General features: G+C 68.8%; 33 protein-coding genes and 1 tRNA gene. 13 read left to right on the top strand and 21 right to left on the bottom strand.

Going from position 1 to position 42,569, the window contains the following annotated elements:
• Positions 1-105 precede the first annotated feature (105 nt).
• Positions 106-3,381 carry a hypothetical protein gene (locus ABZ194_RS26125; RefSeq protein WP_355599651.1) on the top strand — a complete coding sequence of 1,092 codons (3,276 nt, stop codon included), beginning with the start codon at positions 106-108 and terminating at the stop codon, positions 3,379-3,381.
• A gap of 423 nt (positions 3,382-3,804) precedes the next feature.
• On the opposite strand, the gene ABZ194_RS26120 is transcribed toward ABZ194_RS26125, so the two are convergent.
• The 9 genes from ABZ194_RS26120 to dnaA form a co-directional block, all read right to left on the bottom strand.
• Positions 3,805-3,878: transfer RNA gene (locus ABZ194_RS26120), tRNA-Ile, on the bottom strand.
• Positions 3,879-4,013: 135 nt separating this feature from the next.
• Positions 4,014-4,673: a DUF3566 domain-containing protein gene (locus tag ABZ194_RS26115; protein WP_355599650.1), complete on the bottom strand. Its 660-nt coding sequence runs from the start codon at positions 4,671-4,673 to the stop codon at positions 4,014-4,016.
• 60 nt (positions 4,674-4,733) lie between these two features.
• Positions 4,734-7,220: a DNA gyrase subunit A gene (gene gyrA, locus ABZ194_RS26110; RefSeq protein WP_355599649.1), complete on the bottom strand. Its 2,487-nt coding sequence runs from the start codon at positions 7,218-7,220 to the stop codon at positions 4,734-4,736.
• Between the two features lie 42 nt (positions 7,221-7,262).
• Entirely contained in the window at positions 7,263-9,209 is a 1,947-nt protein-coding gene (gyrB, locus tag ABZ194_RS26105) for a DNA topoisomerase (ATP-hydrolyzing) subunit B (protein ID WP_355599648.1), read from the bottom strand.
• A gap of 327 nt (positions 9,210-9,536) precedes the next feature.
• Entirely contained in the window at positions 9,537-10,172 is a 636-nt protein-coding gene (locus ABZ194_RS26100) for a DciA family protein (RefSeq protein WP_355599647.1), read from the bottom strand.
• Positions 10,162-11,382: a DNA replication/repair protein RecF gene (recF, locus tag ABZ194_RS26095; RefSeq protein WP_355599646.1), complete on the bottom strand. Its 1,221-nt coding sequence runs from the start codon at positions 11,380-11,382 to the stop codon at positions 10,162-10,164. Before recF ends, ABZ194_RS26100 begins: the two co-directional genes overlap by 11 nt.
• 211 nt (positions 11,383-11,593) lie before the next feature.
• Positions 11,594-12,535 carry a phosphogluconate dehydrogenase (NAD(+)-dependent, decarboxylating) gene (gene gnd / locus ABZ194_RS26090; RefSeq protein ID WP_355599645.1) on the bottom strand — a complete coding sequence of 314 codons (942 nt, stop codon included), beginning with the start codon at positions 12,533-12,535 and terminating at the stop codon, positions 11,594-11,596.
• A gap of 298 nt (positions 12,536-12,833) precedes the next feature.
• Complete coding sequence (dnaN, locus tag ABZ194_RS26085; RefSeq protein ID WP_355599644.1) at positions 12,834-13,973, bottom strand: DNA polymerase III subunit beta; 1,140 nt, start codon at positions 13,971-13,973, stop codon at positions 12,834-12,836.
• Between the two features lie 574 nt (positions 13,974-14,547).
• Positions 14,548-16,290: a chromosomal replication initiator protein DnaA gene (gene dnaA / locus ABZ194_RS26080; RefSeq protein WP_355599643.1), complete on the bottom strand. Its 1,743-nt coding sequence runs from the start codon at positions 16,288-16,290 to the stop codon at positions 14,548-14,550.
• 526 nt (positions 16,291-16,816) lie between these two features.
• On the opposite strand from dnaA, the gene rpmH reads away from it, so the two are divergent.
• From rpmH to ABZ194_RS26040, 8 genes are all read left to right on the top strand, one after another.
• On the top strand, positions 16,817-16,954 hold the full coding sequence (rpmH, locus tag ABZ194_RS26075; protein ID WP_012895733.1) for a 50S ribosomal protein L34: 138 nt from the start codon (positions 16,817-16,819) through the stop codon (positions 16,952-16,954).
• A 63-nt stretch (positions 16,955-17,017) separates the two neighbouring features.
• Positions 17,018-17,443 carry a ribonuclease P protein component gene (rnpA, locus tag ABZ194_RS26070; RefSeq protein ID WP_355599655.1) on the top strand — a complete coding sequence of 142 codons (426 nt, stop codon included), beginning with the start codon at positions 17,018-17,020 and terminating at the stop codon, positions 17,441-17,443.
• Positions 17,443-17,721 (top strand): membrane protein insertion efficiency factor YidD, encoded by a 279-nt coding sequence (yidD, locus tag ABZ194_RS26065; RefSeq protein ID WP_271216337.1) that lies wholly within the window; start codon positions 17,443-17,445, stop codon positions 17,719-17,721. Before rnpA ends, yidD begins: the two co-directional genes overlap by 1 nt.
• 4 nt (positions 17,722-17,725) lie before the next feature.
• Positions 17,726-18,679, top strand: a complete 954-nt coding sequence (gene yidC / locus ABZ194_RS26060) for a membrane protein insertase YidC (protein ID WP_355599642.1) — start codon at positions 17,726-17,728, stop codon at positions 18,677-18,679.
• Between the two features lie 35 nt (positions 18,680-18,714).
• Entirely contained in the window at positions 18,715-19,218 is a 504-nt protein-coding gene (locus tag ABZ194_RS26055) for a R3H domain-containing nucleic acid-binding protein (protein ID WP_355599641.1), read from the top strand.
• A gap of 225 nt (positions 19,219-19,443) precedes the next feature.
• Complete coding sequence (gene rsmG / locus ABZ194_RS26050) at positions 19,444-20,154, top strand: 16S rRNA (guanine(527)-N(7))-methyltransferase RsmG (protein WP_355599640.1); 711 nt, start codon at positions 19,444-19,446, stop codon at positions 20,152-20,154.
• Positions 20,155-20,498: 344 nt separating this feature from the next.
• On the top strand, positions 20,499-21,266 hold the full coding sequence (locus ABZ194_RS26045) for a ParA family protein (RefSeq protein WP_355599654.1): 768 nt from the start codon (positions 20,499-20,501) through the stop codon (positions 21,264-21,266).
• 78 nt (positions 21,267-21,344) lie between these two features.
• Positions 21,345-22,322 carry a ParB/RepB/Spo0J family partition protein gene (locus ABZ194_RS26040; RefSeq protein WP_355599639.1) on the top strand — a complete coding sequence of 326 codons (978 nt, stop codon included), beginning with the start codon at positions 21,345-21,347 and terminating at the stop codon, positions 22,320-22,322.
• 733 nt (positions 22,323-23,055) lie between these two features.
• Here ABZ194_RS26040 and ABZ194_RS26035 read toward each other — a convergent pair.
• The 3 genes from ABZ194_RS26035 to ABZ194_RS26025 form a co-directional block, all read right to left on the bottom strand.
• Positions 23,056-24,117 carry an aminotransferase class I/II-fold pyridoxal phosphate-dependent enzyme gene (locus tag ABZ194_RS26035; RefSeq protein WP_355599638.1) on the bottom strand — a complete coding sequence of 354 codons (1,062 nt, stop codon included), beginning with the start codon at positions 24,115-24,117 and terminating at the stop codon, positions 23,056-23,058.
• Positions 24,118-24,321: 204 nt separating this feature from the next.
• A complete protein-coding gene (locus ABZ194_RS26030) occupies positions 24,322-25,278 on the bottom strand; it encodes a D-alanine--D-alanine ligase (protein WP_355599637.1) in 957 nt (318 codons plus the stop codon).
• A gap of 550 nt (positions 25,279-25,828) precedes the next feature.
• A complete protein-coding gene (locus ABZ194_RS26025) occupies positions 25,829-27,061 on the bottom strand; it encodes a PLP-dependent aminotransferase family protein (protein ID WP_355599653.1) in 1,233 nt (410 codons plus the stop codon).
• Positions 27,062-27,356: 295 nt separating this feature from the next.
• Between ABZ194_RS26025 and ABZ194_RS26020 the strand changes: the two genes are divergently transcribed.
• Positions 27,357-27,977, top strand: a complete 621-nt coding sequence (locus ABZ194_RS26020) for a GNAT family N-acetyltransferase (protein ID WP_355599636.1) — start codon at positions 27,357-27,359, stop codon at positions 27,975-27,977.
• A gap of 449 nt (positions 27,978-28,426) precedes the next feature.
• On the opposite strand, the gene trxA is transcribed toward ABZ194_RS26020, so the two are convergent.
• The 8 genes from trxA to ABZ194_RS25980 all read right to left on the bottom strand — a co-directional run bounded on the left by trxA (position 28,427) and on the right by ABZ194_RS25980 (position 37,538).
• Entirely contained in the window at positions 28,427-28,750 is a 324-nt protein-coding gene (trxA, locus tag ABZ194_RS26015; RefSeq protein WP_355599635.1) for a thioredoxin, read from the bottom strand.
• A gap of 39 nt (positions 28,751-28,789) precedes the next feature.
• On the bottom strand, positions 28,790-29,722 hold the full coding sequence (gene trxB, locus ABZ194_RS26010) for a thioredoxin-disulfide reductase (protein WP_355599634.1): 933 nt from the start codon (positions 29,720-29,722) through the stop codon (positions 28,790-28,792).
• 144 nt (positions 29,723-29,866) lie between these two features.
• On the bottom strand, positions 29,867-30,742 hold the full coding sequence (locus ABZ194_RS26005; protein WP_355599633.1) for a zf-HC2 domain-containing protein: 876 nt from the start codon (positions 30,740-30,742) through the stop codon (positions 29,867-29,869).
• Positions 30,732-31,379 (bottom strand): RNA polymerase sigma factor SigM, encoded by a 648-nt coding sequence (sigM, locus tag ABZ194_RS26000; protein WP_355599632.1) that lies wholly within the window; start codon positions 31,377-31,379, stop codon positions 30,732-30,734. Before sigM ends, ABZ194_RS26005 begins: the two co-directional genes overlap by 11 nt.
• 114 nt (positions 31,380-31,493) lie before the next feature.
• Positions 31,494-33,014 (bottom strand): protein kinase family protein, encoded by a 1,521-nt coding sequence (locus ABZ194_RS25995; RefSeq protein WP_355599631.1) that lies wholly within the window; start codon positions 33,012-33,014, stop codon positions 31,494-31,496.
• A 195-nt stretch (positions 33,015-33,209) separates the two neighbouring features.
• Positions 33,210-34,814 (bottom strand): murein biosynthesis integral membrane protein MurJ, encoded by a 1,605-nt coding sequence (murJ, locus tag ABZ194_RS25990; protein WP_355599630.1) that lies wholly within the window; start codon positions 34,812-34,814, stop codon positions 33,210-33,212.
• A gap of 29 nt (positions 34,815-34,843) precedes the next feature.
• The gene (locus ABZ194_RS25985; protein ID WP_355599629.1) at positions 34,844-36,970 is read right to left on the bottom strand and encodes a DUF6049 family protein; all 2,127 of its coding nucleotides are present in this window, start codon (positions 36,968-36,970) and stop codon (positions 34,844-34,846) included.
• Positions 36,971-37,016: 46 nt separating this feature from the next.
• Complete coding sequence (locus ABZ194_RS25980) at positions 37,017-37,538, bottom strand: YbaK/EbsC family protein (protein ID WP_355599628.1); 522 nt, start codon at positions 37,536-37,538, stop codon at positions 37,017-37,019.
• Between the two features lie 169 nt (positions 37,539-37,707).
• Here ABZ194_RS25980 and ABZ194_RS25975 point away from each other — a divergent pair, with 169 nt between their 5' ends.
• Together ABZ194_RS25975 and ABZ194_RS25970 are read left to right on the top strand one after the other, a co-directional pair.
• On the top strand, positions 37,708-39,105 hold the full coding sequence (locus ABZ194_RS25975; RefSeq protein ID WP_355599627.1) for a CCA tRNA nucleotidyltransferase: 1,398 nt from the start codon (positions 37,708-37,710) through the stop codon (positions 39,103-39,105).
• Positions 39,106-39,110: 5 nt separating this feature from the next.
• Positions 39,111-40,331, top strand: a complete 1,221-nt coding sequence (locus ABZ194_RS25970) for an adenosylmethionine--8-amino-7-oxononanoate transaminase (RefSeq protein ID WP_355599652.1) — start codon at positions 39,111-39,113, stop codon at positions 40,329-40,331.
• On the opposite strand, the gene ABZ194_RS25965 is transcribed toward ABZ194_RS25970, so the two are convergent.
• Positions 40,285-41,583, bottom strand: coding sequence for an MFS transporter (locus ABZ194_RS25965; RefSeq protein ID WP_355599626.1), 1,299 nt, complete (start codon positions 41,581-41,583; stop codon positions 40,285-40,287). The two genes, ABZ194_RS25970 and ABZ194_RS25965, sit on opposite strands and share 47 nt — an antisense overlap.
• A gap of 148 nt (positions 41,584-41,731) precedes the next feature.
• Between ABZ194_RS25965 and idi the strand changes: the two genes are divergently transcribed.
• The gene (idi, locus tag ABZ194_RS25960; RefSeq protein WP_355599625.1) at positions 41,732-42,313 is read left to right on the top strand and encodes an isopentenyl-diphosphate Delta-isomerase; all 582 of its coding nucleotides are present in this window, start codon (positions 41,732-41,734) and stop codon (positions 42,311-42,313) included.
• The last annotated feature ends 256 nt before the right edge of the window (positions 42,314-42,569 follow it).

The raw sequence follows: 42,569 nt of genomic DNA, 5'->3' as shown, positions 1-42,569 counted from the left end.
CGCGCTGAGCTGGATCTGCCGACTCACATCCAACCCGCTCAGGCCTGGCCACCGCGAGCAGCGACCCGGTGAACGTTCCCGGTCACCGCACTAGATAGGGGAGAGATGTCGAAGAAGCGTCCAGTATCGCCCGAGGCGAGCGGAGGTGCTGGCACGCTCTTCGAGTATCGGGTCGGTGCGATCATGCTGAGCCATCTGCTCGCAGGAACACACCCGCCTGGGCTGTCTATGCCGGTCGTCGGAGTGGCATGGCAGCAACTGGTCACCGGGCACCTGCTCGATGACATCGTCGTGTACGGCGAGGACGCCCCCAACGGGCTGTGCACCGAGTACCAGGTCAAACGAACCCTGAAAGTGACCACCAGTGACAAGGAGTTCATCGACGTGCTGGCTCAGGTGCTGCACACCCTGAGCGAGCGCAGAGACGCCGTCGCTTGTGGGGAGCTCGCACTCGGGCTGATCGCCGATGGCGAGGCTGCTCCACTGGACCAGCTTAAAACGCTGGTCCAGTATGCACACGCGCATAGCTCATACGAGAGCTTCGACAAGGTGTTCGTCGTCGGGGTGGTCAATGAGAAGGTCCGAAACCGTCTGATTCAGGTTCGCCAAGCTGTCGAACAGGCGATCCGAAACGGCGCGCCAGACTTGGGCGGCATCTATCACACTACGCATGCCGCGCTCGCTGCGTTGCATGTGTGGCGCGTGAGCGACGCCGACCACCAGGAGGCCCTGAATCGGATCAGGCCGGTCGCTGAGGCGTTCGACAAGACTCCTGTCGACCTGTTTAGTCATCTCACCGCTCTGGCTGAGGAGTGGGGACCACTCGCGGGCGTGGTGGACGCGGCCAGCGTATGGAGACAGCTCCGGCGACGCGGCCTCCGGCAACGCCCCGTCGAAGGGCAACCGCCAGCCGAGCCGGTCGACGCGGACGCCGTAGTCCGCGGTCCCATGGCCTCGCTGGCCCTTGAAGCCGCGTTCGACGAGGCGAACCGGTTGCTCGCAGAGGGGGATCCATCAGCGGCGCCGAGGTTTCATGAGATCGCCGACAAGTTGGAGGAGAAAGGCTTCGCCCCACATGCGACCCTGGTACGACGCCATGAGGCGGACGCTCTCCAGAAGAACGGCGACGCCGACGCTGCGGTGCGCACACGGGTCGCTCTCGCTTGGAGCCTTCTCGACGTAGTCCAGCCCTGGGAGGCGGGCTTCGCGCTCAACGACGCGAATCCCGTATCCGAGGCGAGCACTCGTGTCCTGGCAGCCACGCAGGCTGCCGTCCATCTGGCAAAAGGCGGTGACATTAAGCAACTGGCCGTGGCGTTCGACGCTCTCGCGGACGACGACCCGTATCGGGACCGCACGGCGGCGTTCCTGAGCGAGGAGGCCATTGCCATGGCCGAACCGGAAATCGTCCTCGTGCGGCAACAAGCTCTCGAAGGCATAGCACGCTCAACCTCACAGGCCGCGATGCGCGTTCAGATGTGCCTTGGGGACGCCACAGGACAATGGCTGCCACGTTTACGTGACATCCACCGCCGTTTCGACCGGCCGTTGGTGGCCTGGGCACATGCGCGTTACGCCCGCCACCTCGCACTCACAGGTGACGGGGCTGGAGCGCAGGAGCAATATCTGTTGGCCATCGAACGCGCCTGCGTCGCGGAGATGTTCGATGAAGCGGCCGACTGGCTGTACGCGTGGCGTACAGTCCGCTTCTGGTACCACGATTTCGACGAAGATGAGCAACACCCTCTGGCCCAGGCGCTGCGGCCCAACGCGCGTCCCAGCCGTCTTCCAGGCTCGGCTCACACGACCGAGCAAGCGCTGCGCGCCATGCAGAAAGAGGATCATCCGGCTGAAGCGTTGCGGCGCGTACGACTGTGGCAGTGGCAGGCAACAGTGCGCGCCGACCTGAGCGGAGAGGTCGAGGCGGCTCAGACATTGGGAGCGCTGCTGCGCCGCCACGAGCACGCCGATGCGGCGATTCCGTGGTTCGTCCGCGCGGGCGCGGCAAAGCTCGCGGCATCAGCAGCCAAGGAGCTTACGAAGGCACCGACCGAGTTGGACGTATCAGTCATGCCGACTGTGGACATTTGCAAGGTTGCCGTATTTGCCGCCGTTGCAGCCGCTGCCGATCTGCTGGATGACGAGTCGGCCAGAGCATGGGCGGCCCAGGCACTCATGGAGATCAGCAAGGAACCCATCAATGACCAGGCGGAGGATGTGCGGATACGCGCTTTCGAAGTACTCGCCGCGTTGTGCCCTACGCTTACTGATCCACAGATCCACGAATTGCTCCGTGTAGTGGAGCCCTTGATCGAGCGTTCACCAGGTCAGTATCGCCTCACCGATGAGAGCGTCGCGAAGATCCTCGTCACTCTGACGGAACGGTCACCGGACGCGGTGCCCCTCATGGCTCGCGCTCTCACCGCCCATGAGCGTATGGCTGGGGTTGTGCTGGATCGCCCTGAACTCCTGGCGGCGAACCGGGACGTTGTGACTGAGTGGCTGGTTCTGGCCGCCGCACATAACCAATTCGCCTGCCTTGGCTTGATCATGTCGGGAGCAGATCCCGCGTCTGCGATCCCGCTGGCGCGGGAGCGAGTGGCTCGCGATCTGCTGCCCCAGGAGCATCAGCAGGGACGGGTCGTTTATCGTGCTGGCGCGGACGCTGCCGCGATCCTGGCCTCTGTCCTGGAACCCGAAATCCGCGTGGAGTTCGCGCGAGCGATGCTGAAGCGAGCCCTCGATCGCCGTGAGACGACGACGAGCCGGCGAGACGCCCTGAACGGTCTCATCAACATTGCCGACAAAATCGATGAAGACTCACGGAAGGCCATCCTGCCTCAGATTCTGGAACTGGCACGGGGTGAGTGGGACGGCGGGCCTACCGACGAAATCGAAGCCCTCTGGCGGGGGCCATTCAATGGGGTCACCATCAACACGGGATCCAACACCCTGACCGATCTGGCGCTCCTGGGCGCCGCCCGGCTTGCGTCCGAGCTGGCCGACCAACTGATGATCGAACGGATCGGCATGGCACTACTGCGTGGTGCGGATCGACCGGCGCAGTGGCGCATCGGGTACGCGTTCACTCTTCTCTCCGCTACCGGTTCCAATCTCGACCTTGAACATTGTGCGATCCATCCCGTGCCCGCACTCCGCGCGGTAGCAGCGGTCCGCTGGGCTCGAGATCCTGGTTGTCTTCCCAGCGAGCGAGTCGAGGCCCTCGCCAAAGACGACAACTACCTGGTGCGCCGAAACTTCGCTCTCGCGGTCCGCGACAACTACGAGACGCTCCCGGCCGACTTACGAGACCGTGTCATCGAGCTTCAGTCTTTGGACAGCCACCGGAGCATCCGGCAGTTGGTACCGGGACTGAACTGAAGCAAGCTCCTCAGCCGACTCTAGAAGTGTGTCAGAGCAGGGCTGTCGCGAACCAGCGTGTGCCAAGCTCAGCCCAGGTTGATGTACTGCATCGTTCACCAGGCACAGTCCTGATCATGCAAAGCCCGTTCGAGGCGTGTTCGATAACTCTCGCTGGAAGGCCCCGTAGGCGCATCGAGAACTACAGAGCGAGGAAGCTCTGGATCCATCCCCTAATCCGGGGGCTTCATGGACTTCCGATGCGCTTGAACCAGGCATGTCATCCCGAGGCTTATAACCAAAAGATCAAGGTGCCCAGGAAAACTCACTTGAACACGTCTATGCCCTCTGATGGGGTTCCGGTCGACGGTCGAATGACGGTCAAACGATCAAGAGGCCGGATCCGCGATCTTGGGATCTGGCCTCTGAGGTGGGGGAACTATGTGGGGCTACCAGGACTTGAACCTGGGACCTCTTCCTTATCAGGGAAGCGCTCTAACCGTCTGAGCTATAGCCCCTTGTTACACGAAAGAACGGTATCGCATCCGTCTGGCGGAGGCGAACCCGTCCTGTCCAACAGGGAAAAGCTTACCCTGTTCCGACACCGGCTTGTGCCATGTCCCCGGGTGGGGGACCGGGGACATGGCGGATGCCTATTCGGCCTCGCTGAAGGTGACCTCCACCCCTCCGACCAGGTCGGAGGCGATGTTGTAGATCACCGCGCCCAGGGTGGACAGGGCCGTGATCAGCACCACGTTCACGGCGCCGATCAGGGCGGTGTAGCCGAGGATACGGACCGGCTCGAACCAGGAGCCGATGTCGAAGCCGCTGGTGGACGGCTTGCCGTCCGAGACGGTGAACTGGTTCACCGTCTGGATGATGTTGTCGAAGACGCCCAGCCCGGACAGCACCATGTAGAGCACCGCGACCGCGACGAACAGCACCACGAAGCAGACCAGGGACACCACGAAGCTGAACTTCATGGCCGACCACGGCTCCACCCTGCGCAGCACCAGGTGGGCTTTGCGGGGGGCCCTCGGAGAGGTGTCGGGGGCCTTCCTGGCGTCCGGAGCGGGGGACGACAGTCCACCGGGTGCCCAGGGGGCGTTCGGCGGCTCCGCGGCCGTCGGACGAATCCGCGGCGCCGTGGGATCGCTGATCTTGCCGTCCTCGATAGCCGTCACGCGTTGCCTGCCCTTGAAATCGTCGGTTACCGACTTATCGGTCTCCGGCGTGGGCTTGCTACCGTCTGCCGGCGAGTCGACCGCCTCGATGGGATCTGTTCCAGCGGCCTTGTCCATCTTCTCCGTCACCTGATCGCGTGTCGAAGAGGAAGCCGGACGTGGACCTGGTCTGGCCTGAGCGCTCACGGGCTACTCCCCTTCCCCGTTTTCCTCAGTCTCCAACGCCTCGGCGTTACGGGCGAGAGCCACCACGCTGTCCCCCTCCGCGAGATTCATCAGACGCACCCCCATGGTCTGGCGACCAGACTGCTTGATCTCCCCTGCGCTGGTCCGGATAACCCCGCCGGCGGACGTGATCGCGAAGACCTCGTCCTCCGGACTGACCATGACAGCCCCAACCAGCTTGCCACGAGCGCTGACGATCTTTGCCGTCAGGACACCCCTACCGCCTCTTCCCTGCACCGGATACTGCTCGGCAGGTGTGCGCTTGGCATACCCACCCTCGGTCGCGATCAACACATCCTCGCCGTCCGCGACCCGGTTCATCGCCAGCAGCTCGTCGCCTTCGAGGAACCGCATGCCGATCACTCCGCTGGTCGCGCGGCCCATCGGGCGCAGGGCCTCGTCGGAGGCCGTGAAGCGGATGGACTGGGCGCCGCGGGAGACCAGCAGCAGGTCGTCGTCCTCCGACACCAGCCTGGCTGCGATCACCTCGTCATCTTCCCGCAGGTTGATGGCGATGAGACCGCCCGAACGCGGCGAGTCGTATTCCGACAGGCGTGTCTTCTTGACCAGGCCGCTGCGGGTGGCCAGCACGAGGTACGGCGCGACCTCGTAGTCACGCAGGTCCAGCACCTCCATGACGATCTCGTCCGGCTGCATGGCCAGCAGGTTCGCCAGGTGCTGACCACGGGCGTCCCGGCCGGAGTCGGGCAGCTCGTACGCCTTGACCCGGTAGACCCGGCCCTTGTTGGTGAAGAACAGCAGCCAGTGGTGGGTCGTCGTGACGAAGAAGTGGTCGACGATGTCGTCCTGGCGGAGCTGCGCGCCGCGCACACCCTTGCCGCCGCGCTTCTGCGCCCGGTAGAGGTCGGTGTTGGTGCGCTTGGCGTAGCCGCCGCGGGTGATCGTGACGACCATGTCCTCCTCGGCGAGGAGGTCCTCGATGGACATGTCGCCCTCGTAGGCGATGATCTCCGTCCGGCGCTCGTCGCCGTACTTGGCGGTGATCTCCGAGAGCTCGTCGAAGACGATCGTCCGCTGCCGCTCGGGCGAGGCCAGGATCGCCTGGTACTCGATGATGTGCGCCATCAGCGAGTCGTACTCGTCGGTGATCTGCTGCCGTTCCAGGGCGGCCAGCTTGCGCAGCTGCATGTCGAGGATGGCCTGCGCCTGGATATCGTCGATCTCCAGAAGCGCGATCAGGCCGCCCTGGGCGGCGGCCGCCGACGGCGAGCGCCGGATCAGGGCGATGACCTCGTCCATCCGGTCGAGGGCCTTGAGCAGCGCGCGCAGGATGTGGGCCCGCTCCTCCGCCTTGCGCAGCAGGTAGCGGGTCCGGCGGACCACGACCTCGATCTGGTGGCTCACGTAGTGGCGGACGAACTGGTCCAGCCGCAGGGTACGTGGCACGCCGTCGACGAGCGCCAGCATGTTGGCGCCGAAGGTGGTCTGCAGCTGGGTGTGCTTGTAGAGGTTGTTCAGCACGACCTTGGCGACCGCGTCGCGCTTGAGCACGATGACCAGGCGCTGACCGACCCGGGAGGAGCTCTCGTCGCGGACGTCGGCGATGCCGCTGATCCGGCCGTCCTTCACCGCCTCGGCGATGGACAGCGCGAGATTGTCCGGGTTGACCTGGTAGGGCAGCTCGGTGACGACGAGGCACTGACGGCCCTTGGCGTCCTCCTCCACCTCCACGATCGCCCGCATGGTGATCGAGCCGCGGCCGGTCCGGTAGGCGTCGTCGATGCCCCGGCGGCCGACGATCAGCGCGCCGGTCGGGAAGTCGGGGCCCTTGATCCGGGCGATCAGCGCTTCGAGGAGTTCCTCGTCGGTCGCCTCGGGGTTCTGCAGGGCCCACCTGATGCCGTCGGACACCTCGCGCAGGTTGTGCTGCGGGATGTTCGTGGCCATGCCGACCGCGATACCGGCGGACCCGTTGACCAGGAGGTTCGGGAAGCGGGACGGCAGGACCAGCGGCTCCTGGGAGCGCCCGTCGTAGTTGGGCTGGAAGTCGACGGTGTCCTTGTCGATGTCACGGATCATCTCCATGGCGATCGGCGCGAGCTTGCACTCGGTGTATCGCATGGCGGCCGGCATGTCGTTGCCCGGCGATCCGAAGTTGCCCTGGCCGTCGACCAGGGTGTAGCGCAGCGCCCAGGGCTGGGCCAGCCGTACCACGGTGCCGTAGATGGAGGAGTCACCGTGCGGGTGGTAGGACCCCATGACGTCGCCGACGACGCGGGAGCACTTGAAGTAGCCGCGGTCGGGGCGGTAGCCACCGTCGTACATGGCGTAGAGCACGCGGCGGTGCACCGGCTTGAGGCCGTCACGGACGTCGGGCAGCGCACGGGACACGATGACGGACATCGCGTAGTCCATGTAGCTGCGCTGCATCTCCGACTGGATGTCGACCGGTTCGATGCGCTCTACGGGCGGAGTGTTCACATCCGTCACGGGTGATGAATCCTTTGCAGAGAGAAGGCTGTACGGCTACCGCTACACATCGAGGAAACGGACGTCTCGTGCGTTCCTGATGATGAAGGAGCGGCGAGCCTCGACGTCCTCACCCATGAGAACGCTGAACAGCTCGTCGGCCTGGGCGGCGTCGTCGAGGGTGACCTGGAGCAGGACGCGGGTCTCCGGGTTCATCGTGGTGTCCCAGAGCTGGGCCGCGTTCATCTCGCCCAGACCCTTGAACCGTTGGATGCCGTCGTGCGCGCGCGGGTCGCGCTTGCCCCTGTTGATGCCGTCCTCGATGATCGCGTCACGCTCGCGGTCGGAGTAGGCGTAGGAGGCGTCCTCGCCCCGGCGGTCCCACTTGATCTTGTAGAGCGGCGGCTGGGAGAGGTAGACGTGCCCGGCCTCGATCAGCGGGCGCATGAAACGGAAGAGCAGCGTCAGCAGCAGCGTGTTGATGTGCTGGCCGTCGACGTCGGCGTCCGCCATCAGGATGAGCTTGTGGTAGCGGAGCTTGGCGATGTCGAACTCGTCGTGCACGCCGGTGCCCATGGCGGTGATCAGCGCCTGGACCTCGGCGTTCTTCAGCACCTTGTCGATGCGGGCCTTCTCCACGTTCAGGATCTTGCCGCGGATGGGCAGGATGGCCTGGAACTTGGAGTCGCGCCCGCCCTTGGCCGATCCGCCCGCCGAGTCACCCTCGACGATGAAGAGCTCACACTTCTCCGGATCGCTCCACTGGCAGTCGGCGAGCTTGCCCGGCAGCCCGGAACCGGACTCCAGCAGCGACTTGCGGCGGGTGAGGTCGCGGGCCTGACGGGCCGCGAGACGGGCGCGCGACGCCTGCAGGGACTTGTTGATGACGTCCTTGGCCTCGCCGGGGTTGCGCTCGAACCAGTCACGCAGGTGGTCGTTGCACGCCTTCTGGACGAACGACTTGGCCTCGGTGTTGCCCAGCTTGGTCTTGGTCTGACCTTCGAACTGCGGGTCGGCCAGCTTCACCGAGATGATCGCGGTGAGACCCTCGCGGATGTCCTCACCGGTCAGGTTGTCGTCCTTGCCCTCTTTAAGGAACTTCTGCTCGCGCGCGTAGCGGTTGACGATCGACGTCAGCGCGGCGCGGAAGCCCTCCTCGTGGGTGCCGCCCTCGGCCGTGTTGATGGTGTTGGCGAAGGTGTAGACCGACTCGCTGTAGGAGTTGTTCCACTGCATGGCGATCTCGACCGAGATCCCCTCGCCGTGCTCCTCGAAGTCGATCACCGAGAGGTGCGCGGGCTCCTTCTTGGAGTTCAGGTGCTTCACGAAGTCGGACAGACCGCCCTCGTAGTGGTAGACCACCTCGGTCGGCTCGCCGTTGACGATGTGGGCGGGCCGCTCGTCCCGCAGCGAGATGGTGAGGCCCTTGTTCAGGAAGGCCATCTCCTGGAAGCGGCGTGAGAGCGTCTCGAAGTTCCACGTGGTGGTCTCGAAAATGGTCTCGTCGGCCCAGAAGGTGATCGAGGTGCCGGTCTCCTCCGTCGGGTCGCCCTTGACCAGGGGGTGGACGGGCTTGGAGGCCGCGTAACTCTGCCGCCAGTGGTGGCCGTCGGTGCGGATCTCCACCTCCAGCCTGCTCGACAGGGCGTTGACCACCGAGACGCCCACGCCGTGCAGACCGCCGGAGACGGCGTAGGACTTGCTGTCGAACTTGCCGCCCGCGTGGAGCACGGTCAGCACGACCTCGACGGCGGGGCGGCCCTCCGCCGCGACGATGCCGACGGGGATGCCCCGGCCGTTGTCGAGGACCCGCACCCCGTTGTCGGCGAGGAGCGTCACCTCGATCCTGTCGGCATGGCCGGCCAGCGCCTCGTCGACGGAGTTGTCCACAACCTCGTAGACGAGGTGGTGGAGACCGCGTTCGCCGGTCGAACCGATGTACATGCCTGGGCGCTTACGGACCGCCTCAAGCCCTTCGAGAACGGTGATTGAGCTAGCGTCGTAGGACAAGTGCGAAATCCTCCTGCCGCGGACACGCGGCGGGAGAGCCTCGCGGCCCCGCCGTGCCCGTCACCGTCGTGAATGCCCCGATGCGCTCACCCAGAGAAGTCGGCGCGGATGCCGGGGGTGACACGCAGCGGACGTGTCCGGAATTCGATTTCATTCTAGCGGCTCAGAACGTGTCGTGTGGCATTGAAGGGCTCTGGAAGCCTCTGTCGCGCGTCGACTGCCGGCTCAAGCATCCCCCTACACGGAAGGGGGTCGTCGCGCCAGAAGGGCCGCTGATCCGTTCTCCGGGTGATCGATCAGTCATGGATCGATCAGCCGTGGACGGTGTCAGCCGTAGGTGTCGCCCGGACCTCGGCTGCCGGTGACGCGCAGGGCCCCGCTGGGACGCGGGCCGTTCTGCGGTCCCCGCACCTTCACCCGCTGTACGGTTCCGTCCCCGAGTTCCTCGTTCAACCTTCTGACCAGCGTCCTTGCCAGCAGCCGGACCTGGGTCGCCCAGGCGGTGGAGTCGGCGACCACCAGGACCTCCCCGTCGGCGAACGTCTCGGGCTTGGTGTGGGCGGCCAGATCGGGGCCGACGATCTCGTGCCAGCGGCCGAACACCCCGCCCACCGCGACGGGCTGCTCCCAGCCCCGGTCGGCCAGCAGGTCGACGATGGCCCTGCCGAAAAGCTGGGGATCGCCGGAGTCCCTGCGCGGTCCGTACGGCCTGCGCCGCGGCTCCCTGCGGGGCAGCTGCCCCCGCCTGGCGGCGTCCGATTTGGCCTGGGCCAGCTTCTCCCTCGCCATCGCGGCCCCCTTGGCGGCCACGTTCTTCGCCGAGGTCGGCTCGGGGCTCTTCGCCGGGGTCGGCTCGGCGGATCCCGGCTCCGGCGAGGACCGCGCCGGTCGCGCGGGTGGGGCGGGCGACGTGGGTGGGGCGGGTGGGGCGGGGGCGGGCACCGGCCGCAGCTCATCGGACACGCCTCACCCCTCCCTCGCCGACGTCGAACCGGCCTCCGGCCAGCTCCACCGGCACGTCGTCGGCGACCGCGGCGGTGATCAGCACCTGTTCGGCCGGGGCCACGATCTCGGCCAGCCGGCGGCGGCGCTGGTTGTCCAGTTCGGCGAAGACGTCGTCGAGGATCAGCACCGGATCACCGCCGTCCGCCCTGAGCAGGTCGTAGGCGGCGAGCCGGAGCGACAGCGCGAACGACCACGACTCGCCGTGGCTGGCGTAGCCGCGGGCCGGCAGGTCTCCGAGGCCCAGGAACAGGTCGTCGCGGTGCGGCCCGACGAGCGTGACGCCGCGTTCGAGCTCGGAACCGCGCACCTCAAGCAGGGCGGCCCGCAGCCGCTCCTCCAGGGCGTCCCTGTCGAGCTCCGCCCCTCCGGCCGCCCCGGTTCGCGCTCCGTCCCGTGCCCCGCTCTCCGCTCCGGCGGGCACGGTGCCCCGGTACTCCAGGGCCGCGGGGGCCGAGCCGGGCGCGAGGGCCGCGTAGGAGGAGGCGACCAACGGCCGCAGCGCCTCCACCAGTTCCAGCCGTGCCGCCAGCAGCTCCGCACCGTGCCTGGCCAGGTGGGCGTCCCAGACGTCCAGTGTGCTCAGCGGGTCTTTGGCCCCAGCCTCGGTGAACGCCGCGTCGCTCTCGGCCCCGCGCCCGCCCCGGCCCCTCCGCCGCGACTGCGCCGCCGTACGCAGCAGGGCGCCGCGCTGCCGGAGAACCCGGTCGTAGTCGGCACGGACCCCGGCGTAGCGGGGCGTCCTGGCCACCAGCAGATCGTCGAGGTATCGCCGCCGCTCCGAGGGGTCGCCCTTGACCATGGCCAGGTCCTCGGGGGCGAACAGCACCGTGCGCAGCAGGCCGATCGCGTCGCGGGGCCTGGACACGGGTGAGCGGTTCAGCCTGGCCCGGTTGGCCCTCCCCGGGTTGATCTCCAGCTCGATCAGCGCCCGCCGGTCGTCCCGCACGACCGCGCACCGCACGATCGCCCGCGCGGCCCCCTGCCGCACCAGCGGCCCGTCGTTGGCCACCCGGTGACTCGACTGGGTGGCCACGTAGCCCAGCGCCTCGACCAGGTTGGTCTTGCCCTGCCCGTTCGGCCCGACGAACGCCGTGACGCCCGGCTCCAGGCCGAGCTCGACGGCGTCGTAGGACCGGAAGTCGGTCAGCGAGAGGTGGGCGACACGCACCCCAGGAAGATTAGTCGGCCACGACCGTCACCGGAGCCCCGCCGCCTCGGTACGGCCCGCGCGCCCGGCGGAGGCCCCGCGCTCCGCCGGGCCCGTACCCCGGGAAACCGCGGGGATCCACACGACCCATGACAGTCCATGACAGTCCATCGAAATCCACAGCCTGTGGAAAACCAGGGAGTGGCGGGCGCGGGCCGTGACGCGCGTGACACTACCCGTCGGCCTCCACCGGGGGGACGACGTCGGCGCCGGGGGCGTCGGCGCCCTTGGCCACCTCGCCCTCCTTCGCGGTGACGGCGTGCCCGCCGAACTGGTTGCGCAGGGCGGCGACGACCTTCATGGCCGGCGAGTCCTCCTGCCGGGAGGCGAACCTGGCGTACAGCGCGGCGGTGATGACCGGCAGCGGCACCGCGTGGTCCACGGCGGCCTGCACCGTCCAGCGGCCCTCGCCGGAGTCCTGGGCGTAGCCTCTCAGCTCCGCCAGGGCCGGGTCCTCGTCCAGCGCGCGGACCATGAGGTCCAGCAGCCACGAGCGGATGACCGTGCCGTGCCGCCAGCTGCGGAACGCGCCGGGGACGTCGGTCACGACGTCGGAGGCCTGGAGCAGCTCCCAGCCCTCGGCGAACGCCTGCATCATGCCGTACTCGATGCCGTTGTGGACCATCTTGGCGAAGTGGCCCGCGCCGACGTCCCCGGCGTGGACGAAGCCGTCCTCCTCGGGCTTGAGGGTGTCGAAGACGGGCATCAGCCGCCGGACGTCGGCCTCGGTGCCGCCGGTCATCAGCGCGTAGCCGTTCTGCAGACCCCAGACACCGCCGCTCACCCCGCAGTCGACGAAGCCGATCCCCCTGGCGCCGAGCTCGGCGGCGTGCCGCTGGTCGTCCAGGTAGTGCGAGTTGCCGCCGTCGACCACGACGTCCCCCGCCGACAGCAGGGTGCCGAGCTCCTCGATCGTGGCCTGGGTCGGCGCGCCCGCGGGCACCATGACCCACACCGTGCGGGGCTCCTGGAGCCTGTCGATCAGCTCCTTCAGGCTGGAGACGTCGCTGACCGCCGGGTCGCGGTCGTAACCGACGACGTCGTGACCTCCGCGGCGCAGCCGCTCGGCCATGTTGCCGCCCATCTTGCCCAGCCCGACCATGCCGATCCGCATACGAGCACCCCCTTCAGGGTTTCCATCATTCACCTACACCAGGTGTACCGGTGCGAGCCGTACCGGATCGGTGTTTTCCATCGACTGGGTCGTCCACAGGGCTGTGGAGGGCGCCCCGGCGGCCCGTGCCGGACGGTTCCGCCGTACGGCGCGGGGGCACCCCGCCGCGAGCGGCGCCGAGAGGCCCTCTGCGAGCCCCGACCGGCGAACGCGTGGCGGTTACGGTCACACCCGCCCCACGGGCCTCACGGGCCTCCTGGGCGAGCTCCAGGGGCATCGGGGGGAGCGTGAGGCGACCTCAGCTCGACAGGCGGATGGGCATGATCAGGTAGCGGTAGTCCGGGACGCCGTCGTCGTCGGCGGGTTTTCCACCGGTGAGGATGGCGGGCTTGGTGGAGGTGGTCATCTGCAGGCGGGCCACGTCGGAGTCGATCGCGCCGAGCCCCTCCAGCAGGAACTGGTGGTTGAAGGCGATGTTGATGTCGTCGCCCTCGAAGTCCACCGGCAGCACCTCGACCGCCTGGGCCTCGTCACCGCTGCCCGCCTCAAGGACGACCTCGCCGCCGCGGAAGGCCAGCCGGACCGGGGTGTTGCGCTCGGCCACCAGGGCCACGCGCTTGACGGCCTCGACGAAGGTGCCGGTGGACAGCTCGGCGCGGGCCGAGAACTCGGTCGGCAGCAGCGAGCGGTACTTGGGGAACTCCGGGTCGAGCAGGCGGGTGGTCGTACGGCGGCCGGCGCTGGAGAAGCCGATCATGCCCTCGCCGGTGCCCCCCACCGAGCTCATCGCGACCTCGACCTCGGCCCCGGTGCTCCCCAGGGCCTTGGCCGCGTCGGCGAGGGTCCTGCCGGGGATCATCGCGATCGCCGAGAAGTCGGGCTGGCCGGGCTGCCACTTCAGCTCCCGCACCGCGAGGCGGTAGCGGTCGGTGGCGGCGAGGGTGACGGTGTCGCCCTCGATCTCCATGCGCACGCCGGTCAGCATGGGCAGCGTGTCGTCCTTGCCCGCGGCCACGGCGACCTGGCCGACGGCCGAGGCGAACACGTCGCTGCCCACCCGTCCCGCGGCCGGGGGCATGGTCGGCAGGGAGGGGTAGTCCTCCACGGGCATGGTCAGCAGTGTGAACCGGGCGCTGCCACAGGTGACGACCGCCTTGGCGCCCTCCACCACGAGGTCCACCGGCTGCGCGGGGAGCGCCCTGGTGATCTCGGCGAGCAGCCTGCCGGAGACGAGCACCACGCCCGCCTCACCGCTCTGCGGTTCGAGGGTCACCTCGGCGGACACCTCGTAGTCGAAGCCCGAGAGCTTGAGCTGTCCCTTCTCCGTGACTTCGAGACGCATGCCGGCGAGCACCGGCACTGAGGGACGGGCCGGAAGGCTGCGTGCCGTCCATGCAACCGCCTCGGCGAGCACGTCTCGCTCGATCCGGAACATCACGTGGATCTGCCTCCTGTGTGTCGAGCGCTGTCCGCTCGGTGCCTTGGGGTCAAGTGTTCACTGTCTCGCACCTGTGCTCCCCCGGAACCCTTCTGTGGGTCTTGAGTTTTCTAGTTAGAGATACAAGGGGTCATCGCATTAGGGGCGGTGGAAACTGTGGAAATCTAGTGTTTCCGCAGCTCAGCCATGGTTTTTTCATCCACCGAGGGTGTGGGTGAAGGATGTGGACAACTCCCGGGGCTGGGGAGAACCGCGCTGTACCCACAGGCCGTCCCCAGATCTTGGGTCGTTCATCCACCGGTTATCCACGAGGTTTCCCCAGGTTCTCCCCAGGGTAAGCGGTCGTTTTGTCCCTGGGGAAAACTCCCTGCACAGGGCGTCCACAGGTTGTCCACGAGTTCTCCCCAGGTTGTCCCCAGGTTCTCCCCAGAGTTATCCCCAGGTCTCCGGAACTTCTCGAACCTCTCATACCTAAAACAATCATGATGGAACGCTCCGATCGCCGTCGCCCGCCACGGCTCTACCATTGATCCACAAGGTTTTCCACAGCCTGTGCATCACGGGTGGGAAACTCTCATCCATTGCGCGACTGCTGCTTGATCCTGGTGGTGAGCTCGTTGACCTGGTTGTAGATCGAACGACGCTCGGCCATGAGGGAGCGGATCTTCCGGTCGGCGTGCATGACCGTGGTGTGGTCGCGTCCGCCGAACTGCTGCCCGATCTTGGGCAGTGACATGTCGGTGAGCTCACGGCAGAGGTACATGGCGATCTGCCGGGCGGTGACCAGGACGCGCGAGCGCGACCCGCCGCACAGGTCGTCGATCGAGAGACCGAAGTAGGCCGCGGTGGACGCCATGATCGTGGCGATCGTTATCTCCGAGCCGGCGTCCTCGGTGATCAGGTCCTTGAGCACGACCTCGGTCAGCTGCAGGTCCACCGACTGCCTGTTGAGGCTGGCGAAGGCGGTGACCCTTATCAGGGCCCCCTCAAGCTCACGGATGTTGGTGGAGATCCGGCTGGCGATGTACTCCAGCACCTCGGGCGGCGCGGCCAGGCCCTCCTGTATCGCCTTCTTGCGCAGGATCGCGATCCGCGTCTCCAGCTCGGGCGGCTGGACGTCGGTGATCAGCCCCCACTCGAACCGGTTGCGGAGCCGGTCCTCCAGGGTGACCAGCTGCTTGGGCGCCCGGTCGCTGGAGATGACGATCTGCTTGTTGGCGTTGTGCAGGGTGTTGAAGGTGTGGAAGAACTCCTCCTGGGTCTGCTCCTTGCCCTCCAGGAACTGGATGTCGTCCACCAGCAGGATGTCCACCGCCCGGTAGCGGCCGCGGAAGTTGTCGGCCTTGTGGTCGCGGATGGAGTTGATGAAGTCGTTGGTGAACTCCTCCGAGCTGACGTATCTCACCCGGGCGCCGTCGTAGAGACTCTGCGCGTAGTGGCCGATCGCGTGCAGCAGGTGGGTCTTGCCCAGGCCGGAGTCGCCGTAGATGAAGAGCGGGTTGTACGCCTTGGCCGGAGCCTCCGCCACCGCGACCGCGGCCGCGTGGGCGAAGCGGTTGCTGGAGCCGATGACGAAGGTCTCGAAGGTGTACTTCGGATTCAGCCGGGCCGGTTCTCCCTGGGGACGGCCGCCCCTGCCGTCCCATCGGTTGTGCACGGGGCCGGCGGCCCGGTTCGGGGCGGGGCGCTCGAAGCCGTCGGCCTCCTGGCGGGAGGGGGGCGGCTGCGGGGTGTAGCCGCCGCGGCCGTATCCGGTGCTCTGCTCCGCCGGCGCCGAGGCGGGCGGGTCCGCCGGGAGGTACGGCTGGGCCGGCTCCTCGGCGTGCTGGTAGGGGTAGGGGAACTGCTGTCCCTGTGGCTGATGCTGTGGATAGTCGGTGGACGGCGGGGCGGCCGGACCGGCGGCATGGTAGGGGGGCTGAAGGCCGGAAGCGCTGTGGTGCTGGGAGGTCACAGGCTGTGCATAACTCTGCTGCGGTCCACCACCCTGTGCATAACCCTGCTGCGGCGCCTGTGGATAAAGCTCTGCTCTGGGGACGCCGACCGGGTCGGAGCCCGCGGCGCTGGGGTCCACCATGACCGCGACCCGCATCGGGCGGCCGAACTCCTGGGAGAGCGCGTGACTGATCAGGGGACGAAGCTTATTTTCCAGGACATCTCTGGCGAAATCGGTGGGAGCCGCGAGCACCACGGTGTCGTTCATCAGCCCGAAGGGCCGGGTCAGGCTGAGCCACACACGCTGCTGGGAAGGGACACTCTCGTTGAGGGAGTTCTCCAGTGCTCGCGCCCATACCTCGCCGAGGTCCATTCCATCCATGCCCGGCCCATCCTCCTCCGACGCGGCCCCCGACTGAGCTCACCGCGATCTGTTTATCCACACCGATGGCCGCCGGGCGCATCGGATTACCCCGTTGTCCACATGCCGCGGCCCCCGCGGTCCCCCAGAGATGGCCGCCGGTAATCCACATCGAATCCACACGGTGTGCACAGCCTCGCACCCTGCCACCGGGCACGTCCTGGCAGCGGAGAGCGGGGCTGGAGGAGTCGACAGTAGCCCTGTCCACAGCCTGTGTCCAAGACGTTGTCCACAGCCTAGTGGCAGTGCGGGGGAGGCTGAGTGCACATCCTGTGGACGGCGGGGCGCCGGTGGAAAAAGGGGCTGTGGATTCGTGGATAACCTATAACCGCGTGCGCTCCGGTTTGACCTGGGGCGCGCGTTCCCCGTAACGTACGACGGTCGGCTTGCCACGCGACGGCTATTTCGCATGCCCCGCTTCCGGCAAGCCAGCCACTGTCGAGCGTCCCCATGTGCTGGGGGCGTGCCTCAAGCCTGGAGCCCACTCGTGAGCAAGCGTACTTTCCAGCCGAACAACCGTCGTCGCGCGAAGACCCACGGCTTCCGGCTGCGCATGCGCACCCGCGCCGGCCGCGCCATCCTGGCCGCCCGTCGTCGCAAGGGCCGCGTCGAGCTCTCCGCCTGACGCGTCCGGTTGCGCCCGGTCCGCCGGGCCAAGGCAGCAGCGTTCTGTCGCCCGCCGGCCGTGATGTCGGCGGGCGATAGCCGTACCTGCCCCTGGGTCAACCAAGGTTCTCTGGTGTTGCCGTCCGTGTCCCGCATGCGCCGGGGCGAGGAGTTCGCCGGCGCGATCAGGAAGGGCAGCCGAGCAGGCCGCCCCACACTGGTCGCGCATTTCGGCATGCGTACCGAATCGGACGAACCACCCTTGGTGGGATTTGTGGTGAGTCGCGGAGTAGGAGGCGCGGTCATCAGAAATCGCGTCAAACGTCAACTGAGACACATCATGCGCGACCGTCTGCATCGCCTTCCGCGAGGTAGCCTGCTGGTTGTACGCGCCAATCCACCGGCCGCGTCCGCGCGAAGCGAGCGCCTTGCCGCCGAACTCGACGTCGCGCTGGATCGTTTACTCAGGCGGCGAGAGCCTTCCCAGGCTCGCATGGATGGGCGATGATGACGGCGCAGCATACCGCCGGGATTTCTCCGGCTGCCAGGACCCTGATGGCTCCTATCCGGTTCTACCGGGCCTACGTGAGCCCCCTGCTGGGTCCCCGTTGCCGTTTCCATCCTTCGTGCAGTGCCTATGGCCTTGAGGCGGTGGCCGTCCACGGCGCGCTGCGCGGTACGTGGTTGACGATCCGAAGGATCGGGCGTTGCCACCCATTCCATCCCGGAGGTTTTGACCCGGTGCCCCCGAGCCCGGGCCGGTCCGACGAAACGCAAGGGAGCTAGCTCGGTGGAGCTGTCCTGGCTGAACTGGCTGTACACAGCCGTCGCCCAAGTCATCACCTGGATTCACCAGGTTTATAGCAGCTTCCTCGACCCGAACAGCGGGCTGACCTGGGCGCTGACCATCGTCACCCTGACGGTGCTGATGCGACTGCTCATCTTCCCTCTCTTCCTCAAGCAGATGCGCTCGTCGAAGAAGATGCAGGAGCTGGCGCCCAAGGTCCAGGAGCTGCGTAAGCGGTACAAGAACGACAAGCAGCGCATGAACCAGGAGGTCATGGCGCTGTACCAGGGGCAGGGGGCCAACCCGCTCGGCGGCTGCCTGCCGGTCGTGGCCCAGTTCCCGATCTTCATCTCGATGTTCACCGTGCTGAACGCGATGGCCCACGGCGAGCTGAAGTTCGGCATGTCACAGCAGCTTGTCGACAGCGCCCGGGCCGCGCACATCTTCGGTGCCCCGCTGCCGGCGACCTTCTGGACCAGCAGCGAGCAGATCCAGGCGCTCGGCGGGGCCAACCCGATCCAGACGAAGATCGTGCTCGGCTTCTTCGTGGCGATCAGCTCGCTGACCACCTTCCTCACCGTCCGGCAGAGTGTGACGCGCTCGATGGCGCAGATGCCGGACAACCCGATGGCTCAGCAGCAGAAGATCCTGATGTACGTCTCGCCGCTGTTCGCGATCTTCTCGCTGAACTTCCCCCTGGGCCTCATCCTCTACTGGGTCACCACCAACCTCTGGACCCTGGGGCAGCAGCACTGGTTCTACAGCCGCCACCCCTCTCCGGTGCCCGACGCCAAGGGCAACATGGTGACGCCCGAGGCCAAGCCGGGCCTGCTGAGCAAGGTCAGGAAGAGCGCTCCCGAGCCTGAGGCGCCCCCCGCCCCGCCGGAGCCCAAGCCCATCCGCCAGCAGCCGACCCGCCAGCCTCGCAGCAAGCGGACGGGCAGTAAGAAGTCCTGACGATCATCCCCGACAGCACGAAGGAGTGGCCGGACGTGACCGAGGCCGAAGCCGAAAAGGAGACCGTGAAGGCGGCTCCGGATCTCGCTGCGCTGGAGCAGGAAGGCGAGATCGCGGCGGACTACGTCGAGGGTCTGCTCGACATCGCCGACATCGACGGTGACATCGACATGGACGTCGAGGGCGATCGTGCCGTGGTGTCGGTGGTGGACATCAAGGGCGGTGACCTCGTCGGCCCCAACGGTGAGGTGCTGGAGGCGATCCAGGAGCTGACCCGGCTCGCGGTCCACCGCCAGACAGGGGAACGCTCCCGGCTCATGCTGGACATCGGCGGATACCGCGAACGCCGCCGGGGCGAGCTGCGTGAGCTCGGCACCAAGGTCGCCGCGGACGTCAAGCGCAGCGGCGAGTCCAAGGCGCTGCAGCCGATGACCCCCTTCGAGCGCAAGATCGTGCACGACGCGATCGCGGCGGCGGGCCTGCGGAGCGAGTCCGAGGGTGAGGAGCCCCGGCGTTTCGTGGTGGTCCTCCCCGCATAGCGAAAGCAGCCACAGACAAGGCCGCCGCCCCTGACCCTCAGGGACGGCGGCCTTTGTGGTTTCCGCCCGCACCACGGTCCCCGTCCACCCCCGGGCCCCCACCCGCGCGGCGGTTGGTCCGGTACGGCGTCCCTTCCCCGCCTGCCCTTGTACGGCGGTGTGGAACGGGCCGTTAGCCTTAGAACGCCCTGACCCAGACAGTTCCCGAGGAAGAGTGAGCGTCGAGTGAGTGACCAGATCCCCGAGCCGCCCGAGGTCGCGCGCGAGGTGTTCACCGGCGACGCCTGGTCCAGAGCGGAGACGTTCGCGGGGCTGCTGGCCGGCCCCGGGGTGGTGCGCGGACTGCTCGGCCCCCGCGAGGTTCCCCGCATCTGGGATCGTCACCTGCTCAACTGCGCGGTGGTCGCCGAGGCCGTGCCCGTCGGGGTGCGGCTGGTGGACATCGGCTCGGGAGCCGGTCTGCCCGGCCTGGTGCTGGCGATCGTACGGCCGGACATCAAGGTCACCCTCCTGGAGCCCCTGCTCCGCCGGACGGTGTTCCTCCAGGAGTGCGTGGAGTCGCTGAAGCTGGACAACGTCGAGGTGCTGCGCGGCCGGGCCGAGGAGTTCGCCGGCAAGCGCGAGTTCGACGTGGTCTCCGCCCGTGCGGTGGCGCCGCTTGACCGGTTGCTGAAGTGGTCGATCCCCCTGCTGCGCGAGGGGGGCGAGCTTCTCGCGATGAAGGGCGAGCGGGCAGCGGAGGAGCTGGCGGACGCCGGGCCGCAATTGCGAGCCAGTGGGGTGCGAACCGCCGAGCTTGTATCGGTCGGGCACGGTAAGGTCGAGCCGCCTGCAACTCTCATCAGGGTGGTCGCCGGCCGGGCCTCCGATGAAGCACGGCACGGCACTCGCCCCAAGAGCCGCTCCCCCCGGGCGAAGCGGACACGAGGCCAGTAGACAGACCGAGCAGAGCGAGTATGAGGCCGGTGGATGACCCTGAAAGTGCGATTGTGAGCGCGGGATGCGGTCTCGGCTGGCCTGAGAATCCCGTTGTTCAGCCGTATGGGCGGCCCTCTTCTGGCCTGGGCTGGCCGGCACCTGCACCCGCCGCTGTAGTCAGGCCGGTTGAAAGGACGACGACCGTGACCCAGCCCCCCCTTAATCCCGGCGACTCGCCGTTGGTACGAGAGGCACTCAACTCAGTGGTTTCACGTGAAACATCGGCCCAGACGACTACGGCCGTCCCCAGAGGCGCCACCGGGGCACGGGACGGTGACTGGCCCCGGCCGCCCAAGACGCGCATCTTCACCGTCGCCAACCAGAAGGGCGGGGTGGGCAAGACCACGACGTCGGTCAACCTGGCGGCCGCGCTCTCCATGCACGGTCAGCGGGTGCTCGTGGTCGACCTCGACCCCCAGGGCAACGCCTCGACGGCGCTCTCCATCGAGCACCGTGGTGACGTGCCGGACATGTACAAGGTGCTCGTGGAGGATGTGCCCCTGGTGGAGGTGGTGAAGGAGGTCCCGGAGATGCCCGGCCTCTACTGCGCCCCCGCCACCATAGATCTGGCCGGCGCCGAAATCGAACTCGTCTCGATGGTCGCGCGCGAGGCCCGCCTGCAGCGCGCGCTGAACGCCTATGACGCGATCCAGTTCGACTACATCCTCATCGACTGCCCGCCCTCCCTCGGGCTGCTGACCGTCAACGCGCTGATGGCCGCCAACGAGCTGCTGATCCCGATCCAGTGCGAGTACTACGCGCTGGAGGGCCTGGGCCAGCTGCTCCGGAACGTGGACCTCGTCCGTGCCCACCTGAACCCCACGCTTGAACTGTCCACCATCCTGATGACGATGTACGACGGCCGGACCAGGCTGGCCTCCCAGGTCGCCGAGGAGGTCCGCTCCCACTTCGAGGACACGGTGCTGAAGACGCTGATCCCCCGGAGCGTCCGTGTCTCGGAGGCGCCGAGCTACGGTCAGTCGGTCATGACCTACGACCCGGGTTCCAGTGGCGCGATGGCCTACATGGACGCGGCCCGTGAGATCGCCTACCGCGGCGCCGCCGTGTGAGCGCGCGGAGACCTCGGACAGCCATCATCGTGAAGACCACCGAGGGCGGGGCCGTGCGCCAGGGGAGGGACAGCAGTGGTGAGTAAGCAGCCCAGAGGTCTGGGCAAGGGGCTGGGAGCGCTCATCCCCACCGGGCCGGCCGTCGTGGAGACGGCGGCGGTACCGTCGGCGACCGCGATCATGGTCGCGTCCGAGCCGCAGGCAGAGCGGTCGCCGGGCCTCCGGCCGGTCGCGGGCGCCTACTTCCTTGAGATCGCCGTCAAGGACATCGCGCCCAACCCACACCAGCCCCGGGGCGTCTTCGACGAGCAGGCCCTGGAGGATCTGGCCACCTCGATCCGCGAGGTGGGTCTCCTCCAGCCCGTCGTGGTGCGCCCGGCGGGTGAGGGACGCTATGAGCTGATCATGGGAGAGCGTCGCTGGCGTGCCTCCAAGCTCGCGGGTCTCTCCGAGATCCCCGCGATCGTGCGGAACACCCAGGAGGACAAGCTCCTGCTGGACGCGCTCATCGAGAACCTCCAGCGTGAGCAGCTCAACGCCCTGGAGGAGGCGGCGGCCTACCGGCAGCTGCTTGACGACTTCGGCGCGACCCATGAGCAGCTCGCCGCACGGATCGGCCGCTCCCGCTCCCATGTGACGAACACGCTGCGCCTCCTCAACCTGCCGCCCAAGGTCCAGCTCCGCGTGTCGGCCGGTACGGTCAGCGCCGGGCACGCGCGGGCCCTGCTGACCCTGGACGACCCGGTGGCGCAGGAGCGCCTCGCCGATCGGATCGTGGCCGAGCTGCTCTCGGTCCGTGCGGTCGAGGAGATCGTGGCCGTGGGTGACGCCAAGGCCGCTCCGGCTCCCAACGCCAGGGCTCCGAGGGCGAGACCGTCCGAGGAGCCGGCCCTCCGCCGGCTGGCCGACCGTCTCTCCGACCGTTTCGAGACCCGGGTGAAGGTCGACTTCGGCCGCCGCAAGGGGCGCATCGTGGTGGAGTTCGCCACCATCGACGATCTGGAACGCATCATCGGGACGATGGCCCCGGGATCCATGGAGACGGTCGGGGAGTAGCCCCGTCCTCGTTGCCGGTTCTCTCCTCTGGAGCGATCCCTGTTCTGGACGGCCGCCGTGTTTCACGTGAAACACGGCGGCCGTTTCATGCCGGACCCATGGTCGTGAGGTCTTCCGCCGGAGAGCCGCTGACCCGCCGGGGCCGTCCTCGGGTGAGCGGGCGCACCTCTGCCGGGCGCTCGGTCGCGTCCGGCCACCCCTCCGTGTTGCCGGGATGATCGTCAGGATTCCTTAGCGCCCGTCCGCTCGCTGCGAGGCTTGCGGGTCGGCCGTCGGCGGCCTCCCCTCGTGGGTGCCGAGTGGCCGTCATGAGAGAGTCGCCGGGCCGCCGGACGCCCGGCCAGGTCTGTCGCGCCTCGACGACTGTCCGGGAAAGGCCGCCCCAGTCGCTCGGTGAGGGGCTGCCCCCCGGCCATCCACTCCAGGGCCTTCCGGGGGTCGTTCCCGCCCCCAGGACCCCGCTCCGACCTCCGGGGCGCCCACCGGAAATCGCCCCGCCCCGCCTCGTCGCGGCTCATCCGGGAAGCCGGGCCGCCCATCCGGGAGGTCGATAGGTCGTCGCCCTGAAACGGGATCTGTTGTCCGGTGGATTAAAGCAGGCGGCCCAGAGGGCGGCGGAGACGGAGGAGGCCACCGCGGGCGCCGGGAAGAGGAGATGTTTCACGTGAAACGTGGTGCGAGCGGGGGGCGTCCCCGGTGTTTCACGTGAAACAGTCGCCCTCGCCGGCCCCCGTCAGACGTCGACCTCTCCTCGTAAGGCGCGGCGGATGTCGGCGATGAACGTGTCCACCTGCTGGGGGGTGGTGTCGAAGGACGTCACCCAGCGCACTACGTTCTCGGCCGCGTTCCAGACGTGGAAGAGATAGTGCCGCTGGAGATCGGCGATCACCTTCTCCGGGAGAGCCGGGAAGACGGCGTTGGACTGGACGGGGTAGCGCAGCGAGACGCCGGGCAGGTCGGCGACGCCGCCGGCCAGCCGGTGGGCCATCGCGTTGGCGTGTGCGGCGTTCCGGCGCCAGAGGTCGTCGGTGAGAAGCGCGGTCAGCTGGGCGGAGACGAAGCGCATCTTGGAGGAGAGCTGCATGCTCTGCTTCCGCAGGAACAGCGCCGGCGCGTGCAGGTCGGGGCGGAGCAGGACGATCGCTTCGGCGCCCATGGCGCCGTTCTTGGTGCCGCCGAAGCTGAGGAGGTCCACGCCGGCATCCGCGGTAAGCGCTCGTATCGAACAGTCGAGCTCGGCCGCCGCGTTGGCCAGCCGGGCGCCGTCCATGTGGAGGAAGAGCCCCCGGGCATGGGCGAAACCGGAGAGTTCGGCGATCTCGTCGGGGGTGTAACAGGTGCCGCACTCGGTCACCTGGGAGATGGAGATGACACGCGGCTGGGAGTGGTGCTCGTTGCCCAGCACGGAGAGCCGGTCCCGGAGGTCCGCCACCGTGATCTTGCCGTTCTCCGTGGGGATGGGGATGAGCTTGGTGCCGAGCGCGCGTTCCGCCGCGCCGCATTCGTTGGTGTTGATGTGCGCGGTAGCCGGGCAGAGGACGGCGTCATAGGGGCGTAGCACGAGACCCAGCCCCACGACGTTGGCGCCGGTTCCGTTGAACATGGCGTAGGCGGCGGCCTGGACGCCGAACTCGGCCCGGAAGGCGTTCTCCATCGCCCGGGTCCAGGCATCCTCGCCGTAGGCGGGCGCGTCCCCGGTGTTGGCCTCGACGATGGCGGCGAGCACCGCCGGATGCACGCCCGCGTGGTTGTCGCTGGCGAAGCTCTTGGGGAAGGTGATGGCAGAAGTCGGCACGAGTCCAGCCTAGGCGTTCCGTCTTGGGAGATTCATGACAGAGCCGGTGGACGGGAGGCCACCGAACGCGGTGACAGTGGATGTCCGGCTGATGCTCGGCCGGCGCCGGTGTCCGGGGCGCCCCCGCTCGGGTGGCGTGATGACCGCCGGAGGGCAGGCGGTCACCGGGGGGAAGTGAGACTCAGAGCGGGGGCGTCGGGGAAATCAGGCGTTGGCGCGGGCCGCGGCCTGTTCCAGCAGGAGGCGGCAGAGCGCGCCGAGGTCGTCGCCGGCGGCTTCGACCGCCATGGGAAACAGAGAGGTCTCGGTCATCCCGGGGGCGACGTTGACTTCGAGGAAGTAGGGGAGGCCCGCTCTGTCGACGATGAGGTCGGTACGGGAGACGTCGCGTAGGCCGAGGGCGGTGTGGGCCGTGACGGCCATCTGGGCGCAGGCGGCGGAGACCTCGGGGGACAGGCGGGCGGGGGCGAAGAACTCGGTGTGGCCGGCGGTGTAACGGGCCGCGTAGTCGTAGACGCCCGTGTCGGGGACGATCTCGACGGGTGGAAGGGCCGTCGGGCCGTCACCGAGGTCGATCACGGAGACGGAGATCTCGACACCCTCGACGCAGCGTTCGATCAGCGCGGTGTCACCGTAGGCGAAGCAACCGACCATGGCGGACGGGAGGTCTTCGGCGGCCCGGACGATCGAGGCCCCGAGCGCGGAGCCGCCTCGGGACGGCTTGACGAACAGCGGGAGGCCCATGCGCTCCACGATGCGGGCCAGCACCGAGGCGGCGCCGAGATCGTGGAAGGTCTCCTTGGGCAGTGTCACCGAGTCGGGGGTGCGCAGGCCGACGGAGCGGACGACCGTTTTGGCGGTGGGTTTGTCGAAGGCCACCCGGCACGCGTCGGGGCCGGCCCCGACGTAGGGAACGGAGAGGAGTTCGAGAACCGAGCGGATGGCGCCGTCCTCGCCGGCCCCGCCGTGCAGGGTGACGAAGACCGCGTCCGGCGGATCGGCGAGCACGTAGGGCACCAGTGAGGCGTCGGTGTCACGTGTCTCCACCGAGACGCCCGCCCCGCGCAGCACCTCGCTCACCCGGCGACCCGAACGCAGGGAGACCTCCCGCTCATAGGAGAGTCCGCCTGCCAGGACGAGTACGTGGCCCAGATCACCCATCCGAAAATACCTCTCCTCGCAGCCCATGCCGAGTCTTGGGGTCGCTCTCCCCGTGACCGGGGCGATCTGCCCCATAACGGCGCCGACGCCCCATAACGGCGCCGGAAGTCACCGTACGGCACGGTGCCGGAAGTCACCGTACGGCATCCCGTCGCGTCGGCGTACGACCTGGGGCCCCCGATGAGGGGACGGAGTGTCTCCACGTGAGAGGTGAGGGGCCGGGGTCTCCTGCCCGGGGATGCGCGGCGGCGGGTGCGTTGACCCCGCGTGGGCGGGGAGAGCGCGGGCCTCACCCGCCTCCGGCCCGGGCATGAGGCCGGGGCATGAGGCGGGAGGCCGGGAGGCGGGGCTCACGGGGGTGGCGGGGGTGGCGAGGATGGCGGGGATGTGGTGACCGGCGCGGGACGCGGGGACGGTGGCGAGGAGGCCACCAGGCCGGCGGTCAAACTCCCCCGGGCGCCGGAGGGCGGTCAGAGCCGGAACAGGTCAAAGGGGAGGGCGACGGGGTGGGCGCCTCCCCCCCCCGGAGACGCCCGTTCCAAAGGGCCGTTCAGGCGAGGTCGGGGCCCGGGGTGTCCACTCCGGTGTGCTCGGCGGACGCGCCGGGACCGAACATGTCGCGCACCCGGAGCTCCTGCTCGATCACTCCGGCCAGGCGGCGAACGCCCTCGCGGATGCGGTCCGGCTCCGGATAGCAGTAGGACAGCCGCATGTGGCGCGCCCCCCCGCCGTCGGCGTAGAAGCCGGTGCCCGGGACGAACGCCACCCGCTCGGCGACCGCGCGCGGCAGGAGCGCCTTGGAGTCCAGTCCCTCGGGAAGGGTGGCCCAGACAAAGAAACCGCCTCCGGGGCGGGTCCAGGTGCAGCCGGCGGGCATCAGCGACTCCAGTGAGGCGAGCATGGCGTCCCGCCGTTCACGGTAGAGCTCCTGGAAGGTCTTGATCTGCTCGCGCCACGGCTGGGTGGCGAGATACTGGCCGACGGCGAGCTGGGTGAAGGAGGAGTGGGACAGCACCGCCGACTCCATCGCCAGCACCAGCTTGTCCCGGATGGCGTGCGGGGCGAGGGCCCAGCCGACCCGGAAGCCGGGGGCCAGGGTCTTGGAGAACGAACCGAGGTAGACGACCCCGTCGGAGCAGTCGGCGCGCAGCGCCCGCATGGACGCGCCGTCGAAGCCCAGCAGGCCGTACGGGTTGTCCTCCACGATCAGCACGCCCGCCCGCTGGCAGATGTCCAGAACCTGCTGCCTGCGCGCCACGTTGAGCGTTACCCCGGCGGGGTTCTGGAAGCTGGGGATCGTGTACAGGAACTTGATCCTGTTGCCCGCGGTCTGCAGGGCGTAGACGGTCTGGGCGAGCGATTCGGGGATGATCCCCTCGTCGTCCATGGCGATGTGGACGACCTTTGCCTGGTAGGCGGAGAAGGTGCCCAGCGCGCCCACGTAAGAGGGGCCCTCGGCGAGGATGACGTCGCCGGGGTCGATGAAGATGCGGGTGATCAGGTCAAGGGCCTGCTGCGACCCCACGGTCACGACGACGTCGTCGGAGTTGGCCTCGACCCCCTCCAGGCGCATGACGTCGCAGATCTGCTCGCGCAGGTGCGGGTCCCCCTGGCCGGAGCCGTACTGGAGCGCGACCGGGCCGCGGCGGGCCACCAGGTCGGCGACGAGCTCCCCCACCACGTCGAGGGGGAGGGCGGTGACGTACGGCATGCCACCGGCGAGCGAGACCACCTCCGGCCTCGACGCGACGGCGAAGAGAGCTCGAACCTCGGAAGCGACCATCCCGGCAGCTCGTGCGGCGTACCGATCGACGTAGGCGTCGATCCGCGACCCTTGGGGCGCGACGGTCTGACCGTGATCGGAGTCTTGGGGCACGGTCCACCTCCTAGGTTAAGGGGAGCACACAGTGCTCAAGCTAGAGAAACCAGGTTACGGCAGGGGTCGTTGTCGTCTGCGTGTGGGGACGGGACACCCTGAAACCAGGGCCCGCACTGAGCTACGATGCCAGCTGGGGACGCTGTTTTCGCGGGTTTTTCGCCATGGCTTGCATTCGTCTCGCCAGGATTGGGGCCAACAGGTGTCGCGTCGGCTGGCAAACGTCACTCTTGATAATCTCGACGACTTGCCGTACCGCTGCCGCCGGTGCGTTTTCTGGGAACTGGACCCGGTGAACGGCAACCGCGCGGTGGAGGCGGGTGACCCGGGTCTGGAGAAGGAGGCCTGGATCTCCTCCACCCTGCTGGAGTGGGGCAGCTGCGGGAAGATCGTCTATGTGGACGGTGTGGCCGCGGGCTTCGTGCTCTACGCGCCGCCGCACTACGTGCCCCGCTCGGTGGCCTTCCCGACCTCTCCGGTCAGTGCCGACGCGGTGCTGCTGATGACCGCGCACATCATCCCGGAGTTCTCCGGCGGCGGTCTGGGGCGGATGCTGGTCCAGGGGGTGGCCAAGGATCTGACCCGGCGGGGGGTGCGGGCGATCGAGGCGTTCGGCGACCTGAAGTGGGAGCAGCCGGGGGCGTGCCTGATGCCCGCCGACTATCTGCTCTCGGTGGGCTTCAAGACGGTCCGGCCGCACCTGCGTTTCCCCCGGCTCCGGCTGGAGCTGAAGTCCGCCGTTTCGTGGCGTGAGGACGTCGAGGTGGCGTTGGAGAGGTTGCTGGGCTCTATGAGTCCGGAAAGGGCGCTAAGGCCCGTCTGAGGCGATCTGGGGCCTCTGTGGATGCCCTCTGGTCGTCCGCGCCGCGCGTGGACGCGCCGGAGGCGCGTCGGCGTGAACAGGCCGCCGCCGGTGGGCCGTGCGCGGGGAGGCCCGCGAATCCGCCGGCGTGAGGGGCCTCCGGCCGGGCCGGGGTGCCGCGCGGAGGCGGGACACCCCGGCCGGTCTTCGCCACGCGGACAATCCGAACAAAGCATCGGATAGTGCCGGATGTGCGGACAAGAAGGCGCGGGACGGCGCCTGCTGTGGTGACCATGAATGTTCGCCGGGTCGCGCGTCGTTCACCGGCGCCGGTCAGGCCTGCGCCGCCGCTCGCCGCACTGGACGGCGGTCAACCCGGCGAGGGGTGTCACGCCCACCGGCGAGGGTTGTCACACCCGCCGGGAACCGGGATCGAGTGATCGAGTGATGGCGATCCTCACTCCAAGAACCTAGATGATGCCCTCAAGCTCGCGGAGCAGCATGGCCTTCGGCTTGGCACCGATGATCTGCTTCACGACCTCCCCGTTCTTGTAGACGTTCAGGGTCGGGATCTGGAGCACGCCGTAGGTTCCGGCGGTCGACGGGTTCTCGTCGACGTTGAGCTTGACGATGGTCAGCTTCTCGGCCTGCTCGTTCGCGATCTCCTCCAGGATCGGGGCGACCTGGCGGCAGGGGCCGCACCACTCGGCCCAGAAGTCGACGATGACGGGTTTATCGCTTTTCAGGACGTCGGCCTCGAAGCTGGCGTCGGTCACGTTCTTGATGGCGCCCAAGGTTCCTGATCTTCCTTTCTGGAGTGCTGACCGTTCGGGTCAGCTGTCGTGGTCGGCCAGCCAGCGCTCGGCGTCCAGTGACGCGGCGGTGCCGGTGCCCGCGGCGGTGACCGCCTGACGGTAGATGTGGTCGACGACGTCGCCGGCGGCGAAGACACCGTCCAGGTTGGTGCGGGTGAAGGGGGAGTCGACCTTGATGTAACCCTGGTCGTCCAGCTCCACCTGGCCCTTGACCAGCTCGGTGCGGGGGTCGTGGCCGATGGCGATGAACAGGCCGGTGGCCGCCAGGTCGCTCTCCTGGCCGGTCTTGAGGTTGCGCAGACGCACGCCGGTGACCTTGGAGTCGCCCAGGACGTCGACGACCTCGCTGTCCCAGACGAAGCGGATCTTCTCGTTCGCGAACGCGCGGTCCTGCATGATCTTGCTGGCGCGCAGCTCGTCACGGCGGTGCACGACCGTCACGGAGTTGGCGAACCGGGTGAGGAAGGTGGCCTCCTCCATGGCGGTGTCGCCGCCCCCGACGACCACGATGTCCTGGCCGCGGAAGAAGAAGCCGTCACAGGTGGCGCACCAGGAGACGCCGTGGCCGGACAGCCGCTTCTCGTTGGGCACGCCCAGCTCGCGGTAGCCGGAGCCGGTGGCCAGGATGACGGCCTTGGCGAGGTAGGTGTCCGTGGCGGTCCTGACGACCTTGGGGTTGGCGGCCAGGTCGACCTCGACCACGTCGTCGGCGATCAGCTCGGCCCCGAACCGCTCGGCCTGCTTACGCATGCTGTCCATGAGGTCGGGCCCCATGATCCCGTCGGGAAAACCGGGGAAGTTCTCCACCTCGGTGGTGTTCATCAGGGCACCGCCGGCGGTGACCGACCCCTCGAAGATCAGGGGCTTGAGGTCCGCGCGCGCAGAGTACACCGCCGCCGTGTAACCGGCGGGACCCGATCCAATGATGATCACATTCCGGACGTCGATCACTACTGCGCCTCTCCCTCTGTCATTGCCAGTGGCGTCAACAGATCCTAGGCGTCGATGATTCCCGCCTGGCACGGAGAAGCCCGGTATGGACGAATCCATACCGGGCCTCCCTGCGGATGAGGTGTCTTCAGCGGTGTCGGCGGGTCACTTCCAGTGTGCGAGCGCCGGCTTGCGCACGTCGTCGCACTGCGGGCCCACGACGTGGACGCGCACCGAGTTCTTGGCCCGGTTGTGCCAGAAGACCAGGATGTTGGCCTCCTGCCCGTTGTAGAGGCCCTGGTCCACGGCGAACGGTGCCGTGCCGACCTCGCCCGAGACCTGCTGGATGCACTTTTCGAGTTTGGAGCCCTCGACCGGGTCCTGGGCGTCCACGATCTGCGCCGGACCGATGTACTCCAGGAGCGAGCCCCTGAGCTCCCGGTCGGTGTAGTTCCAGTTGCTGTCGGTCAGTTGGTAGCCGTCGCTCGTCTGGGCGGACTGGGCCGGCTGCGCGAGCGGTGCGGGCTTGGCCGGGGCCGCGGCGGAGAGCACGCCGCTCGCCATGGTGACCGCGCCGATCACCGCCGCCGCCACTCCCGCCACCGCGGGCAGGGCCCACCGGCGCCGGCGCGTGGCCTCACGCCGCCTGGCCGGCACCACGGTGCCGTCCTCGGAGACGACCCCCAGTCGTGTCGCGGGCTCAGGCTCTCGCTCCGGCTGTGGAAAAGGAGTGCTCTCCCACGGCGCGTCGCGCATGATGTCGTCCCAGGCCGGTGCTTCCACCAGGCCTACTCCACCTCCACGGAAGCTTTCTGCCTCGGCTGCCAGTGCGCGGTCGATCCGGAGCGCGACCCCCATCGGCATCGCCGGCGTCGGCGTGGCCGCGAGCATCTCACGGACCGCCGCGAGGTCGGCGAGGTTCTCGCCACAGGGATCGCAGATCGCGAGATGCTCGCGTACCTGCAGGGCCGTGGCGGCGTCGAGAAGACCCTCGGCCAATTCGGCCAGGATCTCCAGGTCGTAGTGCGTATCACCCGTCACGAAGTTCTGCTCCCTTCGCGGATGAGACGCGAGACAGGTCGGATCGGTTCCGCAGGTGCGAAAGAATTGGGGCGAGTTTCGCGCGTCCACGCGCGCATCTGCTCTTCACGGTGCCGCTTGGTACCTCCAGAACCTGGGCCGCGTCCTCCACGGAGTAGCCCATCATGTCCACGAGCACGAGCGCGGCCCGCTGGTCGGACGGCAGCAGTTTGAGTGCCGCCGAGACCTCCATCGAAACCTCGCGCTCGGCCGTCTGATCCAGCACCGGGGTGTCACGTTCGGCTGCCTCCACGAGCTCGTCGTCGGCGACCGGGCGGATGGACTTCCGGCGCATGCGGTCCAGGCAGGCGTTCACCACGATGCGGTGCAGCCAGGTGGTGACGGCCGCCTCGCCGCGGAAACTCTCGGCCTTGCGATAGGCCGAGACAAAGGCGTCCTGGACGGCGTCGGCCGCCTCGTCGGGGTCACCCAGCGTGCGCAGGGCGACCGCCCACATGCGGTCTCGATGTCGTCTGACTATTTCACTGAAGGCGTGCGGATCCCCCGCGATATGCCGGGTCAGCAGCTCGGCGTCGGGCACAACGGGCCGCGCCGTCTGCTGGTCCGCCACGGGCGGGGTCTCTGGTGGGGAATTCACAAGGAGAGTCCTGCTATGCCGATCCGGGGAGAACACCACTACGTGATAGATGGTGCCACGAAATCTTCCACGATCTGTAAGAAGCCGGATAAAAGCGATCAACTACCACTGGCGTCACTTGACGGCGAGAACCTTCACATCGACCACACTGCCGCGGAACATGCCCTGGTAGGTGGGGAAGTCGGGCAGCCTGGTGAACCAGATCAGAACGTAGCGGCCCTTCTGCGGAGAGTCCGCGTTGAAGGTCTTCTTGCCCACCGTGTCGGTGAACTTGTGGGCCACCGACAGGACACCCAGATCGGATGAGTCGCCGACCCTGACCTCCACGGTGCCGCCGACGCTCTTGGCGCCGAAGTCGACCGTCATCTGTTTCACCGGCACGCTCTGCCCCATGTCGAGCAGGAGGCCGACCCCCTGCTTCAACCGGCCGAAGTCGGCGGACCCGTACGATTCGGAGTGCCAGTCGGTGGAGGGCTTGCCGTCCACCGCGTTCAGGGCGAGCTCGGCTCGCTCCTCACCGTCACCCAGCGGGTCGAAGCCGGAGACCGACTGGGGCTTCACCTCGCGGGTGGCGACGGTCACGGTCGGTGTGGGCGTCGCGGTCTCGCCGACGGCCGGGGTGCCGCCGTTGCCGATGTTACGGCCGAGGGTCCAGGCGCCGAAGCCGACGGCCGTCATCACCAGCAGCACGACCACGGTCATGGCCACCTTGCTGACGATCCCGCCACCGGCCGGGCGAGGCCGGTGGTGCTGCGGGTGCTGAACGGGCGGGCGCGGACCGGGACGCCGAGGCTCCGTGACGTCCAGCCCCTCCGAGCGCGAGGCCGTCACCGGGGGCAGCGCGGTCATCGGCATGGGCATCGGCATGGGCGTGGGCCGGGGCACCGAGCTGAGCGCCTCGGCGAGTTCCGCGGGCGTCGTGAACGGGGTGAGCCCGCGCTTGCCCTCCGGCAACATCGCCCGGCAGACGATGGTGTCGAGATAACCGGGCACGCCCGCGGTGACCTGCCGGGGCGTGCAGAAGTGACCGTCGCTCATCGGCGCGGGAGGGAGCCCGAAATCCTGCTCGCCCGGCCAGTGGCCGGTCAACCCGGCGTACAGCAGGCGGCCGAGCCCCTCGGTGTCGGTACGGGCGGGATCCTCGCTGGTGACGTCCATGAGCACGGCGTCCACCCCCAGGCCGAGCAGCTTCAGCGTGCTGCCCGCCGTCCACACCAGGTGCTCGGGGGTCAGGCAGAGGTGGCCGAGGTTCGCCTCGTGCGCGTGGGCCAGCGCCTCGGCGGCCTCCGCGACCAGGGCCGCGGCCCGCTCGGGCTCCAGCGGCCCGGCGGCGATCATGTCGGTGAGGGTCTCCCCGCTCACCCACTCGCTCACGACGTAGGAGTGACCGTCGTCCTCGGTGGCGTCGAAGACCTGGGTCAGCCGCGGGTCGGTCAGCCGGCTGGCCACCCGGGCGGCCGTCACGACCTCGTTCAGCCGGGGAAAGTCGGGGTCGAAGGTGTGCACGGCGACGGGCCGGGCAAGCACCTCGTCGATGGCCTTCCAGAGGGTGGCTCCGCCGGAGGTGTGGACGCGGTCCTCAAGCCGGAAACGCTCGGCCAGTTTTGTGCCGGGCTCGACGGCGGAGGGACTCATGAGCTCTCCACGGATGAGAACACGACAGCGCCCCACCAGGTTGACACATCAGGACACAACACGCGATGCCGGGTGGATCCGCCCACGCCCTCCTGCTTCCATTAGCCGCATGTCACCACACGCGTCGCACCATGTTAGTCCCGTGCAGGTTCCGCCCGTGTTCTCCTTTTCAGACGCTTGGAACAACCCTTTGGGTTACCTGCGTACCCGGCTCGCGACCATTTCAACGACCGAACTCACCTCGGGGATGCGCATCCGGTGTGCGACGGCCAGATAGAGAACCATACCGAGACCGCCGCCCGCGGCCAGCATGATGGTCGCGCTGAGCGCGTTCAGCCCCGCCAGCTCCTGGGTGAGCCAGAGCACGCCGAGTGCGAACAGCGCGGTGGGGAGAGCGGCCACGTACATCCGTGACAGACCTCTGGCCACCTTACGCCCCTCAAGACCCCGCACACGGCGGCTGGCGAGGATCCAGCCGACGGCGGTGCCGGTGATGTAGGCGACGGTGAACGCGAACGCCAGGCCCATCAGGATGTAGCGCGCAGGCAGGGTGAGGTAGACCAGCAGGCTGAGCGAGGCGTTCACCGCCACGTTGCCGACGGCGAGGAAGGCCGGTGTGCGGGTGTCGCCGAAGGAGTAGAAGACGCGGAGCAGGAGCTGGAAGAGCGAGAACGGCACCAGCGCCAGGCCGAAGACCTGCAGCACGTTGCCGATGGAGACCGCCGATTCGACGGTCATGTTGCCCCACGAGAAGATCAGCACGGTCACCGCGGGGCCCAGCACCATCAGCAGCAGCCCCGCCGGCACCAGCAGCGCCGAGACCAGGCGAACGCCCGAGGAGAACTCCTCCCTGACCGAGTCGAGCCGGCCGTCGGCCACGGCCCGGCTCATCCGGGGCAGCACCGCGGTGATCACGGAGACCGCGATGATCCCGTAGGGAAGCTGGAAGAACTGGTAGGCGTAGGCGTAGGCGGAGTTGCCCGAGCCGGGCGACTGCTCGCCCGCGCCGGACGCGAGCTTGGTGGTGATCAGGAAACCGAGCTGGCTGATCCCGACGTAGGCGAACATCCACACGGCGGTGCGGCCCATCTCGCCGAGCCCCGCCTCACGCAGGTCCAGCCGGGGCCGGAACCGGAAGCCCACCCGGTGCAGTGAGATCACCAGCACCGCGCACTGGGCCACGATCCCGGCGGTGGTGCCCAGGCCCAGCAGGGCCAGGTCGGCGTTGGTCACCGTGCCGATGTCCGGGCCCGCCTTGCCCAGCTTCACGTAGTAGGCGAGGGCCACACCGATCATCACGATGTTGTTCAGCACCGGGGCCCACATGGGAGCGGCGAACCTGTCGCGGGTGTTGAGGATCGCCCCGGCGATCGCGCCGACGCCGAAGAAGGCGATCTGCGGCAGGATGTACTGCGCCAGCCTGACCGCGACCTCGATCTTCGTGGTGTTCCAGTCGGCGCTGTAGAGGCTGACCAGCGGTCCCGCCAGCAGCACACCGGCCACCGCCACCACGGTCAGCGCGACCACCCCGAGCGTCATCAGCCGCTGCTCGTAGGCCCGGCCGCCGTCCGCGTCCTCGCGCTGCCGCCGGACGATCATCGGCACCACGACGCTGCTCAGGATCCCGCCGATGAGAAAGTCGAACAGGATGAGCGGGATGGCGTAGGCGACGTTGTAGGCGTCGCCGAGCGCGTAGGTGCCGATGGCCGCCGCGAGCACCGCCGTACGGACGAAGCCCGTTACGCGGGAGGCCATCGTCCCGGCCGCCATGATCGCGCTCGCGCGCAGGACCCTGCTCATCTTCTATCCTCCGCCAGATCGCCAGGTGCTCAGGACTCGGTGCCGGCCGTCGCGTTCGCGCGCCTCTGTGGTGCGGCGGGCGTACCGCGGCGGCCTCCCCTGCGGCGCAGGACGCGCATGACCACGGCCGCCAGCATCACCACGAGGGCCGCTCCGACGATCACCAGCGCGATCCCGGTGTAGCCGGTGGTCCGCACGGTGAGCTCGACCGGCGTGCCGTACCTGCGCCCCTCACCGGTCACCAACTGGACCCGCACCGTGGTCTGGCCGCTGGCCAGCGCGGTCATCGGGACCCGGACGGTCTGGTTCTGGCCCCCCAGGATCACCATCCGGTCTTCGTAATGCTCGATCCGCAGCAGTTTGGGCTGCTGGGAGGTCACCCTGAGCCGGACCGAGACCTCGCTGCCACGTCCCGTCAGCCCGTTGCGGACGCTGATCGGCACCTCGCCGTTGGCACCGGCCAGGGTGCGGAGCGGGGACTGCTCGCCGCCGGTGATCGAGACCTCGCGGATCCGGCCGTCGACCGCCGCCCCGACCTGCGCGACGTACGGAGCCGCGGCCTCGGCCCTGTCCCGCCAGGCGGAGGAGGACAGCCGCAGCAGCGCCAGGTCGAACACGTCGATGTCCTGGACCGTGGTGATCGCGGAGGTCAGGTCGGCGCGGCGGCCGACGCGTTTGACGCCCTTCATGTGCGGTCTGCCGAGCTCCCTGCGCCGGTCCTGGTCGGTGTAGGTGAGGTCGGCCCTGTCGATCTCGGCGCCCTTGCCCCGCTTCACCGCGTTCAGCGTGGCGGGGGCGAGCCACGGCAGACCCTCGGCGGTCTTGACCAGGTCCGCCAGGTAGGCCGGATCCGGGTTCCAGCGCCGCGACGGGGCGGCGATCACGGTCCGCGAGGTGGTGACGGGCTCCAAGCCGATCATCGCGGTCTCCGCGATGAACCGCCGCCGGTTCAGCAGGGCGTCGCCGGGGGTGGAGGTGTCCGCCGACAGGGTCTCGCTCAGCGCCGTGTCGGCGATCAGGGCCGTGACCGGGCCGTTCACACTCTCCACGGTCGCCGAGGCGTCCGGAGTGGTGACCGGGGGCGTCACGGGCGGCAGATTCGGCTCGCTCAGCAGTACGGTGTCGACCCCGCCGGTGGCCAGCAGGTCCAGCGCGTCATAGTCGATCAGCCCGTTCACCGGCCAGTTCACGGTGGTGATGAGGTCGCGGCCGAGGGTCTCCCTGCCAACCTGCCCGGCCGCCTCGATCGCCGTCCCCGTGGAGTCGTCGACGCCGTTGTGGGCCAGGGCGGTCACGTCGGGGTCGGCGTAGGGGGTGGCCACGACCGGCGGCTTGGCGAGCGCGGTGCGCAGGGAGGTGAGCCAGGCGGCGGCCGAGGTGTCGGCGGGGCGCTTCTCCGTCTTCTCCCCGACCTTCACCGAGTGCGGCCTGCTCAGCGTCTGCACGTCGTCGAGAAGCGCGGGGTCGACCACCCAGGTGAGGTTCCTGGCCGAGGTGGTGCTCTGGGCGAGCTTCAGCAGGTTGCCCAGGCGCCTGCCGGGGGTGATGGCCGCGGGCAGGCCGTCGTCGACGAAGGTGTCGTCGACGGCCCTGCGCGGCTGGTCGATGATCGGCAGCACCATGGCGAGCCTGGTGCGGGGCACGGTGAGGTCCTGTGGCAGATAGACCAGGAGGGTGCGCTGGGTGGCGACCTGACGGCCTAGGGCGTCGAGCACCTCGATCATGATCGGGTAGACGCCGAACCGGGAGATTCCCCGCTGCTGCGGGGTGAACACGAACTCCCACGGAGCCTTCGCCGAGGGGGGGAGGCTACTCGGCTGGAGGTAACGCTCGTCGCGCCAGGCGGCCGGGTGCGGCCCCTGGCCGTTCTGGTAGGCCGCCATGTCGGCGCGCCGGGCGAACGGCTGGGACGAGTAGTGCATCCGGACCCGCATGCCGGTGACCGTCTCGGCGCCGGTGTTGACGAAGGAGCCGGTGACCCTGATCTCCTCGGTCGGCTCGCGGGGCACGTCCGGGGTGATCGTCTCCACCACCAGCTGGGGCGCCTGCCGATGCGCCGAGGCCGTCCGCGCGTCCGCCGTACCCTGAACGGCCACGGCCGCGGGGAAGAGCAGCGTGGCGGTCAGCACGGCGAGCAACGTGGCCTTGCGGATCACGTGTCGGCCAGGGGTCGGGTACGGCGCACGCCCGCAATGCTATGGCCTATCCGGCGAGCGGGAAGGTCGCCGCCTTCTTCCGTGACCGTGACCGGGCCAGGTCGATGGTCTTCCCTGAAACAAGCGCGAGCAGGTGATCGGCGCGGATCAGCAGCGCGGTGCGGCGCTCCCCGGCAGGTGTGTGAACGAGTTCCCGGCTTCCGGCGAGTCGCCCATCGACCAGCACGGTCAACCCGTCGGGGAGCAGCAGCGGGCAGACCAGCCCGGCCGCGTAGTCGGTGGCGGAGTTCACCGTGAAGGCCGAGGCGGGACGGACGTGGCGGGTGCCCAGGAGGGCGCCGATCGCGCCGGGGCGGGGCGGCGCGTCCACGGAGGCGACGACGGCCACCGGCTCGGGGCCGATCCGGGTCGTGACCTCGAAGACCGTGACCCCCACGCAGGTCGCCGGGCTCACGGCCAGCAGTTCCGGCAGCTCCTCGGCGCACGTCATCGCGCGCGGAAGGCGTACGATCTCATGGTGGACCTGGTGTGCGAGGAGCCGGCGGTGGATCGCGAGGGCGTCCTTCATGTATGTGCTCCTTGCCTCGACTCGCCTCGACGCACGGCCCCCGACGGTCTCCTCACCGACCGTAACCTGGTGATCGCTTGAGGTGTATCCCCAGAGGGAACATGTTCCGTAACCGAAGGACCTACCCGGCTTGTCCCTTTCAAACCTGACTGAGAACCAGCGGCACGGTATGAGCGAGCTGTTTCGGAAGATCGCACCCGTGGCCGACGAACTCGGCGAACTGTTCGCCGCCAGGGGGTATCAGATCGCCCTGGTGGGCGGTTCGGTCCGTGACGTCTTCCTGGGCAGGATCGGCAACGATCTCGACCTGACCACGGACGCGCACCCCGAGGCGGTTTTGGAACTCGTCCGCGACTGGGCCGACTCCATCTGGACGATCGGCATCGACTTCGGCACGGTCGGCGTCCGCAAGGGCAACTGGCAGCTGGAGATCACCACCTACCGCAGCGAGTCCTACGACCCCAAGTCGCGCAAGCCCGAGGTGGTCTACGGCGACACGCTGGAGGGCGACCTGGCCCGGCGCGACTTCGCGATCAACGCGATGGCGCTCCGCCTGCCCTCGCGTGAGTTCGTGGACCCGCACGGCGGCCTCGACGACCTGCGCGCCAGGGTGCTGCGCACCCCGGGCCCCGCGCGGCAATCGTTCGACGACGACCCGCTGCGGATGCTCAGGGCCGCCAGGTTCGCCAGCCAGCTGGGCTTCACCGTGGATCCGGCGGCGTTCGCCGCGATGAGCGCGATGGCCGAGCGGATCGAGATCGTCTCCGCCGAGCGGATCCGCGACGAGCTGGACAAGCTCGTCCGAGGCGACCGCCCCCGCGAGGGCCTGGCGATCCTCGTCGAGTCGGGGCTGGCCGCCCACGTCCTTCCCGAGCTCCCCAGGCTCCGCCTGGAGATCGACGAGCACCACCGGCACAAGGACGTCTACGAGCACACGCTGATCGTGCTGGAGCAGGCGATCGGCCTGGAGGAGAACGGCCCCGACCGCATCCTGCGCTGGGCCGCGCTCCTGCACGACGTGGGCAAGCCCAAGACCCGCCGCCACGAGCCCGGCGGCAGGGTCTCCTTCCACCACCACGAGGTGGTGGGCGCCCAGCTCGCCAGGAAGCGCATGGCGGAGCTGAGGTTCCCCAAGGACGTGGTGGCCGACGTCTCCCGGCTGGTGGAGCTGCACCTGCGCTTTCACGGGTACGGCACGGGGGAGTGGACCGACTCGGCCGTGCGCCGCTACGTCCGCGACGCGGGGCACCTGCTCGAACGCCTCCACAAGCTGACCCGCGCCGACTGCACCACGCGCAACAGGCGCAAGGCGCAGGCCCTGTCGCGGACCTACGACCAGCTGGAGGAGCGCATCGCCCGGCTGGCCGATGAGGAGGAGATCGGCAAGATCCGCCCCGAGCTCGACGGCAACGAGATCCAGCGGCTCCTCGGCGTTCCGCCGGGGCCCGTCATCGGCCGCGCCTACCGGTTCCTGCTGGAGATGCGGCTGGACAGGGGCGTTCTCGGCGAGGAGGCGGCCACCGAGGCCCTGCGCGACTGGGCCCGCGAGAACGGGCTGCTCTCCTGACCGGCCTGGCGGACTCAGACCGCGAGCACGTCTGGCACCCGTACGCGGCGGTGCCGTCGCCGACGCCGGCGCACGTGGTCTCCAGGGCGGAGGGGGTACGGCTGACGCTCGCGGACGGCCGGGAGCTGGTCGACGGCATGTCGTCGTGGTGGGCGGCCGTCCACGGCTACAACCATCCCCGGCTCAACCGGGCGCTGAGGGATCAGCTGGAGGACATGGCGCACGTCATGTTCGGCGGGCTCACCCACGAGCCCGCCGTACGGCTGGCGCGCACCCTGGCCACCATGACCGGGCTGCCGAAGGTCTTCCTCGCGGACTCGGGCTCGGTGGCCGTCGAGGTAGCGATCAAGATGGCGTTCCAGTTCACCGGCAGGAGCCGTCTGCTCACGGTCAGGGGCGGCTACCACGGCGACACCTTCGGGGCGATGGCCGTCTGCGACCCGGTCGGCGGCATGCACCACCTGTTCTCCGGCGCGCTGCCCCGGCACGTGTTCGCCGATCGGCCACCGGCCGTGCTGGACGGCGGCTACCTGGCCCATCTGGACGAGACGGTCGCCCGGCACGCCTGCGAACTGGCGGCGATCATCGTGGAGCCGGTCGTCCAGGGGGCGGGCGGCATGCACTTCTACCACCCGGCCTACCTGCGCAGGCTCCGCGAGCTGGCCGACGAGTACGGTGTCCTGCTGATCGCCGACGAGATCGCCACCGGGTTCGGCCGGACCGGTGAGCTGTTCGGCTGCGACCACGCCGGGGTCCGGCCGGACATCATGTGCCTGGGCAAGGCGCTGACCGGCGGCTACATGTCCATGGCGGCGACGCTCTGCACCGAGCGGGTGGCGAAGGGCGTCGGCGTGCTGATGCACGGGCCGACCTTCATGGGCAATCCGCTGGCCGCCGCCGTCGCGAGCGCGTCCCTGGAGCTGCTGGGGGAGCGTCCGTGGCGTGAGGAGGTCAAGCGGATCGAGGCCGGGCTGGCGGAGGGCCTGGCGGAGGCCGCGCGGGCTCCGGGGGTGAGGGAGGTGCGGGTGCTCGGCGCGATCGGGGTCATCGAGACCCACGAGCCCGTCGATGTCTCGAAAATTCAGGACATCGTAATAGGGCACGGCGTCTGGCTCCGCCCGTTCAACCGGCTGATCTACACGATGCCTCCCTACTCGATCGGCGACGACCTGGAGACGATCACGACGGCGATGACGGCAGCGGCTCGTTCGCTCGGCTCGGCGTGATCGCCCGGTAGAGCACCGCGCCCCCCAGATATCCGGCCGCGATCAGCCCCAGCACCGGCAGCGACCTGCCGTCGGCCGGCAGCAGCGCCGCGGCCAGGGCCGCGGCCAGCACGTAGGTGCCGTTGAAGAGCATGTCGTAGATCGAGAAGGCCCGGCCGAGGTAGGCGTCCTCGACGTCGCGCTGGACGCTGGTGTCCGCGCAGATCTTGATGCTCTGCCCGGCGACACCGAGCACGAGGCCGCCGACGGCGAACCCCCACTGCTGGAACGGCGCGCAGAGCGCGAACGTCAGGACGCCGGCGGTGACGAGCATGGCCGGGATCCAGCTCTCGACGGTGAAGCGCTCGGTGGCCCACGGGGTGACGAGGATGGCCAGGAAGTAGCCCACCCCCGAGGTGGCCGCCACCAGGGAGGCCGCGGCCAGCGCGTTCTCGGCGCTGTCGGCGAAGTAGTAGCGGGAGAGCATCACCAGCATCGCCGTGCACATGCCGTACATGAACCGGTGGGTGGCCATCGCCCCCATCGCCGCGGCGGCGGCCCGGTGGTGGACGATGTGCCGCGCGCCGTCGGTCAGGCCGCTCACCACGTGGCGCAGGGCCTCGCGGGTCTGGGGCCGGTTCGGGTCGTAGGCCGGGCCGAGCAGGTGCCGGTCCATGGTTCTGGCGATCAGCGCGCTGAGCCCGAAGACGACACCGGAGGCGATCATCAGCACCGCCGTACCCCGGTGGTCCGCCCCGAAGACCGTCCGGAGCAGATAGCCCAGGCCCACGCCGAAGAAGGTCAGCACGGTGCCGGAGGTGGGGGTGACCGCGTTGGCCACCAGCAGCCGGTCGGCCGGGACGACGTGCGGCAGCGAGGCCCCGAGCGCGGCCAGGAAGAACCGGTTCACGCCGAGCACGGCCAGCGCGGCGGTGTAGAAGAGCGCGTCGGGGGCGTCGGCCGCGACGAGCGCGGCGGTGGTCAGCAGCAGCGCCCCGCGGACCAGCGGAGCCACGACCAGGATCTGCCGCCGGGACCACCGGTCGATGAACACGCCCGCGAAGGGCCCGAGGATCGAGTACGGCAGGAGCAGCACGGCCAGCCCGGCGGCCACCTCGACGGCGCTCGTGCTCCGCTCCGGGCTGAAGAAGGCGAATCCGACCACCGCGAACTGGAAGATGCCGTCGGAGAACTGTGAGACCAGGCGGGTGCCGAACAGCCGCCGGAAGTCCCGACCTTCCAGGACCACGCGTAGATCGGATACGAAGGACACGCGCTCAGCTTACGCGCGGCCGCCTTGAGATAAGCATCAGGAATATCCCGGAGATATACGGAAATATCCGTCTAACGCCCGTCCGGCTTCCATGATCTAAACGCTGATCAGGCCCGATGGATCGGTATGGTCACGTACCCTCGGTCGGGTGACAGCTGATGAACACGTCGTGCTCGTCGACGCCGCGGGGAACGCGATCGGTACGGCGCCCAAGGCCACGGTGCACGGCCCGGACACGCCCCTGCATCTCGCCTTCTCCAGCTATGTGTTCGACCGCCTGGGCCGGGTGCTTCTCACCCGCCGGGCCTCGCACAAGCTCACCTGGCCGGATGTGTGGACCAACAGTTGCTGCGGCCACCCCCTGCCGGGCGAGTCGATCCCCGAGGCGGTCGGACGCCGGCTCTCCCACGAGCTCGGGCTGAGGGCCGCCGGGGTCGATCTGCTGCTGCCGCGCTTCTCCTACCGGGCGGTCATGGACAGCGGGATCGTCGAGCGGGAGATCTGCCCGGTCTACCGGGTGGTCGTCGACACCGAGGCCGCGCCGAACCCCGAAGAGGTCGGGGAGGTGCGCTGGACGCCGTGGCGGGAGTTCGTCGACGGGGTGCTCGGCCACCGGCTCGCGATCTCCCCGTGGTGCCGTGAGCAGGTTCCCCACCTCGTCGAGCTCGGCCCCGACCCCCTCGCCTGGCCGGTCGGCGACCCCGCGGAGCTGCCGCCCGTCGCCCGCTGACCCCTGCCCCGCCAGGGTTCACCCGGGTGCGGGGGAGCCTCGCGCCGCCGAGACCGGGCGCCCGCGAGCCGATGACGGCCGCGTTGGTGATCGGCGGCCTCACGGCCGCCGAGGCGGCCGGGAGACCGGTGTGCGGGCGCGGAGCCGTACGAGATCGTCACCCACGACCACGAGCATGGTCTCCATGAGCGCGGTCTCCATGAGCGCGGCCTCCGGGACCGGGAGTCCCGGAGGCGGTGAACCCCTCCGCTCAGCG

The sequence above is a fragment of the Streptosporangium sp. NPDC006007 genome (assembly GCF_040614315.1).
GTDB lineage: Bacteria > Actinomycetota > Actinomycetes > Streptosporangiales > Streptosporangiaceae > Streptosporangium.
Note: the sequence above shows the minus strand (reverse complement) of the source record. Positions and strands in the feature narration are given on the sequence as shown.

Excerpts from the sequence above, each read along its gene's own strand:
- rnpA (WP_355599655.1), top strand. The coding sequence starts at position 17,018 with ATGTCGGCGGGCGATAGCCGTACCTGCCCCTGGGTCAACCAAGGTTCT.
- ABZ194_RS25975 (WP_355599627.1), top strand. The coding sequence starts at position 37,708 with ATGAGCGAGCTGTTTCGGAAGATCGCACCCGTGGCCGACGAACTCGGC.
- ABZ194_RS26125 (WP_355599651.1), top strand. The coding sequence starts at position 106 with ATGTCGAAGAAGCGTCCAGTATCGCCCGAGGCGAGCGGAGGTGCTGGC.
- gnd (WP_355599645.1), bottom strand. The coding sequence starts at position 12,535 with ATGCGGATCGGCATGGTCGGGCTGGGCAAGATGGGCGGCAACATGGCC.
- murJ (WP_355599630.1), bottom strand. The coding sequence starts at position 34,814 with ATGAGCAGGGTCCTGCGCGCGAGCGCGATCATGGCGGCCGGGACGATG.
- yidD (WP_271216337.1), top strand. The coding sequence starts at position 17,443 with ATGACGGCGCAGCATACCGCCGGGATTTCTCCGGCTGCCAGGACCCTG.
- ABZ194_RS26025 (WP_355599653.1), bottom strand. The coding sequence starts at position 27,061 with ATGGTCGCTTCCGAGGTTCGAGCTCTCTTCGCCGTCGCGTCGAGGCCG.
- ABZ194_RS25980 (WP_355599628.1), bottom strand. The coding sequence starts at position 37,538 with ATGAAGGACGCCCTCGCGATCCACCGCCGGCTCCTCGCACACCAGGTC.
- ABZ194_RS25995 (WP_355599631.1), bottom strand. The coding sequence starts at position 33,014 with ATGAGTCCCTCCGCCGTCGAGCCCGGCACAAAACTGGCCGAGCGTTTC.
- dnaA (WP_355599643.1), bottom strand. The coding sequence starts at position 16,290 with ATGGATGGAATGGACCTCGGCGAGGTATGGGCGCGAGCACTGGAGAAC.
- ABZ194_RS26030 (WP_355599637.1), bottom strand. The coding sequence starts at position 25,278 with ATGGGTGATCTGGGCCACGTACTCGTCCTGGCAGGCGGACTCTCCTAT.